The 53,671-nt window shown below is 71.8% G+C and carries 59 protein-coding genes and 3 tRNA genes (2 of these 62 only partly in view); 33 read left to right on the forward strand and 29 right to left on the reverse strand.

The window, feature by feature from the left end; all coding sequences use genetic code 11:
• The 4 genes in view from EXE46_RS02465 to EXE46_RS02480 are tightly spaced (at most 1 nt apart) and all read left to right on the forward strand, a layout consistent with a single transcriptional unit that may run on beyond the window.
• Positions 1-251, forward strand: partial view of an ABC transporter permease gene (locus tag EXE46_RS02465; protein ID WP_137686915.1) — the 3' end only. The gene continues 742 nt to the left of window position 1, outside the view; the window shows 251 of its 993 coding nt (coding positions 743-993); its start codon lies beyond the left edge, outside the window; it ends in the stop codon at positions 249-251.
• 1 nt (position 252) lies between these two features.
• Entirely contained in the window at positions 253-1,272 is a 1,020-nt protein-coding gene (locus EXE46_RS02470) for an ABC transporter permease (protein WP_137686916.1), read from the forward strand.
• Positions 1,269-2,534 (forward strand): ABC transporter ATP-binding protein, encoded by a 1,266-nt coding sequence (locus tag EXE46_RS02475; protein ID WP_137686917.1) that lies wholly within the window; start codon positions 1,269-1,271, stop codon positions 2,532-2,534. The genes EXE46_RS02470 and EXE46_RS02475 overlap by 4 nt, the downstream gene beginning before the upstream one ends.
• The gene (locus EXE46_RS02480; RefSeq protein ID WP_137686918.1) at positions 2,531-3,601 is read left to right on the forward strand and encodes an ABC transporter ATP-binding protein; all 1,071 of its coding nucleotides are present in this window, start codon (positions 2,531-2,533) and stop codon (positions 3,599-3,601) included. Before EXE46_RS02475 ends, EXE46_RS02480 begins: the two co-directional genes overlap by 4 nt.
• Positions 3,602-3,645: 44 nt before the next feature.
• Here the strand turns inward: EXE46_RS02480 and EXE46_RS02485 are convergent, their stop codons facing one another.
• Together EXE46_RS02485 and npdG are read right to left on the reverse strand one after the other, a co-directional pair.
• On the reverse strand, positions 3,646-4,488 hold the full coding sequence (locus EXE46_RS02485) for a polyprenyl synthetase family protein (protein ID WP_137686919.1): 843 nt from the start codon (positions 4,486-4,488) through the stop codon (positions 3,646-3,648).
• 393 nt (positions 4,489-4,881) lie between these two features.
• Positions 4,882-5,550 (reverse strand): NADPH-dependent F420 reductase, encoded by a 669-nt coding sequence (npdG, locus tag EXE46_RS02490; protein WP_137686920.1) that lies wholly within the window; start codon positions 5,548-5,550, stop codon positions 4,882-4,884.
• 113 nt (positions 5,551-5,663) lie between these two features.
• On the opposite strand from npdG, the gene EXE46_RS02495 reads away from it, so the two are divergent.
• The 3 genes from EXE46_RS02495 to EXE46_RS02500 all read left to right on the forward strand — a co-directional run bounded on the left by EXE46_RS02495 (position 5,664) and on the right by EXE46_RS02500 (position 6,999).
• A complete protein-coding gene (locus EXE46_RS02495) occupies positions 5,664-5,969 on the forward strand; it encodes a MazG-like family protein (RefSeq protein ID WP_137686921.1) in 306 nt (101 codons plus the stop codon).
• Positions 5,970-6,051: 82 nt separating this feature from the next.
• Complete coding sequence (locus EXE46_RS16995) at positions 6,052-6,222, forward strand: hypothetical protein (RefSeq protein WP_199234097.1); 171 nt, start codon at positions 6,052-6,054, stop codon at positions 6,220-6,222.
• A 63-nt stretch (positions 6,223-6,285) separates the two neighbouring features.
• A complete protein-coding gene (locus EXE46_RS02500; RefSeq protein ID WP_137686922.1) occupies positions 6,286-6,999 on the forward strand; it encodes a helix-turn-helix domain-containing protein in 714 nt (237 codons plus the stop codon).
• Between the two features lie 34 nt (positions 7,000-7,033).
• On the opposite strand, the gene trxA is transcribed toward EXE46_RS02500, so the two are convergent.
• From trxA to EXE46_RS02550, 10 genes are read right to left on the reverse strand one after another with little or no spacing between them, the layout of a single operon-like run.
• The gene (gene trxA / locus EXE46_RS02505) at positions 7,034-7,522 is read right to left on the reverse strand and encodes a thioredoxin (protein WP_137686923.1); all 489 of its coding nucleotides are present in this window, start codon (positions 7,520-7,522) and stop codon (positions 7,034-7,036) included.
• A gap of 46 nt (positions 7,523-7,568) precedes the next feature.
• Positions 7,569-9,179, reverse strand: a complete 1,611-nt coding sequence (locus EXE46_RS02510) for a cobyric acid synthase (RefSeq protein ID WP_137686924.1) — start codon at positions 9,177-9,179, stop codon at positions 7,569-7,571.
• Positions 9,180-9,198: 19 nt separating this feature from the next.
• On the reverse strand, positions 9,199-9,921 hold the full coding sequence (locus EXE46_RS02515) for a cob(I)yrinic acid a,c-diamide adenosyltransferase (protein WP_137686925.1): 723 nt from the start codon (positions 9,919-9,921) through the stop codon (positions 9,199-9,201).
• Positions 9,918-10,697: an adenosylcobinamide amidohydrolase gene (locus tag EXE46_RS02520; protein ID WP_137686926.1), complete on the reverse strand. Its 780-nt coding sequence runs from the start codon at positions 10,695-10,697 to the stop codon at positions 9,918-9,920. The genes EXE46_RS02515 and EXE46_RS02520 overlap by 4 nt, the downstream gene beginning before the upstream one ends.
• Positions 10,690-11,763 carry an aminotransferase class I/II-fold pyridoxal phosphate-dependent enzyme gene (locus EXE46_RS02525; protein WP_137686927.1) on the reverse strand — a complete coding sequence of 358 codons (1,074 nt, stop codon included), beginning with the start codon at positions 11,761-11,763 and terminating at the stop codon, positions 10,690-10,692. The genes EXE46_RS02520 and EXE46_RS02525 overlap by 8 nt, the downstream gene beginning before the upstream one ends.
• Positions 11,760-12,470 (reverse strand): NTP transferase domain-containing protein, encoded by a 711-nt coding sequence (locus EXE46_RS02530; protein ID WP_137687020.1) that lies wholly within the window; start codon positions 12,468-12,470, stop codon positions 11,760-11,762. The genes EXE46_RS02525 and EXE46_RS02530 overlap by 4 nt, the downstream gene beginning before the upstream one ends.
• Positions 12,470-13,282, reverse strand: a complete 813-nt coding sequence (gene cobS / locus EXE46_RS02535; protein WP_137686928.1) for an adenosylcobinamide-GDP ribazoletransferase — start codon at positions 13,280-13,282, stop codon at positions 12,470-12,472. Before cobS ends, EXE46_RS02530 begins: the two co-directional genes overlap by 1 nt.
• Positions 13,273-14,310: a CobD/CbiB family cobalamin biosynthesis protein gene (locus EXE46_RS02540; protein WP_137686929.1), complete on the reverse strand. Its 1,038-nt coding sequence runs from the start codon at positions 14,308-14,310 to the stop codon at positions 13,273-13,275. The genes cobS and EXE46_RS02540 overlap by 10 nt, the downstream gene beginning before the upstream one ends.
• Entirely contained in the window at positions 14,307-15,626 is a 1,320-nt protein-coding gene (locus tag EXE46_RS02545; protein ID WP_137686930.1) for a cobyrinic acid a,c-diamide synthase, read from the reverse strand. Before EXE46_RS02545 ends, EXE46_RS02540 begins: the two co-directional genes overlap by 4 nt.
• Complete coding sequence (locus EXE46_RS02550; RefSeq protein ID WP_137686931.1) at positions 15,623-16,750, reverse strand: nicotinate-nucleotide--dimethylbenzimidazole phosphoribosyltransferase; 1,128 nt, start codon at positions 16,748-16,750, stop codon at positions 15,623-15,625. The genes EXE46_RS02545 and EXE46_RS02550 overlap by 4 nt, the downstream gene beginning before the upstream one ends.
• Before the next feature lie 326 nt (positions 16,751-17,076).
• Here EXE46_RS02550 and EXE46_RS02555 point away from each other — a divergent pair, with 326 nt between their 5' ends.
• The 3 genes from EXE46_RS02555 to EXE46_RS02565 all read left to right on the forward strand — a co-directional run bounded on the left by EXE46_RS02555 (position 17,077) and on the right by EXE46_RS02565 (position 20,280).
• A complete protein-coding gene (locus tag EXE46_RS02555; RefSeq protein ID WP_096393976.1) occupies positions 17,077-17,667 on the forward strand; it encodes a 50S ribosomal protein L15e in 591 nt (196 codons plus the stop codon).
• A 176-nt stretch (positions 17,668-17,843) separates the two neighbouring features.
• On the forward strand, positions 17,844-19,322 hold the full coding sequence (locus EXE46_RS02560; protein WP_137686932.1) for a hypothetical protein: 1,479 nt from the start codon (positions 17,844-17,846) through the stop codon (positions 19,320-19,322).
• A 145-nt stretch (positions 19,323-19,467) separates the two neighbouring features.
• A complete protein-coding gene (locus EXE46_RS02565) occupies positions 19,468-20,280 on the forward strand; it encodes a molybdopterin-synthase adenylyltransferase MoeB (protein ID WP_137686933.1) in 813 nt (270 codons plus the stop codon).
• Positions 20,281-20,349: 69 nt separating this feature from the next.
• Here the strand turns inward: EXE46_RS02565 and EXE46_RS02570 are convergent, their stop codons facing one another.
• On the reverse strand, positions 20,350-20,787 hold the full coding sequence (locus EXE46_RS02570) for a zinc ribbon domain-containing protein (RefSeq protein WP_137686934.1): 438 nt from the start codon (positions 20,785-20,787) through the stop codon (positions 20,350-20,352).
• 135 nt (positions 20,788-20,922) lie between these two features.
• Here EXE46_RS02570 and EXE46_RS02575 point away from each other — a divergent pair, with 135 nt between their 5' ends.
• The 7 genes from EXE46_RS02575 (at position 20,923) to EXE46_RS02600 (ending at position 27,415) form a co-directional block, all read left to right on the forward strand.
• Positions 20,923-21,303, forward strand: coding sequence for a Rid family detoxifying hydrolase (locus EXE46_RS02575; protein ID WP_137686935.1), 381 nt, complete (start codon positions 20,923-20,925; stop codon positions 21,301-21,303).
• Positions 21,304-21,564, forward strand: coding sequence for a hypothetical protein (locus EXE46_RS02580; protein ID WP_137686936.1), 261 nt, complete (start codon positions 21,304-21,306; stop codon positions 21,562-21,564).
• Between the two features lie 27 nt (positions 21,565-21,591).
• A tRNA-Ser gene (locus tag EXE46_RS02585) sits at positions 21,592-21,673 on the forward strand.
• A gap of 125 nt (positions 21,674-21,798) precedes the next feature.
• The gene (locus EXE46_RS02590; RefSeq protein ID WP_137686937.1) at positions 21,799-22,293 is read left to right on the forward strand and encodes a hypothetical protein; all 495 of its coding nucleotides are present in this window, start codon (positions 21,799-21,801) and stop codon (positions 22,291-22,293) included.
• Between the two features lie 446 nt (positions 22,294-22,739).
• Positions 22,740-22,907, forward strand: a complete 168-nt coding sequence (locus EXE46_RS17000; RefSeq protein WP_199234098.1) for a hypothetical protein — start codon at positions 22,740-22,742, stop codon at positions 22,905-22,907.
• A 112-nt stretch (positions 22,908-23,019) separates the two neighbouring features.
• On the forward strand, positions 23,020-25,617 hold the full coding sequence (locus EXE46_RS02595) for a DNA topoisomerase (RefSeq protein WP_137686938.1): 2,598 nt from the start codon (positions 23,020-23,022) through the stop codon (positions 25,615-25,617).
• 175 nt (positions 25,618-25,792) lie between these two features.
• Entirely contained in the window at positions 25,793-27,415 is a 1,623-nt protein-coding gene (locus EXE46_RS02600; RefSeq protein WP_137686939.1) for a PAS domain-containing sensor histidine kinase, read from the forward strand.
• A gap of 20 nt (positions 27,416-27,435) precedes the next feature.
• On the opposite strand, the gene EXE46_RS02605 is transcribed toward EXE46_RS02600, so the two are convergent.
• The 5 genes from EXE46_RS02605 to EXE46_RS02625 all read right to left on the reverse strand — a co-directional run bounded on the left by EXE46_RS02605 (position 27,436) and on the right by EXE46_RS02625 (position 31,390).
• On the reverse strand, positions 27,436-27,795 hold the full coding sequence (locus EXE46_RS02605) for a DUF192 domain-containing protein (RefSeq protein WP_137686940.1): 360 nt from the start codon (positions 27,793-27,795) through the stop codon (positions 27,436-27,438).
• Between the two features lie 82 nt (positions 27,796-27,877).
• On the reverse strand, positions 27,878-28,132 hold the full coding sequence (locus EXE46_RS02610; protein ID WP_137686941.1) for a glutathione S-transferase N-terminal domain-containing protein: 255 nt from the start codon (positions 28,130-28,132) through the stop codon (positions 27,878-27,880).
• Between the two features lie 233 nt (positions 28,133-28,365).
• Positions 28,366-30,012, reverse strand: a complete 1,647-nt coding sequence (gene thsB / locus EXE46_RS02615) for a thermosome subunit beta (protein ID WP_137687021.1) — start codon at positions 30,010-30,012, stop codon at positions 28,366-28,368.
• A 234-nt stretch (positions 30,013-30,246) separates the two neighbouring features.
• Complete coding sequence (locus EXE46_RS02620) at positions 30,247-30,771, reverse strand: copper resistance protein CopD (protein ID WP_137686942.1); 525 nt, start codon at positions 30,769-30,771, stop codon at positions 30,247-30,249.
• 70 nt (positions 30,772-30,841) lie between these two features.
• Positions 30,842-31,390, reverse strand: coding sequence for a hypothetical protein (locus EXE46_RS02625; protein ID WP_137686943.1), 549 nt, complete (start codon positions 31,388-31,390; stop codon positions 30,842-30,844).
• Positions 31,391-31,534: 144 nt separating this feature from the next.
• On the opposite strand from EXE46_RS02625, the gene EXE46_RS02630 reads away from it, so the two are divergent.
• From EXE46_RS02630 to pheA, 3 genes are all read left to right on the forward strand, one after another.
• The gene (locus EXE46_RS02630) at positions 31,535-32,404 is read left to right on the forward strand and encodes a CbiX/SirB N-terminal domain-containing protein (protein WP_137686944.1); all 870 of its coding nucleotides are present in this window, start codon (positions 31,535-31,537) and stop codon (positions 32,402-32,404) included.
• 2 nt (positions 32,405-32,406) lie between these two features.
• Positions 32,407-33,600, forward strand: coding sequence for a DR2241 family protein (locus EXE46_RS02635; RefSeq protein WP_137686945.1), 1,194 nt, complete (start codon positions 32,407-32,409; stop codon positions 33,598-33,600).
• A 70-nt stretch (positions 33,601-33,670) separates the two neighbouring features.
• Positions 33,671-34,477 carry a prephenate dehydratase gene (gene pheA, locus EXE46_RS02640; RefSeq protein ID WP_137686946.1) on the forward strand — a complete coding sequence of 269 codons (807 nt, stop codon included), beginning with the start codon at positions 33,671-33,673 and terminating at the stop codon, positions 34,475-34,477.
• A 463-nt stretch (positions 34,478-34,940) separates the two neighbouring features.
• On the opposite strand, the gene cysS is transcribed toward pheA, so the two are convergent.
• The 3 genes from cysS to EXE46_RS02655 form a co-directional block, all read right to left on the reverse strand.
• Positions 34,941-36,446: a cysteine--tRNA ligase gene (gene cysS, locus EXE46_RS02645; RefSeq protein WP_137686947.1), complete on the reverse strand. Its 1,506-nt coding sequence runs from the start codon at positions 36,444-36,446 to the stop codon at positions 34,941-34,943.
• 407 nt (positions 36,447-36,853) lie between these two features.
• Positions 36,854-38,116: a threonine ammonia-lyase gene (ilvA, locus tag EXE46_RS02650; protein WP_137686948.1), complete on the reverse strand. Its 1,263-nt coding sequence runs from the start codon at positions 38,114-38,116 to the stop codon at positions 36,854-36,856.
• A 142-nt stretch (positions 38,117-38,258) separates the two neighbouring features.
• A complete protein-coding gene (locus EXE46_RS02655) occupies positions 38,259-39,644 on the reverse strand; it encodes a deoxyribodipyrimidine photo-lyase (protein WP_137686949.1) in 1,386 nt (461 codons plus the stop codon).
• Positions 39,645-39,767: 123 nt separating this feature from the next.
• On the opposite strand from EXE46_RS02655, the gene EXE46_RS02660 reads away from it, so the two are divergent.
• The 4 genes from EXE46_RS02660 to EXE46_RS02675 all read left to right on the forward strand — a co-directional run bounded on the left by EXE46_RS02660 (position 39,768) and on the right by EXE46_RS02675 (position 42,465).
• Positions 39,768-40,316, forward strand: coding sequence for an Hsp20/alpha crystallin family protein (locus EXE46_RS02660; RefSeq protein ID WP_137686950.1), 549 nt, complete (start codon positions 39,768-39,770; stop codon positions 40,314-40,316).
• A gap of 94 nt (positions 40,317-40,410) precedes the next feature.
• Positions 40,411-40,824, forward strand: coding sequence for an archaeal heat shock protein Hsp14 (gene hsp14 / locus EXE46_RS02665; protein WP_137686951.1), 414 nt, complete (start codon positions 40,411-40,413; stop codon positions 40,822-40,824).
• A 158-nt stretch (positions 40,825-40,982) separates the two neighbouring features.
• The gene (locus EXE46_RS02670; protein ID WP_137686952.1) at positions 40,983-41,615 is read left to right on the forward strand and encodes a protein-L-isoaspartate(D-aspartate) O-methyltransferase; all 633 of its coding nucleotides are present in this window, start codon (positions 40,983-40,985) and stop codon (positions 41,613-41,615) included.
• Positions 41,616-41,664: 49 nt separating this feature from the next.
• Complete coding sequence (locus tag EXE46_RS02675) at positions 41,665-42,465, forward strand: protein-L-isoaspartate O-methyltransferase (protein WP_137686953.1); 801 nt, start codon at positions 41,665-41,667, stop codon at positions 42,463-42,465.
• A gap of 32 nt (positions 42,466-42,497) precedes the next feature.
• Here the strand turns inward: EXE46_RS02675 and EXE46_RS02680 are convergent, their stop codons facing one another.
• A complete protein-coding gene (locus EXE46_RS02680; RefSeq protein WP_137686954.1) occupies positions 42,498-42,974 on the reverse strand; it encodes a carboxypeptidase regulatory-like domain-containing protein in 477 nt (158 codons plus the stop codon).
• Positions 42,975-43,117: 143 nt separating this feature from the next.
• Here EXE46_RS02680 and EXE46_RS02685 point away from each other — a divergent pair, with 143 nt between their 5' ends.
• From EXE46_RS02685 to EXE46_RS02700, 4 genes are all read left to right on the forward strand, one after another.
• The gene (locus tag EXE46_RS02685; protein ID WP_199234099.1) at positions 43,118-44,356 is read left to right on the forward strand and encodes an ATP-binding protein; all 1,239 of its coding nucleotides are present in this window, start codon (positions 43,118-43,120) and stop codon (positions 44,354-44,356) included.
• A gap of 42 nt (positions 44,357-44,398) precedes the next feature.
• Positions 44,399-44,803, forward strand: a complete 405-nt coding sequence (locus EXE46_RS02690) for a CrcB family protein (protein ID WP_137686955.1) — start codon at positions 44,399-44,401, stop codon at positions 44,801-44,803.
• Positions 44,800-45,162, forward strand: coding sequence for a CrcB family protein (locus EXE46_RS02695; protein WP_137686956.1), 363 nt, complete (start codon positions 44,800-44,802; stop codon positions 45,160-45,162). The genes EXE46_RS02690 and EXE46_RS02695 overlap by 4 nt, the downstream gene beginning before the upstream one ends.
• A 66-nt stretch (positions 45,163-45,228) precedes the next feature.
• Complete coding sequence (locus tag EXE46_RS02700) at positions 45,229-45,543, forward strand: hypothetical protein (RefSeq protein ID WP_137686957.1); 315 nt, start codon at positions 45,229-45,231, stop codon at positions 45,541-45,543.
• Between the two features lie 79 nt (positions 45,544-45,622).
• Here EXE46_RS02700 and cca read toward each other — a convergent pair whose 3' ends face one another.
• The gene (gene cca / locus EXE46_RS02705) at positions 45,623-47,104 is read right to left on the reverse strand and encodes a CCA tRNA nucleotidyltransferase (protein WP_137686958.1); all 1,482 of its coding nucleotides are present in this window, start codon (positions 47,102-47,104) and stop codon (positions 45,623-45,625) included.
• A 158-nt stretch (positions 47,105-47,262) separates the two neighbouring features.
• On the opposite strand from cca, the gene EXE46_RS02710 reads away from it, so the two are divergent.
• Positions 47,263-47,335, forward strand: a tRNA-Asn gene (locus EXE46_RS02710).
• A gap of 69 nt (positions 47,336-47,404) precedes the next feature.
• A tRNA-Ile gene (locus EXE46_RS02715) sits at positions 47,405-47,479 on the forward strand.
• Between the two features lie 80 nt (positions 47,480-47,559).
• On the opposite strand, the gene EXE46_RS02720 is transcribed toward EXE46_RS02715, so the two are convergent.
• The 3 genes from EXE46_RS02720 to EXE46_RS02730 form a co-directional block, all read right to left on the reverse strand.
• A complete protein-coding gene (locus EXE46_RS02720; RefSeq protein ID WP_137686959.1) occupies positions 47,560-48,018 on the reverse strand; it encodes an OsmC family protein in 459 nt (152 codons plus the stop codon).
• Between the two features lie 188 nt (positions 48,019-48,206).
• On the reverse strand, positions 48,207-49,070 hold the full coding sequence (locus EXE46_RS02725; RefSeq protein ID WP_137686960.1) for a TIGR01548 family HAD-type hydrolase: 864 nt from the start codon (positions 49,068-49,070) through the stop codon (positions 48,207-48,209).
• Between the two features lie 94 nt (positions 49,071-49,164).
• Entirely contained in the window at positions 49,165-49,638 is a 474-nt protein-coding gene (locus EXE46_RS02730; RefSeq protein ID WP_137686961.1) for a UPF0146 family protein, read from the reverse strand.
• Between the two features lie 39 nt (positions 49,639-49,677).
• Between EXE46_RS02730 and EXE46_RS02735 the strand changes: the two genes are divergently transcribed.
• The 3 genes from EXE46_RS02735 (at position 49,678) to EXE46_RS02745 (ending at position 51,777) form a co-directional block, all read left to right on the forward strand.
• Entirely contained in the window at positions 49,678-50,199 is a 522-nt protein-coding gene (locus EXE46_RS02735) for an archaemetzincin family Zn-dependent metalloprotease (RefSeq protein WP_137686962.1), read from the forward strand.
• 73 nt (positions 50,200-50,272) lie between these two features.
• Positions 50,273-50,572, forward strand: coding sequence for a DUF6432 family protein (locus tag EXE46_RS02740; protein WP_137686963.1), 300 nt, complete (start codon positions 50,273-50,275; stop codon positions 50,570-50,572).
• A gap of 47 nt (positions 50,573-50,619) precedes the next feature.
• Entirely contained in the window at positions 50,620-51,777 is a 1,158-nt protein-coding gene (locus EXE46_RS02745) for an aminomethyltransferase family protein (RefSeq protein ID WP_137686964.1), read from the forward strand.
• 33 nt (positions 51,778-51,810) lie between these two features.
• Here the strand turns inward: EXE46_RS02745 and EXE46_RS02750 are convergent, their stop codons facing one another.
• The 3 genes from EXE46_RS02750 to EXE46_RS02755 all read right to left on the reverse strand — a co-directional run.
• Positions 51,811-52,986, reverse strand: a complete 1,176-nt coding sequence (locus EXE46_RS02750; protein ID WP_137686965.1) for an inorganic phosphate transporter — start codon at positions 52,984-52,986, stop codon at positions 51,811-51,813.
• Positions 52,986-53,114, reverse strand: a complete 129-nt coding sequence (locus EXE46_RS17580) for a hypothetical protein (protein ID WP_017342347.1) — start codon at positions 53,112-53,114, stop codon at positions 52,986-52,988. The genes EXE46_RS02750 and EXE46_RS17580 overlap by 1 nt, the downstream gene beginning before the upstream one ends.
• Positions 53,115-53,572: 458 nt before the next feature.
• On the reverse strand, positions 53,573-53,671 hold the 3' end of the coding sequence (locus EXE46_RS02755) for a metallophosphoesterase (RefSeq protein ID WP_137686966.1). 435 nt of this gene lie beyond the right edge of the window; only the last 99 of its 534 coding nucleotides appear in the window; the start codon falls outside the window, past its right edge; the stop codon is at positions 53,573-53,575.

Here is a 53,671-nt window from a genome sequence, read left to right on the forward strand (position 1 = left end):
TCCGGAACACACTCATCCCCGTGATCACCGTGCTCGGGCTCCAGCTCGGGACGCTGATCGGCGGCGCCGTGATCACCGAGGCGGTGTTCTCGTGGCCGGGGCTCGGCACGCTGGTCATCGAGAGCATCAACCAGCGCGACTGGCCCGCGCTCCAGGGGAGCCTCATCGTCATCGGGACGAGCTTCGTCCTCGTCAACATCCTCGTCGACGTCGTCTACGCCTACCTCGACCCAGAGGTGGTGACTGACTAACATGGTCTCTTCACGTGTCATACGCAATCTCAAAAAGGAGTTCAGACAGAGCGGGCTCGCGAAGCTCGGGCTGGCGCTGGTGGTCCTCATCACGTTGACCGCCGTGTTCGCCCCGTTCATCGCGCCGCACAACCCGACCAACCAACAGCTCGACCAGAGCGAGCTGCCGCCGATCGGCTTCTCGGAGACGACGGAGCGGACCACCTCGCAGATGGTCGACGGCGAGATCCAGACGGTCACCGAGGAGGTCGAGATCACCGCCGACCCGGACCACGTGTTCGGCACCGACGGGCTCGGTCGCGACATGTTCTCGCGGGTGGTGTACGGCGCTCGGACCTCGCTCGTCGTCGGCGTCCTCGGCACCCTGCTCGCGGCGTCGATCGGCGTGCCGGTCGGCCTGCTCGCCGGGTACCACCGCGGGCGCGTCGACGACGCGCTGATGCGGATCGCGGACGTGAGCCTCGCGTTCCCCTCGCTCGTGCTGGCGGTCGCGCTGATCGGGCTGTGGGGCCGCGCGGCGGTGAACGTCCCCGACCCGTTCGTTGCCGCCGGGCTCGCGCCGGAGATGCCCCAGAGCTTCGTGTTGCCGATAACGGTGGTGATCGTCGTCGGCCTCGTCAACTGGGTGTGGTTCGCCCGCGTCGCCCGCGGGGAAGCGCTCTCCCTGCGCGGGCAGGAGTACGTGAAGGCGTCGCGCGCGCTCGGCGCCGACGACAACACGATCATCCTCCGCCACGTCCTCCCGAACGCGGTGACGCCGATCATCGTCCTCGGGACGGTGCAGGTGGCGGCGATCATCCTCTTGGAGAGTTCGCTGTCGTTCCTCGGCTTCTCGGGCACCACGCTGTCGTGGGGCTTCGACATCGCGCAGGGGCGCGACTACGTCTCCTCCGGTCAGTGGTGGATCGCCTCGATCCCCGGGATCGCGATCATGCTGTCCGTGATCGGGATCAACCTGCTCGGCGACTGGCTGCGTGACGCGCTAGACCCCGGTATCGAGGGCGAAGGGGGTGCCGCATGAGCGACGTAACTCCGACCGGAGCGCCCGGACCCGACGACGTGCTGTCGGTTCGGGACCTCTCGACCCGATTCTTCACGGAGGAGGGGCAGATCAACGCGGTGGAGTCGGTGTCGTTCGACCTCCGGGAAGACGAGATCCTCGGCGTCGTCGGCGAGTCGGGCTCCGGCAAGTCGGTGACCGCGCTGTCGCTCGTCGACCTCGTCGAGACGCCGGGTCGGATCACCGCGGGCCAAGTGTGGTACCGTGAGCCCGACCTCGCGGCGGAGTTCCGAGACACCGAGTCGGTGCGGGTCGACGGCGACCACGTCGACCTCCGGACCGTGCCGCCCAGCGTCCGGCGGTCGCTGCGCGGCCCCTCCTTTAGCGTCATCTTCCAGGACCCGATGAGCAGCTTCAACCCCTCGATCACGGTCGGCGAGCAGATCGCCGAGGCGGTCGAGGTGCAGCGCCGGGCGCGGGCGAACCCGCGCTCGACGCGCTCGCGGACGCAGGGGTACGGGCTCGGGAAGTACCTCCTCGACGGGATCGTCCCCGGCCGCGACTACACGAGCGAGGAGAGCATGGAGCGCGCGGTCGAGCTGCTCGGACAGGTCGGGATCCCCGACCCCGAGGAGCGCGTCGACGAGTACCCCGGCCAGTTCTCCGGCGGGATGCTCCAGCGCGCGATGATCGCGCAGGCGCTCGCCGGCGAGCCCGACGTGCTGATCGCGGACGAGCCGACGACCGCGCTCGACGTGACGATCCAGGCGCAGATCCTCAACCTGCTGAAGGAGATTCAGGCGGACCGCGGGATGAGTATCGTGCTCATCACCCACGATCTGGGCGTCATCGCCGAGATGTGCGACCGCGTCTGCGTGATGTACGCCGGCGAGGTGGTCGAGCGCGGCACGCTCGAATCGGTGTTCAACGAGACCGTTCACCCGTACACGCAGGGGCTGCTCGGCTCGATCCCCGACGTGGACGACCCGCGGGCGCGGCTCGAACCGATCGCTGGCAACGTCCCGAGCCTGATCGACGCCGAGATGGACGACCGGTGTTACTTCGCGGACCGGTGCCCGAAGGCGATGGAGGCGTGCCTCGACAAGCCGGCCGAGGCGACGGTCGACGCCGCCGCCGACCACGGCGCCAAGTGCGTCCTCGCCGAGCGCGAGTACGACCCGGCCGACGCGCTCCCCGAGGACCACTTCGGCGGTTCCGGCGACGACGCGGCCGGTTCCGACGAGGGAACTGCGGCCGCGACCGACGGAGGTGACGCCGAATGAGCGACCCGCTGCTCTCCGTCGACGGCCTGAAGAAGTACTACGCGGACGACCCGTCGTTCGTCGACCGCCTGCTCGGACAGGAATCGGAGAGCGTGAAGGCGGTCGACGGCGTCTCCTTCGACGTGCGGGAGGGCGAGACGCTGGGGCTCGTCGGCGAGTCCGGCTGCGGGAAGTCGACGACCGGCGAGACCGTGCTGCGGCTCCGCGAGCCCACCGCGGGAGAGATCACCTTCGACGGCGAGGACGTCCGCGGGATGGGGTCGCGGGAGCTGACGGAGTTCCGCCGGCGCGCCCAGATCGTGTTCCAGGACCCGTTCTCCAGTCTCGACCCGCGGATGACCACCGGCGACATCATCACCGAGGGGCTCCGCATCCACGACGTCGCGGACAGGAAACAGCGCCGCGAGACGGCCCGCGACCTGCTCGAACGCGTCGGCCTCTCGGCCGACCAGATGGACCGGTACCCACACGAGTTCTCGGGCGGCCAGCGCCAGCGGATCGGGATCGCCCGGGCGCTCGCCTTAGATCCCGACTTCGTCGTCCTCGACGAGCCGGTGAGCGCGCTCGACGTGAGCGTTCAGGCGCAGATACTCAACCTGCTCGAAGACCTCCAGGAGGACTTCGGGCTCACGTTCCTCTTCATCGCGCACAACCTCGGCGTGGTCCGTCACGTCTGCGACCGCGTCGCGGTGATGTATCTCGGGGAGATCGTCGAGATCGGACCGGTCGAGGAGATATTCGACGACCCCGCGCATCCGTACACGGAAGCGCTGCTGTCGAGCGTCCCGCGCGCGAGCACGGAGGCGCGCGACGAGGAGTTCGAGACGCTCCGCGGCGACGTGCCCTCGCCTCGGAACCCGCCCGCGGGCTGCCGGTTCCACACGCGCTGTCCCGAGGCGCGCGAGGCCTGCCGGGAGTCCGCACCGCCGGCGTACGACGTCGGCGACGGCCGAACGGCGACCTGCTTCCGGACGGACGACGGTCACGCGTACTGGGACAGCGAGCCGATCGGCGAGAACGCGGCGACAGACGAAGGAGTAGACGCCGGCGAGCCGGCCGACGACTGACCGGCCGACGACTGACCGACCGTCGGTCTCGATTGTTTTTCGTCTCAGCGCTCGCGGACGACGACGAACTCGGCGAGGTCGCGGAGGTACTCGATCGCCTCGGTCTCGGGCGGGTCGGCGTCGTCGAGCGCGGCGAGCGCGCGCTCGGACTCCTCGCGGGCGCGCTCGTCGATCTCCTCGGGAGTCAGCGACGTGACCTGAAGGACCGAGGGGCGGTCCATCTCGGCGTCTTGGCCCGTCGGCTTGCCGAGGTCGTCGGCGTCGGCGGTGGCGTCCAACACGTCGTCGCGCATCTGGAAGGCGACGCCGACGCGCTCGGCGTACTCGCCGAACGAGTCGATCGCGTGCGGCTCCGCCCCCCCAGCGACCGCGCCCAGCTCGGCGGCGGCGCGGAACAGCGCGCCCGTCTTGCGCCGGGCGAGGTCCATGTACTCGGCCTCGTTCGTCGGGCGCGCCGCGAGCTCGGTGGCCTCTCCCTCGCCGAGTTCGACCATCGCCTCGGCGACGGTGCGCATCGCGCGGGGGTCCGTCGAGAACAGCGCGAACGCCTCGCCGAGCAGGCCGTCGCTGGCGATGATCGCCGGTCCGTAGCCGAACTCGGCCCAGGCGGCGGGGGTGCCGCGGCGGACCTCGGAGCGGTCGATGATGTCGTCGATCACGAGCGAGGCGTTGTGGACGAACTCGATCCCGGCCGCGAAGTCGACCGCCGCCTCGGGGTCGCCGTCGAACGCCTCGCACGCGAGGACGGTCACCGCGGGGCGAACCCGCTTGCCGCCCGCGAGGACGACGTGACCGACCTCGTCGGACAGCTCGTCGGGCTCGACGTCGTCGATGACCGCCTCGATCCGGTCTTCGACCAGCCCGACCCGACGCTCCAAGTACTCCATCTACCGTACGGAGGAGACGGCCGCGCAAAGGCCTAACGGAACGTCCGCCGAACGGAGATTCGGACGACTGCGACGGCGTTACCGCTCGCCTGCCGACCGCGGTGGCGCGCGCCTGCGAGCGGTCGCCGGTGGCGACCGCGAAGCAGCGTCGCGCGAGGGAGTCGGCGGCGACCATCGGGAGCCGCCGACGAGGCTGGGGAGGCGTGAGGTGCTGTCGCTGTGCGGTGCGGGGCGGGACTCGAAGGGACAGCCGCGAGCCGTCGCGGCTGCCCCTTCGGCGGTCTCGGTAACGGAGCCACTCCAGACGAAAACACTCACGTACAGCCGAGCGGCTGGGGCTTCGGCGGTCGTGTCCGCATCGATCAGCGACCCACAGATGATGCGGAAATCCGCTTACCGGAACCGCACGCCCAGATCGTGTAACCCGTCGTTGTTCGCGGCCACGTTGATTAAAAGCGGCGTCAACCCCTCGATTTCGGGTGCGTTGGCGATCCCGCCGGCGTCGAGCGCGCGGAGCCCCTCGATCCCCTCGGCGACGTCCGACACCGTTCGCTTCGCGTCCTCGTCGTCGCCGATCACGAGCGTGTCGACGCCCAACTCGGCGTCGAGGTTCGCCAGCCGCGCGGCCGCGAGGTTGTGGAAGGCCCCGACGACGTCGACGCCCTCGGGCGCCGCGTCGGCGACGATCGCCGTCACCGATCCCGCGCCGGGCCTGTGGTAGTGGAACCCCTCGTCGTCGCGCTTCATCCCGGTCGCGGGCGAGACGAGCACGTCGCCGTCGTCCAGCGACTCCGCCACCGCCTCGACGGTGTCGCCGACGTGGTACGGCGGGACCGCGAGGACGATCACGCGGGCGTCGGCGGCGACCGCGGCGTTCTCCCCGCCCGCGACGGTCGCGTCGAGCCCGCGGCTCTCCAGTTCGGTCACGTACTCTTCCGCCTTGTTCTCCGCCTTCTCTGCCTCTCGGGAGCCGATCGCGATCCGGTGAGACGTGTCCGCCGCGAGCCGGAGCGCGAGCCCCTCGCCGATGTCGCCGGTGCCGCCCAGAATGGCTATTCTCATACGATCTGTGGGGCCGCTCGCGTCTTAGTGGTTGCGCGACCGGCGGTCCTCGCCACGGTCGAAGGCGACTCTAGTGCGGGGAGTTTTTCACCGGACGCGCGGAGGCCACGCCCATGGACGAGCAGGACCGCGTGGCCGCGTTCGTCGCCCAGCACGGGTTAGAGACCGACCTCGCGTACCGCGCCCTCGACGTGGAGAGCGAGGCCGGCGAGGTCGCGAAGGAGGTGTTGACCTCGACCGACTACGGGAGCGACCCGGACGCCGCCGCGGTCGCGAGCGACGAGATCGGCGACGCGCTGTTCGCGCTGCTCGCGCTCGCCGACGCCGCCGAGGTCGACGCGGACGCGGCGCTCGACGAGTCGCTGGCGAAGTACGAGGCGCGGATCACGTCGTCCGGCGACGCCGGGTCCGGGCAGTAACGCCCCGGCCGACGCCGCCACTCCGGGTCGGTAGGTGAGCACCCGGTGCGTGGTTCAAGTGTCTCGACCGCCTACCCGACGCATGGCCGACGCCCCGTCGCTCGCGCTGCGCTACGTCGCCTGCGACGCCTGCGAGACGGTGTTCGCGGTGCCCGACCCGCCCGAACGCGCGGACGCCTGCGACCGGTGCGGCGCCCGTGCCCTCCGCGAACTCCGGAGCGTCCGCGGGCCCGACGCGTACTTTTCGCCCTGACACCGCGGAGCGACTCGCTCGGCGGGGGCAAGCCTTTGTGCCCGTCGCCCTAACCTCGACCGGATGGGAACCGGAGAGCCATCGGCGGACGACGCCGCAGCCGCGCCGGACGAGGCCGGAGCCGCGCCGCGCGGCGTTCGCGCGGGCCTCGCGATCCACGGGACCGGGAACTGTCCGGTCGTCGCCGCGTCGACCGCCCACGACGGCCCGATCACCGGCGTCAACTGGACGCACGCGGGCGACACCCACACCGAGGAGTTCCGCGCTCGCGACCCCGACGCGGTCGACCGCGCGGAGGGAGTCCCGACGCCCACCGCCGTCGTCGACCTCGGAAACGAGCGGGTGTACCGATACGACCGCCCGCGCGACGGGGCGTGCGCCTGTCGGATCATCGAGGAGCTCGACTGCCCGATCGCGGACGCGCGCGCCGAGGACGGCGTCCTCCTCGTAACGCTCCACCTCCCCGACCTCGACCGCCTCCGCGACATCGTCTCGGCGCTCGACGGGGTCGCCGACCGCGTCGAGGTCCGATACCTCGTCGAGGGCGCGGCGCGCGGCGACGGGACGTCGGACCGGACCCTCGTCGACCGCGGCCGGCTCACCGACCGCCAGCGCGAGGTGCTACGCACCGCCTACCGGATGGGCTACTTCGAGCGCCCACGCGACGCCAACGCGAGCGCGGTCGCCGACGCGCTCGACATCTCGCCGTCGACGCTCGCCGAACACCTCTCGACGGCACAGCGGAAGCTCCTCGAAGAGACGCTAGACGAGGGCTGACGGCTCCCGCCGAAACACGACGGTTCGAACCGCCTTAGGCGACGTGCTCGTTGATCGCGGATTCGAGGGTCGCGCGGTCCTGCGCGCCGACGAATCGGTCGACCGCCTCGCCGTCGGCGTACAGCACGAGCGTCGGGATGCTGCGGGCGCCCAGCTGCTGTGCGACCGCCTGGTTCGCGTCCACGTCGACCTTCGCGATCGCCGCGTCGCTCTCGGCCGCGAGCGCCTCGACCGTCGGCTCCATCATCTGACAGGGTCCGCACCAGTCGGCGTAACAGTCCACGAGGACGACGTCGTGGTCGTCGACCGCGCCCCGAAGCTCGTCGGTACCGTTCACCTGGATCGGCTCGCTCGGGGTCGCCGACCCGCCGCCGTCGCCGGCACCGGACTCGGCGGCTTCGCCGAGCGTCCCCCCGTCGTCGAGCCGTTCTTCGAGCTCTCGGCGCTTCCGCTCCCGAATACGCTCGCGCTCCGTCTCCGCGTCGTCGCCCGCCGATTCGTTCCCGTCGGCTGCGTCGCTCATGCCCCAGTATTGGGTACCTAGAACAATATACGTTCCGCCTCCGGAGCTACGCGCCGCCCGGCGTTCCCGCCCCGAGGAGATCGCCGAGCCCGGCCGCCGTCAGGTCGACGTGGTCCGCGACGAGGTCGGCCGCGCGCTCGTACGGGGACCGGTCGGCGGCCGTCGCGGTCGGTCGCTCCCGGCCTGCGCTCGCGAAGGCCGCCTCGACGAAGGCGTCGCGCACCGACGCCGTCTCGAAGAGTCCGTGGAGGTAGGTACCGAGGACGCGCTCGGTTGCGACGCTCTCGGCGCCCAGCGGTTCGACCGCGAGTGAGGACTCCGCCTCGGCGAGCGCTCGGGTCCGCCCGGCGTGGATCTCGTACCCGGTCGCGTGTCCGCCGGCGCCCGCGATTGGCCCGACGCCGTCGACTTCGCGGGTGACGCGCTCGACGCGCTTCTCGGTCGAAAACCGCGTCTCGACCGGGAGCAGGCCGACGCCCCGCACGGTCTCCCGGTCGCCGACCCCCTCGACGGCCGCGTCGACGAGCCGCTCGCCGAGGATCTGGTAGCCGCCGCAGACGCCGACGACCGGGCCGTCGAACGCGCGCAGCCGCTCGTCGAGGCCGGCGTCGCGCAGCGCGAGCAGGTCGTCGACGGTGTTCTTCGACCCCGGCAGGACGACCGCGTCGATCCCGTCGAGTGCGGCGTCGAGCGGCAGGTAGGCGACGCGGACGCCCCGCTCCCGCGCCAGCGGTTCGAGGTCGGTGAAGTTCGAGATGCGCGGGAGCCGCGGCACCCCGATCCGGACGGTCTGGCCGTCCGGGACGCCGTCGTCGTCGCCGAGGACTCCGGCGTCCCTCTCGCTCCCGCCCTCCCCCCGCGCGTCTCCCGTCGCCGCGTCCGGCAGCGAGAGGCTGTCCTCGGCGGGGAGCCCCGGGTCGTCGTGCGGGACGACGCCGACGACCGGGACGCCCGTGCGCTCCTCGATCTCGGCGATTCCGGGGTCGAGGAGGGCGGGGTCGCCGCGGAACTTCGTGATCACGGCGCCGCACACGCGCTCGCGGAGGTCGTCGGGGAGCAGTTCGAGGGTCCCGTAGAGGCTCGCGAACGCCCCGCCGCGATCGATGTCGACCGCGATCAGGATCGCCGCGTCCGCGAACCGGGCGCACTCGACGTTCGCGAGGTCGCGGTCGCGGAGGTTGATCTCGGCGACGCTCCCAGCCCCCTCCGCGACGATCACGTCGTGATCGGCCGCGAGGCGTTCGTGTGCCGCGACCGCGGCCGCGCGGGCCTCCTCCCAGTGGTCGTCGTAGTACGCCGAGGCCGGGACGTTCGCGATCGCCTCGCCGTCGACGACGATCTGACTCTCACCTCCGCCCCGAGGCTTGAGCAGCACGGGGTTGCTGTCGGTCGTCGCCGGGACCCCTGCCGCCCGCGCCTGGACGTGCTGGGAGACGCCGATCTCGCCCCACTCGCCGTCGGGCGTCAGCGCGACCCGCGCGTTGTTGCTCATGTTCTGGGCCTTGTACGGGGCCACGTCGACGCCGCGGCGCGCGAGCAGACGGCAGAGCCCGGCCGCCAGCGTGCTCTTCCCGACGTGGCTCGCCGTGCCCGCGATCAGGACGGTGTCGGCGTCGGAGTCGCGGTCCGCCGACGCGTCGTCCGCGACGTCGCTCATGGCAGCGCGGCCCCCACGCTCAGTACTCCGTCCCCCGCCGGGCGCGCTGCCCGTCGTCGAACGGGTGTGCGACCTTCCGGACGTTCGTGATCAGGTCGGCGACGCCGTCGAGGTAGTCGGGCTCGTCGTGGCTCCCGGTGAGGACGAGTTCGAGACCCTCCGGCTTCGACTCGACGAGACGGACGACCGATCCGGGCTCGACGAGTCCGCGGTCGGCCGCGTACAGCAGCTCGTCGAGGATCAGCATGTGGACGCCGTCCTCGGGGTCGCCGTCGAGCGGGAACGGCGCCGTCAGGTCCGCCTCACCCGCCGCCGCGACGAGCGCCTCAGCGCGGTCGAAGGCCGCGGTCGCCTTCGCCTCGTGCTCGTCGTCCGCCGAGCCGTCGAGCAGGCCGTGCCAGCCGTAGTGGCCGGCGTTCTCGTAGGTGAACCCCGGCACGGCCGCGATCGCGTTGTACTCGCCCCTGACCCCCTCGACGCTGTCCGCACCGCCCTTCATGAACTGGAGCATGTGGACGCGGTAGCCGTGCCCGGCGGCCCGGAATCCCATCCCCATCGCCGCGGTGGTCTTCCCCTTCCCGCCGCCCCACCATGCTTGGACGAGCCCGAACTCCGCGGGCGCCGCCGGCTCGATCGGCTCCGGCTCGGGCGCCTCGCCGCCGCCCGGGGTGCTGGCGGTCCGGTCTCGGTCGTCGCGTTGTCCGTCTGTCCCGTCGTCGGTGTCGTCGTGGTTCGTTGTCATGGATCGAAAACCTCCGCCCGCTCGTCGGTGACGACGCCGTGTTCGGCGTCGACCGTCGACTCGGGCACGTCGCCGTCCGGGTACCGCGACCGCAGGCTCGCGCGGACCGCGTCCCGGACGCAGGCGCGGGCCGCTCCGCCGACCGCCGTGGCGCTGCCGGAGAACGCGGCCGGCTCGCCGCCGGGATCGTCGGCGACGACGACCGCGTCGCTCGTCGTCCCCGGGACCCCGGCCGTCGCGAGCAGCGTCGCCGCCTTCGCTTCGGCCGCGACCGCGACGAGGTTCGCCGCGGCCCCGGGCGCGAGCCGCCGGGTCGTCCCGACGATCAGGTTGACCGTGCCGGGGTCGGGCGGGCTCTCTGTCGACTCCGCCGGTCCCCGAAACTCGGGCGCGCCCGCTGGTTCAGTAGGCAGCGTCGCGGGGTTCGAGAGCCCGACGGTCGCGTACGCGACGGCCGAGCCGAGCCGCGCGCCCCGCGCGTGGGCCATCGAGACGCCCGTGAACAGCGTCGGCGGTGCGTCGCTCTCGAGTCCCGCCCGTCTCGCGTCGCGGTCGCCGTCGCCGCCGTCGGCGCTTCCTCCCGGCCGATCGAACCCTGCCCGCGCCAACCGCTCGTCGCGGTAGGCCGCGAGGTCGGTCCGGTCGAACCCCTCCGGGACGGTGACGTTGTACGCGACCGCGCCCCGCGAGCGCCCGCCGTTCCAGCCGGTCGAGAGCCAGCGCGTCCCCGGTCTGCGCAGGCGGAGGACGCCCTCGCGGACGGTCGCGTCAAACATCGGCGTCGTCACCCCGACTCCCGTCGCCGTTCGCCTCGCCGTCTCCGTCCGCTCCGTCTCCGACGCCGAGCGCCGCCAGCAGCCGGTCGTTCTCGGCCGGCCGGCGGACGGCGACCCGGACGTGCGAGTCGAGGCCGCGGAAGGACCGCGCGTCGCGGACGGCGACGCCGCGCTCACGGGCGCGCCCGATCACGCGGTCGACGTCGCGGTCGCCGACGTCCACGAGCAGGAACGGCGCTTCGGAGGGAGCCACCTCGTAGCGCCCGTCGAGCGCGGCGCGCAGCCGTTCGCGCTCCCGCCGGACGCGCTCGCGGGTCTCGCGGACGAAGCCGTCCTGTCGGAGGCAGTACTCGCCGGTCGCGAGCGCGGGGGCGCTCAGGTTCCACGTCCGGCGGGCGCCCCGCAGCGCCGCGCCGAGGTCGCCCGTCGCGACCGCGAAGCCGGTCCGGATCCCCGGGAGGCCGAACAGCTTGGTGAGCGCCCGCGCGACGACGACGCCGTCGGTCCCCGCGAGCGACTCGCGCTCGGTGAACCCGAGGAACGCCTCGTCGACGAGCAGGACGGTGTCCGTCGCCCGGCACCGCGCCGCGAACCCGAGCAGCGCCTCGCGGTCGTACCCCGTTCCAGTCGGGTTGTTCGGCGTACAGACGACCGCGAGCGCGTGGCCGCTCGGGTCGGCGCCGAGGATCTCCTCGGCGTCGACGAACGAGGGTTCGCCCCCCTGAAGCCGGACCTCGCGGGCGTACTCGCCGAAGCTCGGGGCCGGAAGGAGCGCGGAGTTGCCCTCGTCGACCGCGAGCGCGACCGCCGCGCGGATCGCCGCCAGCCCGCCGGGCATTGGGACGACGGCCTCCGGGTCGCAGCCGACGTAGTCGGCGGCGGCCGCCCGGAACGCCTCGGGGGGCTCCGGTGGGTACGTTCGGGCCGTCTCGAAGGCCGCTCGGTAGACGCGCACGACGCCCTCCGGCACTTCGGGGTTCGCGTTCGCGCTGAAGTCGAGCAGGTCCGGGTCGTCGCTGCTCCCGTGCGGCTCGCGACCCAGCGCCGCCGCCCGGTCGCGGTTCACGCCGCGTCACCCCCGCGGTCCGCCTCCCGCCCACCGAGCCACTCGACCTCACCGTCGGGCAGCGAAACGGACGCGTCGCCGGCCAGCAGCCGCGCCGCGAGCCGGCGGTCCGCCGGGTAGTTCACGTTGACGGCGAGGCGCGCGTCCCGGGTGACGCGGGTCGCCTCGTCGCCGTCGCCGTCGAGCGCCCCGACGACGTTGATCCCGGTCGGCGCGAGCTCGCGGTCCCCCGCTGTCCCGTCCGAGTCGCCGCGCTCCGTCGCCGCGTCGGCGCTCGCTCCCAGCTCTCGTTTGCGTTCCGCGGGCGAGAGCACCGACAGCGAGCCGGCGCCGCTCGCCGCGTGCGCGTCGAGGACGGCGTCGACGGCCGCCCCGTCGAGCAGCGGGAGGTCGGCCGCGACGGTGAGGACCGGCGCCTCCGGCCCGGACTCCAGCGCATGCCGGAGGTCCGCGACGTACCCGTCGCCCGGGGCGTCGACGACCGTCAGGTCGAGCGCGTCCGGCTCGGACCCGCGGGCCGCGGCGTCGCTCCGGGCGACGAGCCGTTCTCGCGTCGCCGGAACGTGCGGCGAGACGACCGCGTACGCCGCCTCGACCCGGCTCGCGGCGAGGGCGTCGAGCGCGCGGTCGACCATCGCCCGTCCGTCGACCCGGACCAGCGGCTTCTCGGCGTCGCCGCCGAGGCGGGTGCCGCGGCCGCCGCACATCACGAGAGCGTCCACGCGATCACCCCCGCGTGGAGCCCGACGACGCGGGCGAGCTCGTTCGTCGCGCCGAGCACGTCGCCGCTGACGCCGCCGAGGCGGGCGTTCGCCCAGACGTACGCGACTCCGGCGACGGCGAGCGCGCCGGCGACGGTCGCGGCCGGGTAGAACGCGGCCCCGAACGAGCCGGGGCCCGGACGGAGGAACGGCGCCCCGAGCAGCGCGGCGGGGGCAGTCGCGAGCGCGACGCCGACGAGGGCCCGCGGACCGGACTCCCCCGTCAGCGCGGAGCCGAGCCCCTCGTGCGGGGCGTCGCCGACGCAGACGAGCGTCGCGGTCCCCCCCTTCGCCCCGACCTCCGCGGCGACGACGAGGACGACGGCGTCGACGGGGGAGAGGCGGGCGAGGTCCGCGACAACCGTCGCCGCGGCGACGAGGCCGACGACGACCAGCGCGAGCGCGACCGTTCCGCCGACGCCGAGCGCGGAGTCCTTCATGACCTCGCGGCGGCGGTCGGCGTCGCCGTGGACGACCGCGGCGTCCCCGAGGTCCGCGACGCCGTCGAGGTGGGTGATCCCGGTGACGAGGTAGATCCACGCGGGGAACGCCGCCGCGAACGTGGGCGACGGCACCCGGACCGGCGACAGCGCCGCCGCGGCGACCGGGAGCGCGATCAGGGCGCCGAGCAGGTAGGCGACCGTCGGCAGCGCCGCGGGCGTCCGCCGGAACGCCGCCCAGTCCCCGTCAGCGCGCCCGACAGGGAGCCGCGAGAGGAACCCGAGCGCGCCGCGGAGCGCGGCGACGGTCAGGACCACGCGACCACCCCCGCGAGCGCGAGGAGCCACCCCGCCGCCGCCGCGACCGCGACGCCGCCGGCGACCCCGACGAGCCGGACCGCGTCGCGGGCGGCCGCGGGGGTCGGCGGCTCCGGTCCCCCGGCGAGGGCGTACGCGCCCGGCTTCTCAAGCCGGACGCCGAGCGCGACCGCGGCGGTCGCCATCGGCCACCCCGAGTTGGGCGAGGCCGGCTCGCGGGCCAGCGGCCGCGCGCGGCGCAGGCTCCCGGGCGACCGCGCCGCGACGGCGAGGCAGGCGGCGGCGGCTCGCGCCGGGAGGAACATGACCGCGTCGTCGAGGCGAGCGCTCGCCCGGCCGACCGGCTTCGACCGGTAGCCGAGCATCGAGTCGAGCGTGTTCACGCCCTTCGCCCAGACCGCCGCGGCGACGCCGAGCGAGAGCGCGGAAGACGAGACGGCGCCGCCGGCCACCGTCGCTCCGACCGCGCCGGCGGTCGTCCCGAGCGCGTACCAGAGCAGCGGCGCGACGAACCCGTCCGCGAGGTTCTCGGCCGCGCTCTCGACCGCGGCGCTCCGGAGGTCGGCCGGCGAGAGGCCGGCGGCGTCGCGCCCGACTAGCGCCCGGACGGACTCGCGGGCCGCCTCGGGGTCCGTCTCGCTCTCGGCGACCACCTCGCGGGTCACGTCGAGCAGCATCCGGAGGCTCGCGGCCGAGAAGAGGGCGCCGGCCGCGACCGCGACGGCGAGGAGCGGTACGCCGCCCGCCCGAGGCCCGTACGCGGCCGCGACCGCCACGCCGCCGCCGGCGAGGGCGGCCGCGGCGAGCGGGAGGGCGACCGCGAGCGCGACGCCGACGGGCTCCGGGCGGGCCCACTCGCGGTCGAACCGTCCGACGACGGCGCCGAACAACGCGACCGGATGGACCCGCCGGGGCGGCTCCGCGACCGCGAGGTCCAGCGCGACCGCGAGGGCGACCGGGGCGAGCAGGGTGACGCCGAACGCGGCGAGTGAGGCGCCGGCCACCGCCTCGGTCGCTCCCCCCGTCATCGTCCCGCCTCGTCGAGGAAGGCGTCGAACGCCCCGCTCTCGGAGTGGACGTGACAGTACGTCCCGAGCGTGCGGTGTTCGGTCAGCCCCTCGCGGTCGCCGTCGATCCCGGTCCCGCGCTCCACGTCGAACGCGAACCGGGCGTCGTCGTCGACGTCGGCCGCGGAGTAGTGGAACTCGTGACCGCGGAGCCGATCGCCGCCCCCGGCAGTGAGCGCATCCCGCCGCGCCCGGAGCTCGACGTGGTCGAGCGCCTGATACCGCTCTCGCATCTCGACGCTCGCGGGGAGGACGCCCGCCATCTCGTGGCTCTCGCCGTCGACGGTCGTCAGCGACTCCGCGAGCGCCATCAGCCCGCCGCACTCGCCGAGCACGGGCGTCCCCTCGGCCGCGGCATCGGCGACCGAGCCGAGCGCCGGCCCGTCGGCGAGCGCCGCGGCGTGGAGCTCCGGGTAGCCGCCGGGGAGGTAGACGCCGTCGCAGGGCGGGAGGTCGTCGCCGGCCGCGGGCGCGAACTGGACCACCGTCGCGCGCTCGCGGAGGCGCTCGCGGGTGGCGGGGTAGACGAACCGGAACGCGGCGTCGTCCGCGACCGCGATCCGCGGAGAGTCGTCGCGGTCGTCGTCGCGCGCGAATGCCGACTCCGTCGCCGGCGGTGTCGGCTCCCGGGCGATATCCAGCAGCCGCTCGGTCCGGAGCGTCTCGGCGGCGGCGTCGAGCGCCGCCTCGTCGAGCGGGACCTCCTCGCCCATGTGGAGTCCGAGGTGTCGGTCGGGGATCTCCAGGTCCTCCCGGGGCGGAATCCGGCCGCAGTAGTCGAGTTCGTCGGGGAGCGCGTCGCGGATCCCGTCCTCGTGGCGGCCGCCGTGCGCCCGCTGGGCGATCACGCCCGCCACGTCGACGTCGTGGGGCGTTCTGTCGGCGTAGGTCGCGAAGCCGAGCGCGGTCGCCCCGACGCTCTCCATCCCGGCGCTCGCGTCGACGACGAGGACGACGGGGAGGTCGAGCGCGGCCGCGACGCCGGCCGTGCTGGCGGCGCTGCCGTCGTACAGTCCCATCATCCCCTCGACGACGCAGACGTCGCCCTCGCCGCGGGCGTAGTTGCGTCGGAGCCCACCTTCCCCCTGAAGCCACGGGTCGAGCGTCCGCGACGGGCGGTCGGCGACCGCCGCGTGGTGGCTCGGGTCGATGAAGTCCGGACCGGCCTTCGCGGGCTGGACGGACCGCCCCGCGGCCTCGACCGCGCGCAGCGTCGCGAGCGTCGCAACGGTCTTTCCGACCCCAGAGGCCGTGCCGGCGAGGACGACCCCGTTCATCCCGCGTCCCCTCCGTTCGTCGGCGCCGATCCGCTCGCCGACGCGCCGTCCTCGTCGCCTTCGGCGCGCTCGTCGAGCAGCCGGTCGGTCACGGCGGCGATCCGATCGCGGACGGCGGCGTCGGCGACTCCCGCGCGCTCCGCGAGCGCGAGCGCGCCGCCCATCCCGACGCCCTCCTTCGCCTCGCCCCGGGCGTACGCCGACATCGCGGGGTGGTCGCTCTCGGCGAATCCGGGGTCGGCCGCCGCGAGCGTCAGGTCGAGGTCGGCCGCGAGCGCGGGGAGGTCGGCGGTGGGGTCACCGGCGACGAGCGACGTGGTCGCGAGCGGCAGCGGGCGCTCGACGCCCGCGTGCCGCGCGAGCGCCGCCGCGGCCGCGAGCTGGGTGCCGCCGGCGAGGGTGACGTCGATGCTGGCGTCCACACAGCCGACGATCAGGCCGGCGACCGCGGCGAGGACGGGGTCGCCCGCCAGCCGGACCGCCTCGATCGGGTCGCCGGCCGCGTCGCCCGGGTCGAGCCCGCTCGCCGCCAGCCCCTCGGCGACGACGCGGCGCTTGCGCTCGATCGGGTTCGCCGGCAGGGACGAGGAGACCGCCGCACGCTCGCCGAGCGCGGTGAGGGCTCCGAGCGCGGTCGTCGTTCCGCCGGGGATCGTCTCGGCGACGAGGAGTTCCGCGGGCTCGTCGCCTCCCCCGTCCCCGCCGGTGCCTCCGTCCGCGTCGGCCGTCGCCGCGAGCTCCGGGGCCAGCGCGCGCGCTCGCTCGAAGACGGTCCCCGCCGCCGGGACCGGTTCCGGGTCGCGAAGGTCGCCGCCCGGCGACGCGCCCACGTCGCGGACGGTCGCCGCGGTCGGCGCGCCGAGCCCGGCGTCGAGGAACTCGACGGGGAGGCGCTTGGGACCGAGCAGCTCCCTGACTGCGCGGGTGACGACCGCGGGCGTCGGACAGCCGCTCGGGCTCACCGGCACGGGCGAACCCGGGGCGGGGCGTCCCGTCTCGACGATCTCGAGGTCGGCGCTCGGCGTGTGGACCCGCAGCTCCGGGTCGGCGCCCGCGGCGCTGATACCGTCGATGGCCGCGGTCTCGGTCGTTCCGGCGACGACGACGAGAATCACGTCCCTCATCGGGAACCACCTCCGTCGAGTCCGTCTGCTCCCGGCGCAGCGTCGATTTGTACCACTGGCGGTTCATCGATACAAGTGAACTTTAATCGGTCGACGCATCGCCGGGGGCGGCGGGCCGATCCCTTTGTCACGCCCACCCACGTGACCCGCGGAGCGAAGCGGTTAAGGGCGAACCGCGGGTACTCCCGACAACTCGCTGGTGCGGACACAGCGGGCACTCGCCGCCGGGGCCGGCCTCGACGCCGTCGTAACCGTCGACGTCGCGTCCCGGGACGAGACGATATGTGGCCCCTCGCGGCTGAATCGCAACCGTCCGCGGACAACATATGGCACGAAGCTTCTACTCGCACATCAAGGAGGCGTGGCGGTCCCCCAAGGAGGGGAAACTGGCGGAGCTGCAGTGGCAGCGCAAACAGGAGTGGCGCGACCAGGGCGCCATCGAGCGCATCGAGCGCCCCACCCGGCTGGACAAGGCCCGCGAACTGGGTTACAAGGCCAAGCAGGGCGTCATCGTCGCCCGCGTGAGCGTCCGCAAGGGCGGCTCGCGCAAGCAGCGCTTCAAGGCGGGCCGCCGCTCGAAGCGGCAGGGCGTCAACCGCGTCTCGCGACGCAAGTCGATCCAGCGCATCGCCGAGGAGCGCGCCTCGCGGAAGTACCGCAACCTCCGCGTGCTCAACTCCTACTGGGTCGGTGAGGACGGCTCCCAGAAGTGGCACGAGGTAATCCTCGTGGACCCCGCTCACCCCGCGATCGAGAACGACGACGAGTTGAACTGGATCTGCTCGGACGACCACAAGGGCCGCGCGTACCGCGGTCTCACCTCCGCCGGCACCAAGGGCCGCGGCCAGCGCAAGCGCGGCAAGGGCACCGAGAAGACGCGCCCGAGCGTCACCTCGAACGACCGGCAGGGCAAGTAACCCGGCTCGCCCCGCGGTCGACGATACCCGCTTTTATTCCCGACTCGCCCCGCGGTCGACGATACCCGCTTTTATTCCCGACTCGCTCTCCTCGCACAGCCGCGGCACCGGATCCGCTCGACCCAAGAGCAAAGACACCGCGTCACATACTAACGGTACTACGTGGCGATCCACCGGTGACCGCGAGCAACCCCATTCCCCTCGACGAGTTCGCGACCGCGGTCGCGTCGCTCGACAGGGACGCGCTCGCGACGCTCGTCGGCGAGGCGTACGCGGCGACCGCCGACGGCGTGACGGTCGACCCGCCGCGCGTCACGGTGCGGAAGGGCGCCCGACGGACCGATCTGCTCGTCCGCTCGACGACGGACTGCGTCGACCCCGTCGACGGGGTCGACGCGGTCGTCGTCGCGAGCGACGCGCTGCTCGACGACCTCCCGGCCGACCTCGACGCCGACGTCGTGACGCCGGGCGACCTCCGGCAACGGCTCCTGTACGCCGTCCCGTCGGCGGAGGCGAACGCGATCGCGGACCGGACCCTCGGCGTCCCCGTCCGCTCCGCGACGTACGACGGAGCGGTCGATTCCGACGCCGACGGGGAGGCGGACAGCGACGAGTCGAATGACGACGCAGCGGCCGACGGGGAGGCGACAGATGCCGACGGGCCGACCGATAGCGATGAGTCGGACGTCGACGCGGCGGCGGACAGCGACGAGGCGGACGTGCCCGCAGCGGCGGGAGCCTTCGCGTCGGGCGTGACGGGTGGCAGCGTCGCTTCCGGTACCGCCGATCGAACCGCCGGTTCCGACGAGAACTCGCGGCCCCTCGATCGCTCGACCGCCGCCGCCGACGCGAGTCGCCCGACCGACGCAGCCGACGCGGGTCTCCCGACCGACGCAGCCGACGCGAATCGGCCGAGCGGCGGGGCGCCGTCGGCCGACGCCGGGGGCTCCGGCGCACCGAGCGATCGGCGGTCTCCGCGGACCGTCCTCGCGGCGGTCGCCGTCGCCGCGCTCCTCGTCGCGGCCGCCGGCGCCGGGTTCGTCGCCGGCACCGCCGGAATCGGCGGTCCGGACGGGGTCGCCGGCGTCGGGGACGACGAACCGAGCGATCCCTCGGCGACGGATTCGGATGCGGCCGGGTCGACGGACGGGGGTGGCGACGGGAGCGAGGAGTCGGGAGGCGACGGCGACGACGCGACCACCGTCGCGGTCGCCGCGGGCGACCCGACCGGCGAGGCCGCCAGGAACACGGCGCTGTCTCCCACCTGCGATCGGTCCGCGCTCCAGGTCGTTCAGATCCAGATGAACGCGCTCCGCTACAACGACGACGAGACGAACGACGGTATCCGGACCCTGCGGGCGTTCGCGTCGCCGGAGAACAGGGACGTCGTCGGCTCCATCGGGCAGTACGTCGAGCTGTTCGAGACGCCGCGGTACGCGCCGATGCTCACGTACGACACGGCGCAGTACTCTGTGCCGGTGATAGCCGACGGGACCGCCGAGGTCGCGGTCGTCACCCGGGAGAACGGCAGCGTCACCGGTCGGTACGAGTTCCGGCTCGTCCGCGTCGGCGGCGGGACTGGAGCGACGGACGGCTCCCTCGGCGACGTGGACGACTGCTGGATGACCGACGCCGTGGCGGCGTCGATTGAGTGAGTCGCCGCGGCGACGGCGCGTCCGGACCGCACCCGGGACTGGGCCGTGGCGCCACCCCGAGAACGGGCCGTGACGCTGCCCCGAGAGCGTTCCGCGACGCCGCCCCGGGAACACGATTATATCCGCGCCGGCACTGAACACGGACATGAGTCTCTCGCTCGACGCGACCCAACTCGACCGCTACTCCCGGCACGTCATCCTCGACGACGTGGGGCCGGAGGGACAGAAGCGGCTGCTCGACGCCCGCGTCCTCGTCGTGGGCGCGGGCGGACTCGGGGCGCCGGCGATCCAGTACCTCGCGGCCGCGGGCGTCGGGACGATCGGAATCGTCGACGACGACGTCGTCGAGCGCTCGAACCTCCAGCGACAGGTGATCCACGGCGACGACGATGTGGGGCGAAAGAAGGTCGACTCGGCGGCCGACTTCGTCGCGGATCTCAACCCCGACGTCGACGTCGAGCGCCACGAACTGCGGCTCGACGCGGGCAACGCCCGCGAGCTGATCGCGGATCACGACGTCGTCGTCGACTGTTCGGACAACTTCGCCACCCGCTACGTGGTGAACGACGCCGCCCGCATCGAGGGCGTTCCGGTCTCGCACGGCGCCATCTACAAGTTCGAGGGGCAGGTGACGACGCTCTCGCCCGAGGGTCCCTGCTACCGCTGTCTGTTCCCGGAGCCCCCGGAGCCGGGGACGGTGCCCGACTGCGCCAGCACCGGCGTCCTCGGCGTCCTCCCCGGGACCGTCGGCTGCCTCCAGGCGACGGAGGCGGTGAAACTGCTCATGGACGTGGGCGACCCGCTCGTCGGTCGGATGCTGTTCTACGACGCGATGGACCTCTCGTTCGAGACGGTGCCGTACGCGCGCAACCCGGCCTGCCCGGTGTGCGGCGACGACGGGATCGACACGCTCGACGGGATCGACTACGCCGCGGGCTGTCAGATCGACGCCGCCTGAGCGGTTCGCCCCGACTCGCCGTCGGTCCGTCGTCCGACTCGCCGCCTCGTCGTCGTCGGCCGCGAACGCTCACAGCGACCGGTCGGTCATCGCGGTCCCCGCGGTGACACCGGCGTCGTCGTCGACGAACCCGGACCGCACGCACCACCGACAGTATCGGTAGCCGGTGTGGTTCTCGGCGCCGCAGTGGCGGCAGACGACCGTCTCGCCGTCGGCGTCGAGCGGCGGCGGGTCTCGCTCGGTGCCGTCGCCGTCCCCCGTCTCGTTCGCGCCCGGTTGCTCGTTCGCGCCCGGCTTCCCCTTCCGGCCCGACTTCCCGTCGAGGTCCGCGTCCCCGTCCGCGCCCGGATTCCCGTCGAGGTCCGCGTCCAATGACCGGGTCGCGACCGAGCCGAACAGCTCCGCGGGGTCGCGGTTCCGCCGGGCGAGCAGCCACGTCACCGCGAGGTTGAGCGCCGCCACCCCGACGAATATCGCGGCGAGCGGCAGGAGCCCATCTCCCGTCATACGTGTCATGTTACCATTCCATCCGCTTGTGTCTGACGGTGGCTCAGACCGCTCTCGCCCGTCGCCAGAGGTCGGGGGCGACCGGCGCGGCGGCTCCAGAGTACTCTTGAGGCCGCCGGGCGAAGGCGCACCCGCATGAAGGAGACCATTCACACGGACGACGCTCCGGCGGCGGTGGGCGCGTACAGTCAGGCGACGACCGACGGCGACCTCGTGTTCACGGCCGGCCAGATCCCGCTGACGACCGAGGGCGATCTGCTCGACGACGCGCCGATCGCGGTCCAGACGGAGCAGGCGCTCGACAACCTCCTCGCGGTGCTGGAGGAGGCGGGCGCCGGCCCCGAGGACGTGCTCAAGACGACGGTGTTCCTCGCCGACATCGACGACTTCGACGAGATGAACGGGACGTACGCGGAGTACTTCGACGAGTCGCCGCCGGCCCGGTCCGCGGTTCAGGCGGGCGCGCTCCCGAAGGGCGCCGGCGTCGAGATCGAGGCGGTCGCCGTCGTCGAGTAGATGGTCGATAGCGGGGCTGAATCGGCGGAGACCCCCGGAACCCCGGCCACGCCGCGCGCCAGAGCGCGCTCCGCGGTGCTGTGGGGGGTCGTCGGCGGGTTCGCCTTCCTCGCGCTCGCGCAGGGGTACCGCCTCCTCGGTCCCGGGTCGCTCCCGGTCGGGCTCTGGGGGACGGCGCTCGTCGCGGTCGCGGTCGCGGCCGCGTCGGCCGGTATCACGTATCTCGCCGAAGCGCGACTCCGCGCGAAAAGAAGGACTTAACAGTCGCACCGGATTATCTCCGCGTGAGCCAGGATGGCCGAGTGGTAAGGCGCACGCCTGGAAAGCGTGTTCCCATCCGGGATCGGGGGTTCAAATCCCTCTCCTGGCGCTTCGCTGTCGCACCAACGAGCGAGGAGCGACAGCGACGAGCGAGTCCGGAGTTGCGTTCCGCGTTCCGTACAGATTCTGGTGAAAAATATAAGTAAATATATCTAAAATAGATAGATCGAGCGAATGGTCCCCGAAATGTCCACCGGACGTCGTAACCTCCTCGTCAGCCTCGGTGGTGCCAGCCTCGCCGGCCTCGCTGGCTGTACCGACCTCGGCGGAGATTCCACCGAGGACGACAACGATCCCGCGGTCGTCGACACGATCGAGATCGCGAACGGTCAGGACGTTCCGCGAACGTTCGACGTCGTTCTGCGGTCCGCCGAGCGCGTACTCTACTGGGACTCCTTCGAGCTTGATGCGAGTGAAGGCACTGAGGCCGACGTGGATCTCGTCGACGGTCCATTCGGGAACGGTGACGAACCGTTGTGGCTGGACGTGAAAGCGGGGTATCCCGATGACGGTCCCGACTCGGCCGAAGGCGAGACCGTCGTCACCCAGCCTCTCGGTGAGGAGTACGGCGGCTGTATCTATGTGGTGGTCTTCGCACCAATTGCTGGTGGGGTCTTGTTCCGCGTTGACCCTGCTGACGAGATCGTATCCAGAGACACTCGCTGTTGAAATTCGCTGGCGGACTGTCGTTAGGAGTTTATAAATAATCGATCGTGGATCGACGGCAGGTGCCTCCGAAGCCCCAGCCGTGAGGACGACGCACGCTCGCTGTGCTCCTCGCTCAGTCGCTCCGCTCCTTCGCTGCGGTGCTTACGTCGCCTGCGTCGTCCTCACGACTGCCCCTTCGAGTCCCGCCCCGCACCGCGACCGCACAGTACCTCACGCCTCCCCAGCCTCGCGGCTCGCGCTCGTCGAGCGCGAGCCGCGTCCCTCGCGCGTGCTCCTCGCGGCCGCCTTCGGCGGCGCGCTCGCAGGCACGCGCCGACCGCACATTCATTTATAAGTAACCGTCGTCAGCGGAGCTGCTGTTTAAATACCGCGTCGTCACCGCTGGGTGAACAGTCCGCGTACCGACACAAGACTCATATATGTGGGAAGTGTTGTCACGGGTGACGATGCCAGACACGAAATCGGGCCGCGAGCGGAAAGGGAGGAACAAGCGCCGCCAACTGGAGAACCGCCTCGCACGGCGCGAGCTCGACGCGGACGACGAACCGCCGGAACCGTATGCCGAGGTGCCCGACGCGGAGTTCCTCGCCGAGTCCGACGACGCGGCCCGGTGACCGGCCGCCTTCGGGTCCCTTCTCGCCCTTCTCGCCGACCGTTCGACCCAGTGCCTGCCGGTGATTCTCCGTCGCGAAAGCTTTAGACCCGGGAGCGGCCTATCTCGGCGCAATGAGTCGCGGCCCCGAACTGATAATCACGGAGAAAGACAACGCGGCGCGGCGCATCGCCGACATCCTGAGCGGCGAGTCCGCGACCGCGGAGCGGATGAACGACGTCAACGTCTACGAGTGGGGCGGCAAGCGGTGTATCGGGCTCTCCGGTCACGTCGTCGGCGTCGACTTCCCGGCCGAGTACAACGACTGGCGAGACGTCGAGCCGGTCGAGCTGATCGACGCGCCCGTCACCAAGACCCCGACGCAGGAGGGGATCGTCGCCGCGCTGCGCCGGCTCGCCCGCAACGCCTCCCGCGTCGTCATCGCGACGGACTACGACCGCGAGGGCGAGCTCATCGGTAAGGAGGCGTACGAGCTGGTCCGCGAGGTGAACGAGGACGTCCCCGTCGACCGCGTGCGCTTCTCGTCGATCACCGAAAACGAGGTGCAGGAGGCGTTCGCGAACCCAGACGACCTCAACTTCGAGCTCGCGGCCGCCGGCGAGGCCCGCCAGACCATCGACCTTACGTGGGGCGCCGCGCTCACGCGGTTCCTCTCGCTGTCCGCCCGCCAGCTCGGCGACGATTTTATCTCCGTCGGCCGGGTTCAGGGGCCCACGCTCAAGCTCATCGTCGACCGCGAGCGCGAGATCCAGGCGTTCGACCCCGAGTCCTACTGGGAGCTGTCGGGCGAGCTGGCGAAGGCCGGCGGCGACCCGTTCGAGGCGCGCTACTTCTACCTGAACGACGAGGGTAACGAGGCCGAGCGCGTCTGGGACGGCGACGTCGCCGAGACGCTCACCGAGGCGCTTGACGCGGCCGACGGCGCCACGGTCGACGACGTCACGCGCCGGACGCAGACCGACGACCCGCCGACGCCGTTCAACACCACCGCGTTCATCCGCGCGGCGAGCTCGCTCGGCCACTCCGCGCAGCGCGCCATGTCGCTCGCGGAGGACCTGTACACCGCCGGCTACGTCACCTACCCCCGGACCGACAACACGGTGTACCCGGACGACTTAGAGCCCGAGGAGCTGATCGAGGAGCTCTCGGCGGCCTCGACGTTCGGGAAAGACGCCGCGAGCCTACTCGAGGGCGACGCGGAGATCGATCCGACGGAGGGCGACGAGGAGACGACCGACCACCCGCCGATCCACCCGACCGGGGAGCTCCCTTCGGCCTCGGACCTCTCCGACGACGAGTGGGAGGTGTACGAGCTGATCGTCCGCCGGTTCCTCGCCACCTGCGCCGACCCCGCGACGTGGGAGCGGCTCCGCGTCGTCGCGCTCGCGAACGGCGAGGCGACCCCGATCGCCGAGAGGGCGGACGGGCTCGCCGCGCTCCGCGACCCGGACGCGGCCGACGGCCCGGCCGATCTCGTCGCCGACGGCGGCCTCCGGCTGAAGGCCAACGGGAAGCGGCTGCTGGAGGCCGGCTACCACGACGTCTACCCGTACCGCTCCAGCGACGAGCGGATCGTCCCGGACGTCGAGGTCGGCGAGACCCTGTCGCTGTCGGACCGCGCCACAGAGGCGAAGGAGACGCAACCTCCCCGCCGCTACGGGCAGTCCCGTCTCATCGAGGAGATGGAGAAGCGGCAGCTCGGGACGAAGGCGACCCGCCACCGGACCATCGAGAAGCTGTACGACCGCAACTACGTCGAGAGCGACCCGCCGCGGCCGACGCGACTCGCCGAGGCGGTCGTCGAGGCCGCCGAGGAGTTTGCCGACCGGATCGTGAGCGAGGAGATGACCGCCCAGCTCGAACAGGACATGGCGGCTATCGCGGCCGGCGAGAAGGAGTACGACGAGGTGACGGCGGCGTCCCGAGAGCTCCTCTCCCGCGTGTTCGACGACCTCACCGAGTCGCGCGAGGCGGTCGGCGACCACCTCCAGACGTCGCTGAAAGCGGACAAGACGCTCGGTCCCTGCCCCGAGTGCGGCTCGGACCTCCTCGTCCGGAAGTCCCGGCAGGGGTCGTACTTCGTCGGCTGCGACGGCTACCCCGACTGCGAGTACACGCTGCCGCTCCCCTCGACCGGGAAGCCGCTCATCCTCGACGAGACCTGCGAGGACCACGACCTCCGGCACGTGAAGATGCTCGCCGGTCGGAAGACGTTCGTCCACGGCTGTCCGCAGTGTAAGGCCGACGAGGCCGACGAGCAGGAGGACGAGGTGATCGGCGTCTGTCCCGACTGCGGGGAGGAACACGGGGGCGAACTCGCTATCAAGCGGCTCCGCTCCGGCTCCCGGCTCGTCGGCTGTACGCGCTACCCCGACTGCGACTACTCGCTGCCGCTCCCCCGCCGCGGCGAGATCGAGGTCACGACGGAGACCTGCGAGGAACACGAGCTCCCGCACCTTCGAGTCCACTCCGGCGACGAACCGTGGGAACTCGGCTGTCCGATCTGTAACTACCGCGAGTTCACGGCCCGCCAGGAGGGGTCGGAGCTTCAGGCCGTCGAGGGGATCGGCGAGAAGACCGCCGCGAAGCTGAAGGACGCCGGCGTCGTCGGCGTCGACGAGCTCAAGTCCGTCGACCCGGACGAGTTGGCGGCGGACGTCGAGGGCGTGGGGGCGGACACCGTCCGCGACTGGCAGGCGAAGGCGGACTGACCGGTCGACCGAACGGTTCGGCGCGGCCCTCGTCGGACCGATCCGGCCTCACTCCGGCCTCCTGATCTGGCCTCACTTCAGCCTCGCTCCCGCCTCGCTCCGGTGCCGCGGCAGACGCCGCGGAGACACCTAAAAGCACAAACAGATAAACGTACGGCGCGTCGTGGGTCGATAGATGGGAGATCGCGACGTCGGCCCGGAGAACACGTCGCCGAGCGACGGCGCCGCCGCGGACGGTATCCTCCGGGCGTTCGTCGAGGCGATTCCGACGCCGACGCTGGTCTGCGATCCCGAGACGCTGGCGATCCGCGCCGCGAACCCCCCCGCGGTCGATCTCCTCGGCCACGACCGCGGCACGCTGACGCTGATGGGACTTCCGGACGTCGGAGAGACCGAGGTCACGGTCGACGGGGAGCCGATAGCGGAGGTCGTCGCCTCGGCCGTCGCGGCCGACCACGAGACGGCCGGCGCCGAGGCGTCAGACACCGAGGCGTCCGCCGGGGGCGTCCGGCGGTTCGAGTGGGACGTCCGACTCGGCGATCCGGGGCTGCGGGTCGACGCGGCGCTTCACACGGCGACGATCGCCGGCGGCGAGTGGCTCGTCGTCGGCCTCTCCGACGCCACCGACCGCGTCGCGGCCGCGACCGAGCGCGACGGCGAGCGCCGGCTCGTCGACGCGCTCGCCGAGACCGTCCCGCTCGCGCTGTTCCGCTGTACCGAGGAGGGAACGCTCTCCCGGTGGAACGAGCGGCTCGCGACCGACTCCGGCTACGACCCCGAGTCGCTCTCGGGGCGGGCGCTCACGTCGCTGTTCGACGAGGAGACGCGCGGTTCCGTCGGCGACGCCCTCTCTCGGGTGTACCGCGACGGGGAGACCGTCTCCGGCGAGGCGCGGCTGCTCACCCGGTCCGGAGAGCGCCTCCCGTACCGGCTCTCGATCGGTCCGGTGACGGAGGGCGACCGGGTCGTCGGCGCGGTCGGCGTCGGGGAGGACGTCACCGACGCGTCGCTTCGAGAGGAGCGCCTCGCGGTGTTGACGCGCGTGCTGCGGCACAACTTCCGGAACGATCTCAACGTCGTCACGGGGTTCACCGGGCGGGCCATCGAGGCGATCGACGACCCCGAGCTCGCGGGGCAGCTCGAACGCGTCGTCGACACCGCACAGCGGCTGCTGCGCCTCGGCGAGACCTCGCGGAAGGTGGAGCGGTTGCTCTCCGAGCACCCCTCGCCGCGGCCGCTCGCGCTCGCGCCCGCGGTCGACGCGGCCCTCGAATCGCTCGATCCGGCGCTCCGCGAGCGGGCCGCGGTCGACGTCGACGTTCCGGCGGACCTCGCCGTCTCCGCGGTCGCGTTCCTCCCCGAGGCGATAACCGAGCTCGTCGACAACGCGATCCGCCACAACGACGCGGACGCCCCCCGAGTCAGGATTTCGGCCGCGGAGCTGCCCAGCGAGACGTGGGTCTCGCTCGTCGTCGCCGACGACGGGCCGGGAATCCCGCCCGCCGAGCGGGCCGTCCTCACCGGCGAGGAGACGCCGCTCGACCACGCCAGCGGGCTCGGCCTCTGGTACGTGAACTGGATCGTCACCGCCGGCGGCGGGAGCCTCGACATCGCGGAGAGCAAGGCCGGCGGCAGCCGGATCGAGCTGTCGCTACGCGCCGCAGAGGGATCGCCGCCCGACGGCACCGATCTGTTCGTCTCCGGGGAAACGGAACCGTTCGATCCGGACGACGCCGGGCTGTTCGATCCGGACGACGCGGAGCCGTTCGGTTCCGACGAATCCGGTGGCGGCCGGTAGCTCCTCGCTCGGGCGTCGACTCACTCCACCAGCCGTAGCTCGTCGCCGACCGCCACCGACTCGGCAGCGCCCGCCGGGAGTTCGACGACGGTGTCGGCCCGGCCGCGGCCCACCCCGACGAACGGCGCGAGCCGCTTTTTCGCCGTCACCTCGCCGTCGACGAGCCACGCGGCGTCGATCGCGAACGGCACGAACAGCATGTGGAGCCACTGCGTGTCGACCTCGTCGAACGGGAACACGAGGGCGTAGCCGTCGGGGATCGACCGCCGGAACATCAGGCCGCGGGCCTGTTCGAACGTCGACCGCGCGACGTCGACGTCGCTCGCGAGGTCGGTCTCGGCCCGGTCGCTCGCCGAATCGGGACGGTGAACGAGTCGCACGGCTGCCGTCTCGCGGCGGGCGGATAAATAGCCTCTCGTTCGGTCGGCGCCGCAGCCGAGCGCGGCGTCGACCGCGTCGGGGTTAGCTCGCGCTTCCGTACGTCTCTTCGAGGTACTCGACGATGTCGTCGCTCTCGGCCATCCCCTCGATCCCGTGCTCCTCGTCGACGAGGACGGGGACGCCGGTCTGCCCGGAGACCTCCTCGACCTCCGTCCGCTCGTCGTGCGAGCGCGGCACCATCACGGAGTCGTACTCCAGACCGAGGTCCGCGAGCTTCGTCTTCACCTTCGCGCAGTACGGACAGCCTTCGAGCTCGTAGAGTGTCAGGTTCGCCATCACCTGCTCATAGACCCTCGACCTGTAAAGAGGTGCGGCCGCGGATGCGCCCGACGCGCACGGGCGACGGGACACGCGTGCGACCACAACTCCCGAATCCAGTTGCCACTACCCTCCCACATCCAGTTGCCACTACCGAGTGACGCGCGAAACGGGGGAAAATCGGAGCGTTTGAACGGGGCAGTCGTCGGGCGATCGCGGTCGGCGCGAGGGTATCGGGGCGTCTCCCGCTTTTACATCGCGCCGCCCATGCCGCCCATACCGCCCATGCCGCCGCCGGGGGCGCCGCCCTCGTCGTCGCCGCCCGACGTCGAGAGGTCGCCAGCCGAGATGATGTCGTCGATTTTCAGCACGAGGTTCGCCGCCTCGGCCGCGGAGGCGATCGCCTGCTCCTTCGCGTGGGCCGTCTCGACGACGCCCGCGTCGGCCGTGTTGACGACCTCGCCGGCGAACACGTCGAGCCCGGCGTTCTCGTCGCCGGCCTCGTGAGCCGCGCGCAGGTCGACCAGCAGGTCGATCGCGTCGAGTCCGGCGTTCTCGGCGAGCACGCGCGGAATCAGTTCGAGGGAGTCGGCGAACGCCTCGACCGCGAGCTGCTCGCGTCCCTCGACGGAGTCGGCGTAGTCGCGCAGGCGACGTGCGATCTCGACCTCGACCGCGCCGCCGCCGGGCAGGGTGCGCCCGTCGGAGACGGTCGTCGAGACCACGTCGAGCGCGTCCTGGATGCCGCGTTCGAGCTCGTCGACGACGTGCTCGGTCGTGCCGTACAGGAGGAGCGTGACGCCGTGGGCGTCCTCGCCCTCGACGTAGAACAGCTCCTCGTCGTCGTCGCGCTTGACCGAGCCGACCGCGAGGTCGTCGGCGGTCAGCGAGTCGAGGTCCGTGACGATCGGCGCGCCGAGGACGTTCTTCAGGAACGTGAGGTCGGACTTCTTCGTGCGGCGGATCGCGAGGATTCCCTCCTTCGCGAGGTAGTGCTGCGCGAGGTCGTCGATGCCCTTCTGGCAGAAGACGACGTCGGCGCCGGACTCGACGATCTGATCGACCTTCTCGCGGAGCTGCTCCTCCTCCTGGTCGAGGAACTTCTGGAGCTGGTCCGGGGAGTCGACGTTGACGGAGGTGTCGACGTCCGCCTCCTCGACCTCGATCGGGTCGTTGAGGAGGAGGACGTTCGCGTCCTCGAAGTCGGTCGGCATGTCCTCGTGGACGGGGTCCTTGTCGATCGCCGCACCGGTGAGCAGGCGGGACTCGCCCGCCGCGCGCCCGGTGCGCGTCTCGATGTTGAGGTTCGCCAGATCGACCACGTGGGAGCCGTCGTCGGCCTCGACCGTGACGCCCTGTACCGCGCGGACGACGAGGTCGGCGAGCACGTCCTTGTCCAGCTCGGCGCCCTTCCCGGTCATCGACGTCTCGGCGACGTTACGCAGGGTCTCCGTGTCGTCGGGGTCGACGGCGGTCGCGACCTCGTCGACCTGCTCGCGGGCGTACTCGCTCGCGAGGTTGAAGCCCTTGATCACCGCTGTCGGGTGGATGTCCTGTTCGAGGAGGTCCTGGGCGTTTTTCAGCAGCTCGCCCGCGATGGCGACCGCGCTGGTCGTCCCGTCGCCGGCCTCGTCCTCTTGGGTCTCGGCGACCTCGACGACCATCTCGGCGGTCGGGTTGTCGATGTCCATCTCCTGGAGGATGGTGACGCCGTCGTTGGTGATGGTGACGTCGCCCATCGAGTTGACGAGCATCTTGTCCATCCCCTTGGGTCCGAGCGTCGACCGGACGGACTCGGCGACGCCGCGAGCGGCGGAGATGTTGTACTCCTGAGCGTCCTTGTCCTGGACGCGCTGGGCGTCCTCGCCCATGATGATCATCGGCTGGCCCTGCTGCATTCGCTGGCTCATACAGCGTTTGATTGATTGTGATTCTATATAAATGTCTCGTTGACGGGCCGCCGCGTGCGAGTACACGTCGCCGCCGGGGTCGGAAGAAAAACGCACGCCTTCGCGGTGTTTTGCCCGAATTCATGCGGGGAGTTAGCATTGATCTCCGTCGGCGACAGAGGCGCGTTCCGACGCCGTTTATATACTCACCGTCGACGCCGCGTCACCCGGTACGCCGCCGCGTCACCCCGGCACGCCGCCGGCCAACAGCGCGGCGTCGACGAGCAGCAGGACGGCGAGCCCGGCGCTCGCGAGCAGGTAGGGTCGAGCGACGGTCGCCAGCCGAGCGGACCCGGGCGCGCTCCCGACTCCGGCGAGCGCGTCCGGCGGGAACCCCTCGGCCATGTACCGCCCCCACCCGACGTCGGGGTCGACCTCGCGTCGCATCCGGAGGACGCCCAGCTCGACGAGCCCGTTCATGACGCCCCACAGCGACAGCATCGCGATGACGGCCCACCCCCGCCGGGTCGTCGCGAGGGCCTCCAGCGGCGTGTACAGCCGCCAGATCATGTACGCGCCGGTGACGGGGAGGACCACCCCCGTCCAGCGCGTGACCATGAGGAGGCGGTGCGCGGCGTCGGCGAACGCGTCACGGCCGAGCGTCCCGTCGGTCGCCCGCGGTAGGATCGCGTAGGCGACGTACAGCGTCGCGCCGGTCCACAGCGCGCCGGAGAGCACGTGGAAGACGAAGGCGGTCGTGAGCAACACGGGATCGACTGGGCGCGAGAGCGGAATAAAGCCAGCCCCGGACAGGATCGGGTGGCGGTTCGCCGCCCGGTCAGCTCTCGTCGACCGGCACCGCCTCCAGCGCCGCCTCGACGACCCGCACCGCGCTCGCGCCGTCGCGCCGGGGGACGACGCAGACCAGCGCGTCGCCCGTCACGCCCGCGGCCGCGACGTCGACGTCGGCGGCGGCGAGCCGTCCGAGCGCGGCCGTCAGCGCCGCGACGTCGACGTCGCCGGTCGCGAGGATCGCCGTTCGGTCGCCGTCGTCGACGACCGCCGTATCGCCGACGCGGAGGAGGAAGTCGGCGGCGGCCCGGTCGCCGTCGCGTCCCCCGCCGCCGTTCGTTTCGTCCGTGCCCTCGACCACGCCCACCCCGCTCCGCATGGTGACGCTCGCGCGCCGGGATTCGGTCTCGTACGCCGGCAGTTCCTCTCGGAAGCGCCGGAGCGCGGCCGCGACCGCGTCCGGGTCGCCGTCGAGGTCGGCGCGCTCCGCGAGCCAGGTCGCGGCGGCGCTGTGGTTCACCAGTCCGGCGCGGAGCGCGTCGCGGAGGAACGGGCGCGCTCTGACTGCCTCCCGCGTCTCGGCTGCCAGCGACATGCGCGGGGGTGCGCGTCGAGCGGGCAAGATCGTTTCGGTCGGGCGGTCGCCGGAGCGCGCGGCTCCCTCGCCGTCGACGGCTCGGCGTTCCCGCCGTTCCGCAGCCTCCGAAGTCCCTAAGAGCGGCGCGGCCCCAGTACGGGTATGCAGTCGCTCGTCATCGTCGCGCACGGCTCCCACCTCAACCCCGAGTCGAGCGCGCCGACGTACGACCACGCCGACACGATCCGCGCCGCCGGTGCCTTCGACGAGGTCCGCACCGGCTTCTGGAAGGAGGAACCGCACTTCCGAGAGGTGCTCCGCACCGTCGAGGGCGACGAGGTGTACGTCGTCCCGCTGTTCGTCTCGGAGGGGTACTTCACCGAGCAGGTGATTCCCCGGGAGCTCCGGCTTGACGGCTGGGACGTCTCCGAGTGGGGCTCCGACGGCCTCTCCGCCGACCAGGCCACCCTCGTCGCCGAGGACATCGACCGGGAGGTCCACTACTGCGGTCCGGTCGGCACGCACCGCGCGATGACCGACGTGATCGTCCGGCGCGCGGAGTCGGTGACGGACGACCCGGACGTCGGCGAGGGGTTCGGCCTCGCGGTCGTCGGCCACGGCACCGAGCGCAACGAGAACTCGGCGAAGGCGATCGAGTACCACGCCGACCGGATCGCCGAGCGCGACCGCTTCGACGAGGTACAGGCGCTGTACATGGACGAGGAGCCGGAGGTCGACGATCTCCCCGACCACTTCGAGAGCGACGACGTCGTCTTAGTCCCCCTGTTCATCGCCGACGGCTACCACACGCAGGAGGACATCCCGGAGGACGTGGGGCTCTGCGAGGACCACACCGAGGGGTACGACGTGCCCACCGAGGTCGACGGCACCCGGATCTGGTACGCGGGCGCGGTGGGGACGGAGCCGCTCATGGCCGACGTGGTCTTGGAGCGCGCCGCCGACGCCGGCGCCGACCTCGGGGCCGCGCTCGACGACGTGCGCGAGACGACCCGCGTCGCCACGGGGGACTGAGCGTGGTCGACGCTTCCTCCGCGACCGACGGCGGCGAGCGCGACGATGCCGGAGCGAGCGACGACGAGCCCGCGGTCCCCGCGGTCGACCTCCCGGGCGACGCGTTCGACGCGGTCCTCGACGCGCTCGCCGACCGCGACCCGGGCGAACCGCTCCGATTCGAGGGGTTCAGCGTCGCGCGCGGCGACGAGGGGGGCTACGTCCTCGCCGACAGCGACCGGTCGACGCGGCTTGGGGAGGGCGAACTCCACGAGGCCCTGTCGGAGCGCGCCCCGGCGGTCACGGACTGGTACGCCTTCGAACGCGTCGTGGGCGAGTTCGGGCCGCGGCGCGCGTTCGTCCGCTGGATCGAGGACGCCGACGGCGAGACCGTCGCGACCCGATACGCGGCGCTCGCCGAGGGGATCGAACGCGCGTGGGGCGAACTCAAAATAACCGCCACGGTCACTGACCGCGGCGAGCGCCGGTACGACGTGCGCCACGCCGACGACGCCGGCGTCGCGGTCGACGAGCTTGAGGTCCACGACGATCCGCTCGACGCGCGCGACCTCGTCACCTACGACGAGAAGGGGCGGTACCGCCCGCTCAAGACGGCGCCGTCGCTCGCGGGCGGCTGGGCGTTCCCCGATCTCGGTCCGCGCGACCTCTACGAGACGGTCGAGACGGTCTACCCCGCGACGGTCGCCAACTGGCACCGCGAGCGCGAGGGCGAGCTCGACGTGAACCACTGGCGGGAGACGATGGAGCGCCAGTCGGGCATCTACGGCGTCGTGAAGACGTGGGACCGCGGCGAGGGCCACGAGCACGTCGACTGGGTCGCGGAGGCCTGTTGCGACGACTCGCAGTGTCTCAAGCGCCGGGAGTGGGAGTACGACGACGAGACCGACCTCGACGTCGACGGCGGCGACGGCGTCTTTCCCTGCCGCGAGCCCTGCTCCGTCGTCGTGTCGGCCGCGCGGAAGTGGACGCGATTGGAGAGCGAGCAGGAGCGCACCTACGAGTTCGAGCTGACGCCGAGCGAGAAAGAGCAGGTCGAGGACATCGTCGACGCGGTCGCGGACGGCCGGGTCGACGAGATCCGGGAGGCGGACACGAAGGAGGGCGCGAACCGCTACCGGACGCGCTTCCTCCGCGCCAAGCGGTTCGACGACGAGGGGAACCTCGGCGGCGTGCCCACCGAGTCGGACGACGAGTAGCGCCCCGATCTCCCTCGAAGCATCGCCGCGCCCCGCAGGCTTTTCTCGCCGCCCCCAGTACGGTGGGGTAATGAACGCCGTCACGCTGGGCCCCGCCGGCACGTACTCGCACCGCGCCGCGCGCTCCGTCGCCGCCGAGGTGTCGTTCCGGGAGTCGGTCACCGCGATCGTCGACGCCGTCGCGAGCGGCGAGTTCGAGCGCGGCGTCGTCCCCATCGAGAACAGCATCGAGGGCTCCGTCACGGAGAGCCTCGACGCGCTCGCCGACTACGACGTCTCCGTCACCCGCGAGGTCGTCACGCCGATCCGCCACGCCCTCCTCGCGCAGGACGACGAGTTCGAGGTCGTCGCGAGCCACTCGCAGGCGCTCGCGCAGTGTCGCAACTGGCTCGAAGCCAACTACCCGGACGCCGGGCTCGAAGCGGTCGCCTCCACCGCCCGCGGGGTCGAGCGCGCCCGCGAGGACGCCCGCGTCGCCGGGATCGGGCACCCTGACAACGCCGGCGACGACCTCTCGATACTCGCGGCGGACATCCAGGACCGCACCTCCAACGCGACCCGCTTCCTCGTCGTCGCGCCCGAGTCCGCGCGCTCTGACGCCGGCGGAAAGACCACGCTGATCGTCTACCCGAACGCGAACTACCCCGGCCTGCTGCTCGAACTCCTCGAAGCCTTCGCCGACCGCAACCTCAACCTCTCGCGGATCGAGTCGCGCCCGAGCGGCGAACGCCTCGGCGACTATCTGTTCCACTTCGACGTGGACGCCGGCCTCTACGAGGACCACATGGCGAAGGCGGTCGAGGACATCGAGGCCATCGCGGACAACGGCTGGGTGAAGGTGCTCGGCTCGTACGATACCGAGCACGTATTGGACTGAGGTCTGAGCCACGGAAGGCGGCGACTCGACACCGCCGATCCGATATTTAAATGGGCAGCTCCGACGATAGCAACCGTTTATAAATGGACGCGGCGGTGCGGTGGCGCGCGCCTCCGAGCGGCCGCCTCCAGCGGCCGTGAGGAGCGCGTGCGAGGGAGTCAGCCGGCCGGAGCGAAGCGGAGGCCGGCTGACGAGGCTGGGGAGGTGTGAGGTGCTGTGCGGAGCGGTGCGGGGCGGGACTCAAAGGGGCAGCCGCGATCGGCGAACCCCAGCGACGCAAGCACCGGAGGGAGCGAGCAGCGCGAGCGACTGAGGAGCGCAGCGAGCTGTGGGAGCCGATCGCGGCTGGGGCTTTGGCGGTGTTCCTTGTCGATCCGCTGGCAACTGTTTATTAGTAACTGCTCGGAGGCTCAGTGATTCTCGCCGTTCCAACGGCTACTTCCGTGAACGTGGGAACTTCGCTTTATTCGAACCGGTACGTCGCGCCGTCCGGGCCGTCTTCGATCTCGACGCCGACCTCACGGAGCGCGTCCCGGAGCTCGTCGGCGCGCTCGTAGTTGCCGGCCTCCCGTTCGGCCTCGCGCACGTCCAACACGAGCTCGACCAGCTCGCCCGCCAGCTCCACGTCGCCGTCGCTCGCCGTCTCGAACTGGAGGCCGAGCACGTCGCCGCCGAGGTCGTCGAACGCCTCGACCGCCTCGCGGAGCCCGCGGTAGTCGTAGGCGGCCTCGGCGTCACCGGTCGCGCCCGCGTCCTCGACCGCGTCGACGTGGCGGTTCACCGCGTCGGTGAGGTCCAAGAGCGCCGCGGTCGCCTCCCGGAGGTTCAGATCGTCGTTCATCGCGGCCGCGAACTCGTCGCGCGCGGTCTCGACCGCGTCGCGGAGCTCGTCGTCCTCGGATTTGGCGCGGGCCGCGGTCGAGTCCAGCGCCTCGACGGTGCGGTCGTAGGTCCGCGAGAGGCGCTCCCAGCGCTCCTCGGCCTCCGCCATCGTCTCCTCGGTGAGCGCCTGCTCGGAGCGGTAGGCGGCGCCGGCGTAGAAGGTGCGGATCACGTTGACGCCGAGTTCCTCCAAGGCGTCGGGCACGGTCCAGAAGTTGCCGATGGAGGAGGACATCTTCTCGCCGTCCATCGCCAGTAAACCGACGTGGAGCCAGTGGCGCGCGAACGTCTCGCCGGTGGCCGCCTCCGACTGGGCGATCTCGTTTTCGTGGTGCGGGAAGACAAGATCGCGCCCGCCCATGTGGACGTCGAGCGTGTCGCCGAGGTGCGTCGTCGACATCGCCGAGCACTCCACGTGCCACCCCGGGCGGCCCTCGCTCCACGGCGAGTCCCACGTCTCGCCCGCGGGCGTCTCCGCGCCGTGGTCGTGTTTCGCGTGCTCGCGCGCCGCGGTCTCGCTCACGCCGTCGGCCTTCCACAGCGCGAAGTCAGCCGGGTTGCGCTTCTCCGAGCGCTCGTCGGGTTCGCCCTGCGCTTCGAGCGCGTCGACGTCCTGGTTCGAGAGCTTCCCGTACTCCTCGAACGCGGTCACGTCGAAGTAGACGGAGCCGTTCGCCTCGTAGGCGTACCCCTTCTCGACCAGCGTCTCGACGAGGTCGACGATCTCCGGGACGTGTTCCGTGACGCGGGGGTACACCTCGGCGCGCAAAAGGTTCAGCCCCCGCATCGCGTCGAAGGTGGTCACGGTGAACGTCTCGGCCACGTCGCGCTCCGCGGCCCACTCGTCGCGCTCGCCGACGCGGGCGGTGATCTTCTCGTTGACGTCGGTGACGTTCTCGACGTGGCGCACGTCGTACCCCTCGTGTTCGAGCCACCGGTGGAGCACGTCGGCGTGGAACCACAGCCGGGCGTGGCCGAGGTGCGGGTCGTCCGACACCGTCAGGCCGCAGACGTACAGCGTGACGTCGCCGTCGGCCGTGAACTCGACGCGCTCGTCTTCGAGGGTGTCGGTAACGACGAGACTCATTACGAGCCCGTTGCCGGAGTGAGCGTTTTAAATCGTCGGATCGAGCGAGACGGAGACATCGCGCCCGCCGCCGGTTCGCTCGGGTGTCCATCGTCGGCATCGACGTCGGCCGATGGCGGACACCGCCGAAGCCCCGACTGCTCGGCGAGACGTGACCGCCGCAGCGACCACCGCCAAAGCCCCGGCCGCGAGGACACCGGACGCTCGTTGTGTTCCTCACTCGGTCGCTCCGCTCCCTCGTTACGGTGCTCACGTCGCCTCCGGTGTCCTCGCGGCCGCCCCTTTGAGTCCCACCCCGCACAGCACCGCAGCCTCACACCTCCCCAGCCTCGCGCGGTGCTCCTCGGCCGCAAAGCGGCCTCGCCGGCACGCGCCACCGCAGTTTTGTTTATAAATAAACGACTCCCTCAGGACTCCCGCGTCGTCCACTCAACCGCGTAGCCCGCCTCGCGCACCGCCGTCAGGACGCGGTCGACGTGCGCCGGACCGTTCGTCTCCACCTCGAACACGAGGTCGGCGTCGCCCACGGGCAGATCGGGGTGACTGCGCTCGTGGCGCACCGTCCGGATGTTCGCGCGCTCCCCCCCGATCAGGGTCGCGATCTCGCCCATCGTGCCGGGCGTGTCGTCGATGCGGACGGAGAGCTCGATCAGCTGGTCGCGGTCGACCAGCGCGTGCGTCACCACCTCCTTCAGCGTCGTCACGTCGATGTTGCCTCCGCACAGCAGCGGCACGACCGTCTCGCCGCTCAAGTCGAGCTCCTCGACCGCGTCGTCGTTCAACAGGGCGGCCGCGGCGGTCGCGCCCGCGCCCTCGACCATCTGTTTCGCGCGCTCTAAGAGTAGCAGGATCGCGCTCGCCACGTCGTCGTCGCTCACGACGACGGTCTCGTCGAGGTGCGCGTCGAGCAGCTCGAAGGTGAGCTCGCTCAGCCCGCCGGTCGCGATCCCGTCCGCGATGGTGTCGGGCTCGTCCCGCCTCACGAGCTCGCCGGCCGCGAGACTCTCCGCGAGCGTCGAGGCGCCCTCCGTCTGGACCCCGACCACGCGCGTCTCCGGCGACCGCGCCTTCACCGCGGTCGCGACCCCGCCCGCGAGCCCGCCGCCGCCCACCGGGACGAGGACGGTGTCGACGTCCGGCACCTGGTCGAGCACCTCCAGTCCGAGCGTCCCCTGCCCGGCGACCACGTCCCGGTCGTCGAACGCGTGGACGAACCGCGTCCCGGGGTCGTCGGTGAGCGTCTGCGCGTGCGCCATCGCCTCGGGGAACGCGCTCCCGCGGAGGACGACCTCGGCGCCGTACGCGCGGGTGGCCTCGATCTTCGCCGCGGGCGCCGACTCCGGCATCACGATCGTCGCGTCGATGCCGGCGTCCGACGCCGCCAGCGCCACCCCCTGCGCGTGGTTGCCCGCGCTCGCGGCCACGACGCGTTCGATCGCGGACTCGTCGGCATCCCGATCTGACTCGCCGATCGCCAGCGAGATCGCGTTGTACGCGCCGCGCGTCTTGAACGAGCCGGTGCGCTGGAGGTGTTCCATCTTGAGGCGCACGTCGGCGCCGCACCGCTCGCTCAGCGACCGGCTCCGCTCGACCGGCGTGCGCTGGACGATGTCGGTGCCCGTGAGGCGCCCGGCGGCGGCCTCGACGTCGTCGATCGTAACGGAGGACATGCCCGCGGTGTTTGCCGGGTCGCGTGAAAAGGACTCGGATACGAAACCGCGTTACTGCGCCGGTCTGATCCCCGAACGCCTCCCGGTCAGCGTTTTCCGATCCGCTCTTTCCGATTCACGTTCCCCGAATCGCGTTCCCCGATCAGCGCTTCCCGAGCGCCTCCTCGAAGACCCGCTGCGCGCGCTCGTACCCCTCGTTCCGGTCGACGATCGGGTGGTGGTAGTCCGGCGCCAACTCCTCGCGTTCCCCCCGCGAGAGCGTCGGCCAGTCGACGACCTTCCCGGCCGGCACGTCGGCGAGCTCCGGCACGTAGGCTTTCACGAAGCGCGCGTCCTCGTCGTACTTCGCCATCTGGCTCACCGGGTCGAAGATGCGGACGTCGACGGAGTCGGTCCCGGTCGAGGCCGTCCACTGCCACGCGCCGTGGTTCGAGGCGTAGTCGTGGTCGATCAGCTGCTTCGTGAAGTAGCGCGCGCCGCGCCGCCAGTCGATCAGGAGGTGTTTCGTCAGGAAGCTCGCCACCACCTGCCGCGGGCGGTTGTGGACGTACCCCTCCGCGTTCAGCTGCCGCATCCCGGCGTCGACGAGCGGGTAGCCGGTCTCGCCGCGCGCCCACGCCTCGAAGGCCTCGTCGTCGTCGCGCCACGCGATCTCGTTCGGGAACGATTTGTAGTTCGAGACGGCCAGGTCCGGGGTGTAGTACAGCAGGTGGTACATCTGTTCGCGCCACGAGAGCTCGTAGCGGTACTTCTCGACGTTGCGGCGCTCGCCGCCAGTCACGGCGTCGTAGACGTCGCTCGCGCCCGCCCACAGCTCCCGGATCCCGATCGCTCCCGTCGCGAGGTACGACGACATCCGTGAGACCGCGTGTGTCGGCGCCTCGACGGCTCGCGCGAGGTCGTCGCGGGTGTCGTTGTACGAGGTGATCCCGTAGTCGAGGAACTCGTCGAACCGCTCGCGCGCCGCCTCGTACCCCGCCTCGGGGAGGTCGATGTCGGCGTCCGGTTCGGGAACGGTCTTCCCGTCGCGCACGGCCGCCAGCGCGTCCGCGTCCGGCTCCGCGTACGGCCCCCGCTTCGGGACGGCCTCCCAGTCGTCGTGGAACCGGCTGTGGTTGGGGTAGCGCTCGTCGAGCCGGCCGGGGTCCACCAGCACGAGGTCGGTCCGCGAGTCCGTCTCGACGCCCGCCCCCGCGAGCGCGTCCTCGACGGCCCGCTGTCGGTTCCGGCGGGCCGGCCGGTAGTGGTCGTTGTAGAACACCGTCTCGGCGTCGTACTCGTCGGCGAGATCGACGAGTACCTCGTCGGGGTCGCCGGCGCGAACGACCAGATCGCTTCCGAGTTCGCGGTACCGATCCTCCAGCCGCTTCACGTGGCGGAGGAAGAAGGCGCGCTGTCGCGCGCCGACCGTCGCGAGCAGGTCCGAATCGTACACGAAGACGGGGACGACCGCTCCGTCCCGCGCCGCGGCCGCGAGGCCGGCGTTGTCCCGCGTCCGCGCGTCGCCTCGGTGCCAGAACAGGCGCATGCGATCGGCAGGGGCGCCAGCGGATAGTGTCTGTCGCCGTCGCCCCGCCGCGCTCCTCGCCGGCGCGCCGACCTCCTCTCCCGCCAGTACGTTCAAGACGCTCCGCCACGAATCCTGTCCTGTATGACACGACGAGATCCCTTCGACGAGATCGAGGACCTGCTCGAACGGATGGGCCGCGAGTTCGAGGAGCTCGGCGGCACGCTGGAGGGGACCGGCCCCGAGGTCCCGCGGTTCCCCGGCGCCCGCGACGTCGACGTCGACGTGATCGAGGACGACGAGTCGATCACCGTCGTCGCCGACCTCCCGGGATTCGACGCCGACGACGTCGACGTCGAACTGCGCGACGACGCGCTCGTGATCGCGGGCTCCCGCGAGGAGTCCACCGACCTCGCCGTCGACGACGCGGCAGACGATCCCGACGCGGGCGACGATCTCGACGCGGCAGACGATCCCGACGCGGGCGACTCGGACGACGCCGTCGAGGGCGCCGACGAGGTCCGCTACCATCGACGCGAGCGGCGTCTGCGGTCCGTCTCCCGCCGCGTTCCGATCCCCGAGCCCGTCGAGGCCGACGCCGCGACGGCCTCTTTCGACGCCGGCGTGCTCACCGTCACGCTCCCCAAGCGCTCGCCCGACGACGACCGCGGCCACACGATCGACGTCAGCTGATTCCGACGGGGTCGCACGCCTCGATACCGGCCGCGAGATAGCACGCGTCAATCGCTGTTTAATACCTCACGACGCGTTCTACATACTGATTCTCATGAACGCCACCAATCCCTTCGACGAGATCGAGCAGTTCTTCGGCCGCACCCCCCTCGGCGGCGACCGAGCCTGGGGCCGCGACCTCCGGACCGCCGACATCGACGTCACCGAGTACGACGACGAGTTCGTCGTGATGGCCGATCTCCCGGGCTTCGACCGCGACGGGATCGACGTCCGCGTCGACGACGGTCGACTCGCGATCGCCGCCGAGCGCGACGCGGAGCGCGAAGACACCGACCGACGCTACATCCGGCGCGAGCGACGCCACGAGTCCGTCACCCGCACCGTCGACCTCCCGGCGACCGTCCGCCCCGAGGACGCGACTGCGACGTACCGGAACGGCGTCCTCACCGTCACGATCCCGCTCGACGCGATCGACGCGGACGAGGGCCACCGGATCGACGTGAACTGACCGCGCTGACGTGAACTACCCTGACCGCGCTGACGTGAGCTGCCCGCGGCGGCGCGAATCAACGGACTCGGGACGAACCGCCCCCGTTTCGGGGCGAACCGGTCCCCGTTTCACCTCCGGCCGATGCTTTCTCCACGCTCCCCGTGGTAACTAGCCGCATGAACGACGCCGACCGCGCGGTCGCCAGACGCGAACTGGTGAGCGCGCTCCGCGACCGTCTCGACGCGAGCGAGCCGGTGCTGTCGGCGATCGGCGCGGTCCCGCGCCACGAGTTCGTCCCGGCGGCACAGCGAGCGTCGGCGTACGCCGACCGCCCGCTCCCGATCGGGCACGATCAGACGGTCAGCGCGCCGCACATGGTCGCGCTGATGACAGAACTCCTTGACGTCGCGCGCGGCGACCGCGTCTTCGAGGTCGGGGCCGGCTGCGGCTACCACGCCGCGGTCGTCGCCGAGCTCGTCGGCCCTGGGAACGTCTTCTCGGCCGAGCGCGTCCCGGAGCTGGCCGCGGACGCCCGCGAGCGACTCGCCCGCCTCGGCTACGACGTGACCGTCGCGACCGGCGACGGGCGCGAGGCGTTCGCCGACGAGGCCCCGTTCGACGCCGCGTATCTCACCTGTGCGGCGCCCGAGGCGGTCCCGGACGCAATCGTCGACCGCGTCCGGACGGGCGGCCGAGTCGTCGCTCCCGTGGGCGAGGACCGCGGGCAGCGGCTCGTTCGGCTCACGGTCCGGGAAGACGGGGTCGACCGCGAGGACCGCGGCGGCGTGCGGTTCGTCCCGATGCGGTAGCCGACCCGCCGAACGCACAGTTTTAGACGACCGAGTTCTGAGACCAGCCATGGACGACGCATCGCTCAGGGCGGACATGATCGAGGGGCTCGAACACCAGCTCGGCGAGCCCATCGAGCCGCCCGTGTTGACCGCGCTCCAGCGCGTCTCGCGTGACCCATTCGTCGACGACTCGCCCGGCGGCACCGTCGACGGCGACGACCCGCACTCGCTGTCGCTCGCGACGCTGGTCCGGCTCGTCACCGCGCTCGACGCCGAGGAGGGGGATTCCGTCCTCGTCGTCGGCGCCGGAGTCGGGTATTCGGTCGCGATGCTCGCCGAGATTGCGGGCGCGCAACGCGTCCACGCCGTCGACATCGACCGCACGGCCGTCGTCGCCGCGAGGTCGAACCTTGACGCGGCCGGCTACGGCGCGGTCCTCGTCGACCGCGCGGACGGCGCCGACGGGCTCCCGGCGTACGCACCGTACGACCGGATCCTGATCGAAACCGCCGTGGTCGAGCCCCCGCACGCACTCTGCGAGCAGCTGGCACCCGGCGGCCGGATCGCCTACCCGCGCGGCGCGGGCGTCCAGACGGTCGCGGCGATCGAGCCGATATCCGACGCGAAAAGGGACCCGACCGCTCCGACCGAGACGGACGCCGACGGGAGCGAGGACCCGGCGCCGGCGGGGTTCGAGACGGTCGAGACGTACGGACCGACGCGACTCCAACCGATGCTCGTCGACGGTGAACAACCCGGAACGGAGCGGAACCGAACGCGGCGGGAGGACGCCGAACGCGCCGAGCGCGGCCGTCAGCGTCGACACGGCTGGGAACAGGACTGGATCGACTGGGACGACCAGCTCTGACCGGTCCGCCCCGCTCTCTTCCGATCGCCCCGTCACTCCTCGACGACGAGCACCTCGGTGTTCCCCCGCTCGTCGACGTAGTCGCCCTCCGCCGGTGGCTTGATATCGATCGTGAGCGTCCCGTCGGCCTGATTCGGTCCGAGTTCGGGGTCGACGTCGACGCTCGCGACGCCCTCGCCGTTCGTCTTCGCGGTGACGACGCCGTCTATCTGCGCGGAGCCGCCGCGAACGATGACCGTCGCGTCCGCGACGCGGGAGCCGTCGGGGTCGACGACCGCGACGTCGATCGACTGGTCGCCGGGCGTGGTCACCTCCGGCTGCGGCTGCGCGTCGAGCTCGGTCGCGGCCAGTCCGTCGATGTCGCCGATCATTCCCATCATCACGCTGAGACTGGCGACGCCGACGACCAAGGCGATAACGAGACGGACCGGAAGCCCCTCGATGGCACGGGTGTCGGTGCTGAACGTCCGGCGGTTCGCGGTGCGCGAGTCGTGTGTTCGATCGGACATACGACCCGCTGGCCGCGGCATTACTTATAAAGAATCGGACGGATCGGACCGCAGCGAGACGGGACCTGCGGATTCGCTCGACGCCGACCCGACGGACGCGGTCTCCCGAGCGTTTTTATCCGATCCCCGGGCCACCCGGCCGCGTGTACGTACTCGGTCGCGACGAGACGGACGCCGACCGCGACGGCGGAAACGCCGACCGCGACGATGAAACCGCCCACGCAGGCGGGGCCAAGCGCAGCGAGGGGGCCGACCGCCACGTTGAGGAGACCGATCGCCACGACGAGGGGTCCGACCGCCACGGCGATCGCCCGCCCCACACCGCCCGAATCGGGTCCTTCCTCGCCCGCGACGGGAGCGCCGGCGCTCCCGTCGGGATCGACATCGACCGTCCGCACGCGGGCGTCATCTTCGGCAAACGCGGCACCGGGAAGTCGTACACGCTCGGCGTCCTCGCCGAAGAACTGGCCGACGCAGACGGCGTCGTCCCGATCGTCGCCGACCCGATGGGCGTCTTCGGTGGCCTCGACGCGGCCGGCGGCCGAGTCGTCGACCCCGCGGTTCGCCCCGCCTCGATACCGCCCTCGACGTGGCCGGACCTGCTCGGCCTCGATCCCGAGAGCGGACCGGGAAGCCTGGTCTGGCGCGTCGTCGCGGACGCGGTCGACGGCGGCGAGGAAGACGCGGCCGGGGTCGGCGTTTCCCAGACAGACGGCCGACCGTCCCCGTCGCTCGCCGCGCTCCGCGAGGCGGTCGACGCGGCCGACGCGCCGGCGGAGACCCGGCGCGCCGCGGCGAACCACCTCCGGCTGGCGGCCTCGTGGGGCGTCTTCGACGCCGACGCGCCGCCGGTCGCGTCGCTCGCGGTCGACGGGGACCCCGCCGTGCTCGACCTCGCCGGCGTGCCCGACGTCGCCGCGGCGGCCGTCGTCCGCGCGGTCGCTCGCGGGCTCTACGACGCTCGGGTCGCCGACGACTCTCCGCGGCTCCCGTGGCTCCTCGTCGACGAGGCGCACGCCTTCTTCGACGGGATCGCCGAGCCCGCGCTCCGGACGCTCCTCACTCGGGGGCGCGCACCCGGCGTCTCGCTGGTCTGTGCGACCCAGCGCCCGGCCGCGTTACCGAGCGTCGCCGTCTCCCAGTCCGACCTCCTCGTCTCCCACCGGCTCACCGCCGCGCGCGACGTCGACCGACTGGCCGAGGCGGAGGCGACGTACCTCGCCGACGACCTCGCCGCGCGGCTCCCCGAAGGAGTCGGCGAGGCGCTCGTCGTCGACGACGCCACCGAGACGGCTCACACGGTCCGGGTCCGGGAGCGACGCACGCCCCACGAGGGGGAGAGCCCCCGTGCGAGCCGGCTGTCGAACGCCGAACCTCGGTGAGCGGGACAGAACGCACAAACCCTCTCGGCCTCACTCACGCCCATGGAACGGACGCCGTACGGTTTTCTGCTGGTCGCGGTCGGCGGGTTCCTCGGCGCGGTCGCTAGGTACGCGGTCGACGTCGGTGTCGCGGGCTTCCTCGCCGCGGGAGTCGCCGGTGACGGTCTCGCGGTCCTCGGTGGAGCCCCGTCCGGCGCTGGGACGCTGGTCGCGAACGTCGCGGGATCGTTCGCGCTCGGACTCCTTTTACCGCTCGCGTCGAACGACCGGGTCCGCCTGTTCGTCGCCACCGGCGCGCTCTCGTCGTTCACGACGTACAGCACGTTCGTCGCCGACGCGGTCGCGCTCGGGACGCCCGCCGGCGCCTGGTTCGTCGCCGTCAGCTACGTGACCGGATTCGCCGCGGCCGCGCTCGGTCTCGCGGTCGGGGGGAGGATTCAGGGGTGACCGCCTCGCCGGTCTTCGCGACCGCCCTCGTCGGCGTCGGCGGGGCGCTCGGCGCCGTCTCCCGGCACGCGGTCGGCCTCCGCGTCGAGGGGGGCCGGTCGGTCCTCCTCGTCAACGCGCTCGGCAGCTTCGCCCTCGGCGCCGTCTCCGCCGGGCCGATAGGGTCGACGGCGGCGCTGCTCTTCGGCGTCGGCTTCTGCGGCGCGTTCACGACGTTCTCGTCGTTCGCGGTCGGAACCGTTCGCGCCGCGAGCGAAAACGGCGCCCGCGCCGCCGCGACGGTCGCGGTGTCGAATCTCGCGGCCGCGCTCGTCGCGTTCCTCCTCGGCTCGCTCCTCGTCGGAGCGAGCTTCGGGTGACCGTCGACCCCCGGTCCCGGCTCGGGAAGCGATAGGTACAGCATCCTTCGGCCCGTATCCGAGGCCGTGACCGACACCGACCGCTCCGTCGACGCCGAGTCGACCGATCCGGCCGACTCGGACTCCCTCTCCGACGGCGTCGAGCCCGAGAACGTCCCCGAGTTCGGCGACCTCTCGATCCCCCAGCGCGCGTTCGTCGCCGCCGCGCAGAACCCCTCTCGCGGGCTGCTGGTCGTCGGCCTGTTCGCGTTCGCGCTCGCCTTCTACGCCGCGTTCTGGCTGTCGTTCCCCCGCGCCGCCGGGCTCCTCTCGGCGGTCGCGCTGATCGTCGTCGCCGTCGCGGCGGTCGTCTACTGGCTCCTCGACCGCGTCTCTCGCTGAGTCTCCTGCCTCGTCGGCGCACGGTTCGACCGGCCGCGCGCCGACCGTCCCGCGAGGTGACCGTTCCGCGGCCGCGACCTCACGGCCGCGGCTCGTAGAACTCCCGGAGCGGTCGGCCGAACGCGGGCGCGAGCGTCGCGACCGCCTCGCCGACCAACACGTCGCGGTCGGCGAACGCCGGCTCCACCCGCGCACCGAGCGCCACGTCGCCCGCGGCCTCGCTCTCCAAGTACTCCCGTACGGTTGCGAACTCCCGCTCGCGCTCGACAACGTACCGGTCACCGTCGATGAAGGGACCGTAAGTGTCCGGGTCGACGTCGTCGACGTACGACTCGTAGAAGCTCGCGGCGTGTTTCCGGACCGCGACCGGCGGCCCCTCGTGGCGCTCGACTACCGGGCGCTCCGTCACCTCCAGTTCCGCGTACAGCGCGGCCCGAACCTCCTCGTTCGACCGTCCGGCGTCACCGGACTCCGCGACCCCGTCCGCCTCGGTCCCCGTCACCGACTCCGTTCCCGTCATCGACTCCGTTCCCGTCACCGACTCCGTTCCCGTCGCCGCCTCTGCGTCCGTCATGGCGCGCGCTCGGAGCACGTCGAAGCCGCGGTCGTTCAACCCCCCGACGATCCCGTCGAGCGAGCGCCGGAGCTGCGGCCACAGCTGGTCGTCGACCACGTCGGGGGCGTCGAAGACGACCGCGACCGGGGTCGTGCCCCGCCGATCGAGATGCGCACGCACCGCTTTGGAGTCGAGCGGTTCCGGTGCCTCCGGCTCGAAGAGCGCCTCGCTCGGGGCCGCGAGCAGCTCCCGCGCGTAGTGCTGGAACCGCGCGAGGTTCGTCGCCGACAACACCGCGGCGACGTTCCGCGTCGGGTCGGTCGGATCGACGACGACGAGCGGGTCCTCGAACGTCCGCTCGGCGTGTCCCTCCGGGTCGAACTCCACCGGCGGGTGCCAGCTCCGTGCCGACTCGACGAGCGGGACGAACCCGCCCAGTTCCAACACGAGCAGCTCCGTGAGATACCCCGAAAAGCCCTCCGTGCGGAGGTCGCTGCCGTACGCGCCGATCCCCTTCAGGAACGCCTTCGCCAGCACCACGTCGGCCGCGAGGTCGTCGTCGAGCCGCGCCGAGAGGTACGCGTCGTGGAAGGGGGTGCGGTCGACCGCGGAGACCAGATCGCCGGCCGTCTCCACGTCGTGACAGGGGACCAAATCGACGTCGAACCCCTCGTAGCTCCCCTTCACGTACGGGTGCTCCGCGTACTCCTCGTGGCCGTCGGGCAGGACCGCGTGGCCGATTTCGAGTCCGTACTCCTCCAGCTGCGCACGGTCGAGGTCGGCGTCGAACCGGACGAAGAGGTCGATGTCGCGGTCGCCCGCGACCCACGTTCCTCGCGCGGTCGACCCGACTTGGACCACGTCGGCGTCGACGGGGAGGTCGGCGATCGCCTCGCGGGTCCGGTCGGTCAGCGTCGCGGCCGCCGCGCTCAGGCGCTCGCGCTCGCCCGGCTCCGGGAGGACGCGCTCGCGGACCCGCGACAGCACCGCCTCCAGATCGTCCATACCGAACGGTCTCGCGGTCCGGCCGAAAACGTGTCGGTCGGATCGGTGCCGGAGCGGTACGCACTTTGGCGCCGTTTCGACGCTATTTGGGCAGTCGGATTCCCGCAGTCGGGCGGAAACGAAAGCCCTATCAAAACAACGCGAATACTCGGAGATGAGCCGAAGTAGCTCAGTTGGTAGAGCGCCTCGCTGTTAACGAGGCGGTCCCAGGTTCGAGTCCTGGCTTCGGCGCCTTCTGCTTTCAGCCGCTTCGTCGCGAGTCGGTACGCTAAAAAACGTCTCGGCCGTACCGACGAGTACGGGCCTTTAGCTTAGTCCGGTTAAAGCGACTCGCTCATAACGAGTTGATCGCCGGTTCGAATCCGGCAGGGCCCATCGTTTCCCCACTCGCTCCCGATCGCTTTTGCCCGTGGTAGCTGCCCGACCAATCGGGAAGACCGGTCGAACGCCGCCGCCTACTCCCCTCGAAGCGTCACGTCGGTCGGGGTCTCGTTCGCGAGGTTGTCGCTCACCGGACAGCGCTCCTCGACGGCGGCGGTGAACTCGGCGAGCGCGTCGTCGTCGACGTCGCCGGCGAAATCCACATCCACGGTCGCCTCCACGCCCTGGTAGCCGGCCCGGGGCTCCTCGGTCCGACCGAGGTGTTTGCGGGGGTCGAACTCGCCGGCGACCTCGACCTCGACGCCCTCGACGTCGAGGTCGTAGTCCGGCGCCACGGCGCGGACGGTCGCGTTGAGACAGCCGGTCCAGGCCGCGAGCAGGTACTCGATCGGCATCGCGCCGGCGTCGCCGCCGCCCATCGCCTCGGGGTCGTCCATCACCAGTTCGTGGTCGCGGGCTCGGGCGACGAACTTCGACTCGCCGTCGCTCTCGCCGCTGACCGCCATCCGCTGCGTCGCGTTGGCGTCACTCATTACCCGTACTACCGTCCCAGCGGGCATAAAACGTCAAAATCGGGCGGTTTAGTGCCGCCGACCGTGACGCGCTGCTATCGCGCGAACGTCGCCGATGGAGGGTGTAAAGTCGGAAGCGGCGGCGTTCGACGCTCAGTTCTGCCGCGACGCGTTACGGATACCGGCGAGTTCCGCGAGCGCGCCGCCGGCTACTCCAGTAGCTCCACCAGTTCGTTCACGTCCTTGACGACCGCGTCGGCGCCGGCGTCGGCGAACTTCTCGCGACCCGATTCACCCGTGAGTCCGCCGGTCAGGACGCCGATCCCGTAGTAGACCCGGGTTTCGTCAGCCTCGTCGGCGTTGCGCGCGGTCCGCACGTCGTCCAAGGTGTCGCCCGCGAACGCGACCCGCTCGGCGTCGAACCGCTCCGCGAGCTCGACGAGCGCCCGGGGGTGCGGCTTCCCCGCCTCCCAGTCGTCCATCGTGAACCGGCGGTCGTCGGGCACGTCGAGGCCGACACGCTCCAGCGCGATGTCGGCCTCCGCCGCCGGTCGACCGGTGAGGACGCCCACGTCGAACCGTCGGGTCAGGTCGTCGATCGTCACGGGGTCGACGAGCGTCGGCTCGTCGTGGATGTAGCCGTCGGCTTCGATCGGCGGTTCGCCGCCCTCCAGTTCGCGGTACAGCTCCGAGCCGAGGTACAGCGCCTGGAACGTCTCGCGGAGCGCGTCGCGGTCCCACTGGTCGCGGACGCGGGCCTGTGCGACCCGCGGGAGGTCGCCGACGACCTCCTTCGCGGCGTCGAGGCCGCCACCAAGTTCGCGGACGCGGTCGGTGAACTCGGCGACGTCCATTCGGAGCCCCTCGCGGCGGGCCAACACGAACAGCGCGGCCGCGTCCGTCAGCTCCCAGTCGTTGTTGAACCCGCCGGCGTCCTTGAACGCCTGAACCGTCTCCCGGTCGATCGGCTTGCCGCAGACTCGGTCGACCGACTCGAGGATAGCCCGCCGGTAGGAGTCCGCCACGTCGACCAACACCCCGTCGATGTCGAGGACGACTGCGTCGACCTGCATACCGCTACGCCGACTGGCGGCGGAATGAACGTTCGGGTTCGCGGCCGACGTCGCCGGTTCGCGGGGCGAGGCGGTCGGCGCTGGTCCCCCCGCGTCACCGCGCGACGTACACCGTGGTCCCCGACTCCGTCGACCGCTCGCGAACGTCGACGATCGGCTCCTCGAACCCGAGCGTGGTGAACAGGCAGGCGGCGTCGAGGCGCTCCGCCAGCGCGACGGTCGGTCGCTGAAGCTCGGCGGGGAGGTTCCGCGCGTAGACGGCGTCAAAGCCGTCCTCGAACGCCTCAAGGCCGAGCGCGTCCCGCACGCCTCGGTCGTCGTCGGCCGCCGCCAGCGCGGTCACGTCCGCAGTGACGACGCGGAGGGCTCCCGCGCTCGACGGCCGGGTCGCAGCCGCCGCGCCGCGCGCTTCCTCGCTCGCGTCGACGTCGATCGCGACGACCTCGCGACCCCGGTCCGCGAGCGTTCGTGCGACCTCCGGCCGCCGGCCGACGCCGATCTCGATCACCCGCTCGTATCCGTCGAGCGCGCCCGCGAGCGCCCGCTCCGACGGCGGTGGTTGTGCCACGGCGCGGCCTTTATGACCGCGGCGGTCAAAAGCGGTTCTATGCTCGTGGACATCGTCCCGGTCGGGGAGGTCACCCCCCAAGTGAAACGGGAGGCCTCCGGTGCGCTGCGTTCCGTGTACGACTGCGACGTGACGGTCCACGACGATCAGGCGATCCCAGACTCCGCGTTCGACGCCGACCGCGGCCAGTACCGCGCCGAGGACCTCATCGAGACGGTCACCCGCGTCGGCGGCGGCGAGAAGAACATCGGCATCACGCCCGAGGACCTCTACTACCGGCGCCGGAACTACGTGTTCGGGCTCGCGTACCTCAACGGGAGCGGCTCCGTCATCTCCACGCACCGCCTCCGAACCTCCTCCGACGGCGGCGTCTCGACCAAGCCCGCGGTCGACGTCTTCGGCGACCGCGTCCGCAAGGAGGTCGTCCACGAGATCGGCCACACCCTCGGGTTGGAGCACTGCGACAACAGCAAGTGCGTGATGTCGTTCTCTCCGACCGTCCGCGAGGTCGACGTGAAAGAGGAGAACCTCTGTGGCACCTGCTCGCGGCTCGTCCGCTGACGCGGCGCGCTTTCGGGTCGAGTCCTTTCCTCCCGCCGGTAGACGTAAAGTCCGCCCCGTACAAGGGACACGTATGGCCGCAAAGCCGGAATACCGCGACCGGCCGGACGTCGAGGTCGCGCTGCTCGACGCGCTCGTCGACCGCGGCGACGAGGGGATGACCGTCCTCGAACTTCGCGCGGCCGTCGACGCCGATATCGACGCCGTCGAAGAGGCGCTCTCGACGCTGAAAGAGGACTCGCTGATCACCGTCGAGTCCGAGGAGCGCGTCCGGGTGTACGCCCACGACAAGGTCGTTCCGGACCCGGAGGCGCCGGACGACGACCCGTCGGAGAGTCTCGTCGACGCGATCCGCGACCGGCTCGGACTGTAGCCGCCGGAGACGGCGGCCTTTTGGCCCTCGATCGCGTTTCTCCGACCATGACGCTCGTCTCCGGCACCCACGACGCGCACGGCGCCGCGTACCGCGACCGCGGCGGCCGAGAGGTCGTCGACCACTACGGAAAGCCCGTCCGCGTCGGCAAGGCGGTCCGCAACGTCGCCGGCGTGATCGAGATGGGATACGGCGTTCTCGCCGTCAGGGGGGCCGATCGCGTCGAGTTCGTCGACAATGCCGTCTCGAACCGCGTCCCGACCGCGGACGGCGAGGGGACCTACGCCCTCCTGCTCGACCCGCAAGGCGGGATCGAGACGGACATGTACGTGTACAACGCCGACGAGCGGCTGCTCGTCTTCCTCCCGCCGGAACGGGTCGAGTCGGTCGCAGCCGACTGGGCGGAGAACGTGTTCATCCAGGACGTCGAGATCGACGACGTGACCGAGGAGTTCGGCGTGTTCGGCGTCCACGGCCCCAAGTCGACCGAGAAGGTCGCCTCCGTCCTCGGCGGGCCGGGCGCGCCGGAGGGGCCGCTCTCCTTCGTCCGCGGCTCGATGGTCGACGCCGGCGTCACGGTGATCGCGACGGACTCGCCGCTGGGCGAAGAGGGGTACGAGATCGTCTGCGCCGCCGCCGACGCGGGCGACGTGTTCGACACCCTGATCAACCGCGGCCTCAACGCGGCCCCGTTCGGCTACCGGACGTGGGACGCGCTCGCGACCGAGGCCGGCACCCCCCTCTTCGAGTACGAGCTGGCCGGGACGGTCCCGAACGTCCTCGGCCTCCGGAACGCGCTCGACTTCGAGAAGGGGTGTTACGTCGGGCAGGAGGTCGTCTCCCGCGTGGAGAATCAGGGCCGCCCGAGCCGGCGGCTCGTCGGCCTCGAACTCGACGGGCTCGCCGAGGCCGTCGCCGGCGTCGACGCGAACGCCGACCCCGAGGAGATCGACGCCGCGCTCCCCGACGCCGGCGCGGCCGTCTTCGACGGCGACGAGGCGGTCGGCGAGGTCACTCGGGCCACGATCGGCCCCGCGACGGATGCCCCGCTCGCGCTCGCGCTCGTCTCGTTCGACGCCGCCCTCGGGGCGGTCGGCGTCCGCCTCGACGGCGAGGAAGTCTCCGCTACCGCCGTCGACCTCCCGTTCATCGACGGGAGCGCTCGGTCGGCGCGGCTACCGGCGTACCCGGAGCTGCGCGCCTGAGGTGCCCGTCCCTCGGTCGGTCGGGTGCGGCCCTCACACCACGAAGTCGACCGCGGAGTAGAGGCCGAACCCGATCGTGAACGCGCCGACGAGCGACCCGACCCACGCGAGGACGGTGTACCCCATCTTCCGCCGGCTCACGCCCGCGTCGCCCGCGGCGTAGCCCGCGCCGACGATCGCCGAGACGATGATCTCGTTGAACGAGACCGGGATCCCGAAGGCGACGGCGGTCTGCGCGATCGCGAACGACGGGATGAGCGCCGAGATCGACCGCCGCGGGCCCATCGAGGCGTAGTCCTGCGCGAGCGCCTTGATCATCCGCGGCGCGCCCGTCCACGACCCGGCCAGCAGCCCGACGCCGCCGCCGACGAGCAGCGCCCACAGCGGGACGCCGACGTCGCCGAAGATCGGGACGAGCGGACCGATCGCGAGGCCGACCTGCGACCCGCCGGCCGAGAACGCGACGAGACCCCCCATCGCGAGCAGAAAGCGCCGCTGGGCGCCCTCGCGGTCGCGGCCGAGGTCCGCGTACACGGCGACCGCGATGAGGGCGGCGATCGCGAGGCTCACCGCGGCGGGACCGGCCCCGCCGATCCCGAGCCCCGACCCGAGCACGCTCGCGACCGACGCCTGTTCGCCGGCGGGCCCGAGCAGCGCGAACCCGACGTTCGCGAGGATCCCCCCGACGATCCCGGCGAGCGCGGCCGTGAGCGGTCGCTCGGGGAGCGACTCGCCGATGAGTCCCCGAGCGACGCCGTAGGCGACTCCGCCGCCGACGAACGGCGTGAGCACCCACAGCGTGGCGATCTCGGCGTACTTCGGCCACGCCGGGTCGCCGCCGAGCGCGAGGCCGACGCCGACGACCGCCCCGGTGACGGTGAACGCCGTCGCGATCGGGTACCCGGCGAACACGCCGATCGCGACGAGCGCGGCGGCGGTGACGAGCGCGACGATGGCCGCCGCGGCCGTGAGCGTCACGCCGCCGATCAGTTCGGTGCCGACAGCCTCCGTCACGTTCGCGCCCTGGAGGATCGCGCCGAGCAGCCCGAGGACGCCGACGACGAGCCCGGCCCGCATCACCGAGATGGCGTTCGCGCCGACGGCGGGCGCGAACGGGGTCGACCCGGACGATCCCGCGCCGATCGACCACGCCATGAAGAGGCTGGCGGCGGCGGCGACGACGAGCGTCCCGGCGGTGACGAGGACCATCAGTTCCGCCCGTCGTTGTACCCCTCGTTCAGCCCGGCCACCGTGCGCCGGACGAGGAGGAACCCGAAGAAGAACAGCCCGAGGAGACCGACCAACAGGAGCACGAACAGCGGCTGGACCGGGAGCATAGGCGTGAATCCGTCGGAACGCGGTTATAAGTTTCGAGGCGAGCGGTCGCGCGACGCGCCGAATTCACCCGCCGGCGGGCGATCGGATCCGTGACTAAAACGCGCTTTTGTCCCTCAGCCACGTATATGTCGGTACCCGCACTACGTGTAACTGCGACCCCCGCTTCGGCCCTCACACGCTCGAACCGCCGGCCGACCGTCGGCTCGTCGGACTCGCACCCCGCTCCCTGCCCGGTCCGGTTACCCCTCCCCGGTCGACCAGCGACCGACAGCCGGCGCCGACACCCGCACCGATCCGGGTCCTCCGTTACGCCCTCCACCGCGCACACGACCGTCGGCCGGTCCGGCCGTCTGCGGGGCGTCGCGACCGGTCTCCGCCGACGCGACGGCGACCCACTCGACCCGCTTCTCTCGCCGGCGACTCCCCAGTACGCTTCTCGTGACTCGGCCAGTCTCCGTTACTCGCGGGCTCCGCCCTCGATCCGGAACGTCTCGAAGACCTCACCGCTCGGCGTCACCAGCTTCCCGTCCAGCGCGTTCTCGGCCCCGCCCTCGTC

Origin of the sequence: Halorubrum sp. GN11_10-6_MGM, from assembly GCF_005435165.1 — an archaeon.
In the GTDB taxonomy this organism is placed as follows: domain Archaea; phylum Halobacteriota; class Halobacteria; order Halobacteriales; family Haloferacaceae; genus Halorubrum.

What these genes read in the sequence shown, in the direction of transcription:
- EXE46_RS02470 (WP_137686916.1), top strand. Translation starts at nt 253, where the DNA reads ATGGTCTCTTCACGTGTCATACGCAATCTCAAAAAGGAGTTCAGACAG.
- EXE46_RS02475 (WP_137686917.1), top strand. Translation starts at nt 1,269, where the DNA reads ATGAGCGACGTAACTCCGACCGGAGCGCCCGGACCCGACGACGTGCTG.
- EXE46_RS02480 (WP_137686918.1), top strand. Translation starts at nt 2,531, where the DNA reads ATGAGCGACCCGCTGCTCTCCGTCGACGGCCTGAAGAAGTACTACGCG.
- EXE46_RS02485 (WP_137686919.1), bottom strand. Translation starts at nt 4,488, where the DNA reads ATGGAGTACTTGGAGCGTCGGGTCGGGCTGGTCGAAGACCGGATCGAG.
- npdG (WP_137686920.1), bottom strand. Translation starts at nt 5,550, where the DNA reads ATGAGAATAGCCATTCTGGGCGGCACCGGCGACATCGGCGAGGGGCTC.
- EXE46_RS02495 (WP_137686921.1), top strand. Translation starts at nt 5,664, where the DNA reads ATGGACGAGCAGGACCGCGTGGCCGCGTTCGTCGCCCAGCACGGGTTA.
- EXE46_RS16995 (WP_199234097.1), top strand. Translation starts at nt 6,052, where the DNA reads ATGGCCGACGCCCCGTCGCTCGCGCTGCGCTACGTCGCCTGCGACGCC.
- EXE46_RS02500 (WP_137686922.1), top strand. Translation starts at nt 6,286, where the DNA reads ATGGGAACCGGAGAGCCATCGGCGGACGACGCCGCAGCCGCGCCGGAC.
- trxA (WP_137686923.1), bottom strand. Translation starts at nt 7,522, where the DNA reads ATGAGCGACGCAGCCGACGGGAACGAATCGGCGGGCGACGACGCGGAG.
- EXE46_RS02510 (WP_137686924.1), bottom strand. Translation starts at nt 9,179, where the DNA reads ATGAGCGACGTCGCGGACGACGCGTCGGCGGACCGCGACTCCGACGCC.
- EXE46_RS02515 (WP_137686925.1), bottom strand. Translation starts at nt 9,921, where the DNA reads ATGACAACGAACCACGACGACACCGACGACGGGACAGACGGACAACGC.
- EXE46_RS02520 (WP_137686926.1), bottom strand. Translation starts at nt 10,697, where the DNA reads ATGTTTGACGCGACCGTCCGCGAGGGCGTCCTCCGCCTGCGCAGACCG.
- EXE46_RS02530 (WP_137687020.1), bottom strand. Translation starts at nt 12,470, where the DNA reads ATGTGCGGCGGCCGCGGCACCCGCCTCGGCGGCGACGCCGAGAAGCCG.
- EXE46_RS02540 (WP_137686929.1), bottom strand. Translation starts at nt 14,310, where the DNA reads ATGACGGGGGGAGCGACCGAGGCGGTGGCCGGCGCCTCACTCGCCGCG.
- EXE46_RS02545 (WP_137686930.1), bottom strand. Translation starts at nt 15,626, where the DNA reads ATGAACGGGGTCGTCCTCGCCGGCACGGCCTCTGGGGTCGGAAAGACC.
- EXE46_RS02550 (WP_137686931.1), bottom strand. Translation starts at nt 16,750, where the DNA reads ATGAGGGACGTGATTCTCGTCGTCGTCGCCGGAACGACCGAGACCGCG.
- EXE46_RS02555 (WP_096393976.1), top strand. Translation starts at nt 17,077, where the DNA reads ATGGCACGAAGCTTCTACTCGCACATCAAGGAGGCGTGGCGGTCCCCC.
- EXE46_RS02565 (WP_137686933.1), top strand. Translation starts at nt 19,468, where the DNA reads ATGAGTCTCTCGCTCGACGCGACCCAACTCGACCGCTACTCCCGGCAC.
- EXE46_RS02570 (WP_137686934.1), bottom strand. Translation starts at nt 20,787, where the DNA reads ATGACGGGAGATGGGCTCCTGCCGCTCGCCGCGATATTCGTCGGGGTG.
- EXE46_RS02575 (WP_137686935.1), top strand. Translation starts at nt 20,923, where the DNA reads ATGAAGGAGACCATTCACACGGACGACGCTCCGGCGGCGGTGGGCGCG.
- EXE46_RS02580 (WP_137686936.1), top strand. Translation starts at nt 21,304, where the DNA reads ATGGTCGATAGCGGGGCTGAATCGGCGGAGACCCCCGGAACCCCGGCC.
- EXE46_RS02590 (WP_137686937.1), top strand. Translation starts at nt 21,799, where the DNA reads ATGGTCCCCGAAATGTCCACCGGACGTCGTAACCTCCTCGTCAGCCTC.
- EXE46_RS17000 (WP_199234098.1), top strand. Translation starts at nt 22,740, where the DNA reads ATGCCAGACACGAAATCGGGCCGCGAGCGGAAAGGGAGGAACAAGCGC.
- EXE46_RS02595 (WP_137686938.1), top strand. Translation starts at nt 23,020, where the DNA reads ATGAGTCGCGGCCCCGAACTGATAATCACGGAGAAAGACAACGCGGCG.
- EXE46_RS02600 (WP_137686939.1), top strand. Translation starts at nt 25,793, where the DNA reads ATGGGAGATCGCGACGTCGGCCCGGAGAACACGTCGCCGAGCGACGGC.
- EXE46_RS02610 (WP_137686941.1), bottom strand. Translation starts at nt 28,132, where the DNA reads ATGGCGAACCTGACACTCTACGAGCTCGAAGGCTGTCCGTACTGCGCG.
- thsB (WP_137687021.1), bottom strand. Translation starts at nt 30,012, where the DNA reads ATGCAGCAGGGCCAGCCGATGATCATCATGGGCGAGGACGCCCAGCGC.
- EXE46_RS02625 (WP_137686943.1), bottom strand. Translation starts at nt 31,390, where the DNA reads ATGTCGCTGGCAGCCGAGACGCGGGAGGCAGTCAGAGCGCGCCCGTTC.
- EXE46_RS02630 (WP_137686944.1), top strand. Translation starts at nt 31,535, where the DNA reads ATGCAGTCGCTCGTCATCGTCGCGCACGGCTCCCACCTCAACCCCGAG.
- pheA (WP_137686946.1), top strand. Translation starts at nt 33,671, where the DNA reads ATGAACGCCGTCACGCTGGGCCCCGCCGGCACGTACTCGCACCGCGCC.
- cysS (WP_137686947.1), bottom strand. Translation starts at nt 36,446, where the DNA reads ATGAGTCTCGTCGTTACCGACACCCTCGAAGACGAGCGCGTCGAGTTC.
- ilvA (WP_137686948.1), bottom strand. Translation starts at nt 38,116, where the DNA reads ATGTCCTCCGTTACGATCGACGACGTCGAGGCCGCCGCCGGGCGCCTC.
- EXE46_RS02655 (WP_137686949.1), bottom strand. Translation starts at nt 39,644, where the DNA reads ATGCGCCTGTTCTGGCACCGAGGCGACGCGCGGACGCGGGACAACGCC.
- EXE46_RS02660 (WP_137686950.1), top strand. Translation starts at nt 39,768, where the DNA reads ATGACACGACGAGATCCCTTCGACGAGATCGAGGACCTGCTCGAACGG.
- hsp14 (WP_137686951.1), top strand. Translation starts at nt 40,411, where the DNA reads ATGAACGCCACCAATCCCTTCGACGAGATCGAGCAGTTCTTCGGCCGC.
- EXE46_RS02670 (WP_137686952.1), top strand. Translation starts at nt 40,983, where the DNA reads ATGAACGACGCCGACCGCGCGGTCGCCAGACGCGAACTGGTGAGCGCG.
- EXE46_RS02675 (WP_137686953.1), top strand. Translation starts at nt 41,665, where the DNA reads ATGGACGACGCATCGCTCAGGGCGGACATGATCGAGGGGCTCGAACAC.
- EXE46_RS02680 (WP_137686954.1), bottom strand. Translation starts at nt 42,974, where the DNA reads ATGTCCGATCGAACACACGACTCGCGCACCGCGAACCGCCGGACGTTC.
- EXE46_RS02690 (WP_137686955.1), top strand. Translation starts at nt 44,399, where the DNA reads ATGGAACGGACGCCGTACGGTTTTCTGCTGGTCGCGGTCGGCGGGTTC.
- cca (WP_137686958.1), bottom strand. Translation starts at nt 47,104, where the DNA reads ATGGACGATCTGGAGGCGGTGCTGTCGCGGGTCCGCGAGCGCGTCCTC.
- EXE46_RS02720 (WP_137686959.1), bottom strand. Translation starts at nt 48,018, where the DNA reads ATGAGTGACGCCAACGCGACGCAGCGGATGGCGGTCAGCGGCGAGAGC.
- EXE46_RS02725 (WP_137686960.1), bottom strand. Translation starts at nt 49,070, where the DNA reads ATGCAGGTCGACGCAGTCGTCCTCGACATCGACGGGGTGTTGGTCGAC.
- EXE46_RS02735 (WP_137686962.1), top strand. Translation starts at nt 49,678, where the DNA reads ATGCTCGTGGACATCGTCCCGGTCGGGGAGGTCACCCCCCAAGTGAAA.
- EXE46_RS02740 (WP_137686963.1), top strand. Translation starts at nt 50,273, where the DNA reads ATGGCCGCAAAGCCGGAATACCGCGACCGGCCGGACGTCGAGGTCGCG.
- EXE46_RS02745 (WP_137686964.1), top strand. Translation starts at nt 50,620, where the DNA reads ATGACGCTCGTCTCCGGCACCCACGACGCGCACGGCGCCGCGTACCGC.
- EXE46_RS02750 (WP_137686965.1), bottom strand. Translation starts at nt 52,986, where the DNA reads ATGGTCCTCGTCACCGCCGGGACGCTCGTCGTCGCCGCCGCCGCCAGC.
- EXE46_RS17580 (WP_017342347.1), bottom strand. Translation starts at nt 53,114, where the DNA reads ATGCTCCCGGTCCAGCCGCTGTTCGTGCTCCTGTTGGTCGGTCTCCTC.